Origin of the sequence: Runella sp. (assembly GCF_027484545.1) — a bacterium.
In the GTDB taxonomy this organism is placed as follows: Bacteria; Bacteroidota; Bacteroidia; order Cytophagales; family Spirosomataceae; genus Runella.
In genome coordinates this window covers 1-49,811 of record NZ_JAIXST010000020.1, presented here as the reverse complement: position 1 = coordinate 49,811, position 49,811 = coordinate 1, and the positions used below count along the sequence as shown (strand labels likewise).

The window sequence follows — 49,811 nt, the reverse complement described above, 5'->3', positions numbered from 1 at the left end:
CAACAGAGGTTTCTTTCTTGCGATGTAAAACAGGACTTTTTCCACAATCTTTACAAAGTATTCGCTGGTTACCATGACGAGTAAATCCGTTTTTGACGATTGAGTTGCTGCCACATTTGGAGCATTTTTCTAATTTTGTAACTGTGAGCATAAGTTTTTGATTTTTTTGTAGTTTGGTCATTACAAAATTACAAATTTTACTTATGCTTACTTTTCCTATCAACACCTTTCAAAAACTACCATTTCGATAAGTCTTTTGAAGTATTCCGTAAGGCTGATTTTAGTTATGGCATGGCTATGGTCAAGACCAATTTAGGGTATTTAAAAAGTTCTGACAATCAGTTAATCGAAGCTGAAAAATTGTACAGGGAAGGATTAATCCTCGCCGACAATACAGCCCTCAAAACGCGCCTGATGGATAATTTAGCCATGCTTTATTTCAAACAAAAAAAGTATAGGCAAGCTATTTCCTATTTACAACAAGCTATTCATACATACCTCCCGGCATTTGCCGAATACCCTAATATCAACAGCAACCCGTCTCCCAAAACGATAAAATATTGTGCCGAAAAAAACTACCTGCTTGATTTGATTGAAAATAAAGGAAAGGTCTGGTTGGCGCAATATAAACAGGCTAAAAATAAAACCTATTTAATCAATGCTGAAAAAACGTTTTTGGTGGCCGACCAAATGATTGATTTCATGCGATAGGAGCATAAAGGTACTCAATCAAAACTCTTTTGGCGGAACAAAACCCGCTCCATTTACGAGCAGGCCATCGAGATCTGCTACCTGCTCAACGATTACGACAGAGCTTTTTATTTCTTTGAAAAAAGCCGGGCCGTATTGCTCAACGACAAACTCAATGAACTGGGGGCAAAACAGGTCCTTTCAGAAGCCGACCGCGCCAAAGAAATTCAGCTGCAAAGTCGCATAGACGAACTCCGAAAAAAATCAGAAACCGATAAAACCAAAAGTGACCAAACCGAACGGGAATTGTTGATGGCGGAAAATGCCCAAAGTGATTTTATCAAAAACCTTGAAAAAACAAATCCCGCTTATTTTCGATTTAAATATGATACCACAACGATTAATTTAAAGCAAGTACAACAGTATTTGACGTCAAAAGCGAGTACACTGGTTGAGTATTTTGTAGGCGATAGCCTCACCTACGCGATGGTGGTTTCACCAACGGCGGTGAAGATTCAAACGCTTCGATTTGAGCCCAATGATCCGGACGCCTACCTTCGATTCTGCGCGAAAGACATTTCGACCAAGACCGAACTAAATGAGTTTTTGGTAGTGAGCCATAAACTGTACCAGAACCTGATTGCGCCCCTTAAGCTATCCAAAGGCCATTTGATTATTTCCCAAAACGGGGCTTTTTTGCCGTTTGAGGCGTTTAGCCTTTCAGCCTCGAATCCGAGCTATTTGCTCAATGAACATTCGGTTTCGTATACGTATTCAGCACAATTTTTGCTCAAAAATCAACCTTCTTCCGATTTTTGGCCGCAAAAATCATTTTTGGGGGTGGCTCCCGTTCAATTCTCTCAAAAACTCAATACCCTCACTGGTTCGGCTGAATCCATTGAGCGCATTGGCGGCTCGTATTTATGGAAAAGCGAGTTGGTTCATCAAAAAGCCACCAAAAATTCCTTCTTAAATCAGGCGTCCGGGCACCGCATTGTGCAGGTATATACCCATGCTTTTGCCGACAGCACCCAAACCGAGCCACACATTTACTTCGCGGACTCTACGCTTAAAGTTTCCGATTTAGGTAATGCTTCTTTTAAAATCAACCTTTTGGTATTATCTGCCTGCAAAACGGGTGTGGGCAAAGTAGCCAAGGGGGAGGGTGTATTGAGTTTAGCAAGAGGCTTTTCGATGGCGGGTATTCCTTCTACGATTACTAAGCTTTGGAGCGTGGAAGATCAAACGACTTATTCGCTTACGGAGTTGTTTTATACGTATTTGAATGAAGGATTATCCAAAGATGAAGCCTTGTAAAAGGCCAAACTTCACTATATCACCATCCATCCCAACGCCGCTCCGGCCGCTTGGGCAGGGTTGGTATTGATTGGCGATGCTTCTGCTTTACCTTCCAATGCCTCTTGGTGGTGGGGATTGGGAGGATTGGCAGCACTGTTTTTCCTTGGGGGCGTTCGGATGAGACGCAATTTTTCTGCAAAGCATTAATTAAGACTTTTGGGCAGCATTATCAGACCATTTTCTTTTTTTAAAACGTGTGAATGATGCAAGTCTTTGATAAAGTTGTGTAACAACAACTGTCTTTAAGGTACTCACCTTTGAGGAAAAATTAAAGCTTCAAAGGGTACATCATGAGTTACACACCGGAAGAACAACCTACAATAGAAGACACAGCCTATTTAATAGCTCCCCAATGGGCAAAGTTTCGTTTGGATATGCTTCGCTCTTTTCCCTCTCCTTACAAAAACGAAAGAGATTCTTTGGCTGACGGAATCGAAGATGCTATTCGGCAATTGGATCAACTTAAACCCGAAAAGAACGGCGGTCCTGCCTATTTAGGAACAAACCCGGCACTGACCATTGATTTTGAAGATATAAAAGACTCATATTTAAGCCCTAAGATGAATACTTCGACAGAGGTAATCAGGCAAGTAATCAAACTTTTTGAAGGCTTGCCCAATTGGGGTCATCCGCTTACGATGTGTAATGTAAACCCACAGGGAAATACGGCGGCAATTGTGGCAGCAGTCTTATCTGAAATATTTGCACCCAATATTCTGGAGGGCGAATATGCTTGGAATACCCATCAGGCAGAATTGGAGTCGGGGGGGATATTGGCAAACCTTGCAGGATGGGAACCCAAAAAATCAGGCTGCGTCTATACCTATGGTGGCTCAGGTTGTTGGACGTATCATTTAAAATATGCCCTTACCCGAGTTCTTCCCGATTCAAGAAAGAAAGGCATCAGAACTGAAGCAAAAGTAATCTGTTCGCAACAGGCACATTATACGATGCTCAACAGCACCGACTGGATGGGTTTAGGTATGGATAATATTATCCGAATAAAAACGGATGTTAATACCAATGCAATGGATACGCAGCATTTGGAAGAAGTGTTGAGAGATTGCCGGGATAAGGAAATTCCGGTTGCTTCCATCGTTTGTACCATGGCCACCACCGATGCCAATGCATTTGACCCCGTACAGGAAGTCCGCAGGCTACTGGACAACTATCCAAACCCGGAGGAATACGGCAAAGTATTGCTGTATTGTGATTCTGTCATTGGTTGGTCTTGGATAGCTTTTAAGAACTATGATTTCAAAGCCAATCCTCTTGGCTTTTCCGATGCCGTACTGCCTTATCTTGAAAAAAATTACAATGCCGTTAAAGGTATTTTTTATGCCGACGCTTTCGGCGTTGATTTTCATAAAACAGGATTTTCCCCCTATATCAGCAGTGTTTTTGTTTACAAAAATGCAGAAGAGTTTGAGTCACTTCTTTCAAGAGAAGTTCAAGCTTACTTACAGCCCCGTTCGCCCTATAATCCAATGAACTATACTTTAGAAGTTTCAAGAGCCGCAACGGGCTCAATGGTAGGATGGGCTACTCTCAAATTCTTTGGCCATGAAGGCTTCCAGTCAGTTTTGGGAGGCATACTTGAAAATAAAGTTTACCTGCAAAGTCAAATTGCCAAAAAGCTTGAAATGGTGTGTGTTAATTCTTCTGATTACGGATTGGTAACCCTTTTAAGAATATACCCGGCCGGAGTGGATGCTCCTTCTCAATTTGACCTTGAATTGACAAACCCGGATTTTCGAGAAGAGTTGATTAAACACAATAAACTGACGCATGCAATAGGGGACAAACTATTTGAATGGTTTCGTTCGGGTAAAAAAATAAACGGACAGCACACTCCTTATCTCAGCTTTAGTACGGGATTTCGTATGGCTGAATATAACAGGGACTTGAAAGATGCAAAAGCTGTAATCTATGCCATTAAAATGTTTCCGATGAATGTCTACATCACTCCTGAAGTGATGAGTCATGCTTTGAACTGTATCATTGCTGCTCGAGATGAAGTGGTTTTAAGTATAGATAAACAAAGTGTGTTAACTGTTTGAAAATTAACATATTAATCTGGTTGTTGAATAAGATTTAATCTCCCCGCTTTGGATTTCTATTTGATTCAGTTGGGAAAAGATTTAGTGGCTTTTCCTGAGCTACGGCTTGCAGAAGTACGGTAAAAATCAATCCCCATGTCCATGCTACAATCGTGGTTTTATTCATGGTTCCGAAAAAATGCAAAAGGGTTAGAGTTATGCTAACGCAAAATAGAATTTTTGGGTAACTTTATCGGAACATTTTCTTTTTCTTTTATGGAAAAGCTACTCAAAGAACTTCAACAGGCCGATTTGGAACGGCAAACGCGGCGTTATTTTCTACGAACACTCGGCACGGGGCTCGGAACGCTCGGTTTAGGGTCTATGCTTGGTAGTTGTGGGTATTTTGGTAAAGAAGAAACGTTAGCTTCTGCTCCCCTCCAATCTGCTGATCCTATGAGTGTGAGGATGCCGCAATTTGCGCCCAAAGCCAAACAAGTGATATACATCCACATGGCGGGTGCGCCTTCGCAATTGGAATTGTTTGACTATAAACCTGAACTCGAAAAATACCACGGCAAAGATTGTCCGGCAGAGTTTTTGGAAGGGAAAAAATTTGCCTTCATCAAAGGCGTCCCTAAAATGTTGGGACCCAAAGGGAAATTTGCCCAATACGGCCAATCGGGCGCGTGGCTTTCTGATTATTTGCCCTATTTACAGACCGTTGCCGACGAAGTGACTTTTGTGAAGGCAATGCACACCGATCAATTTAACCATGCTCCTGCGCAATTGCTGATGCACACGGGCAGTGCGCGTTTGGGACGGCCAAGTATGGGAGCGTGGACCGTGTATGGGTTGGGCTCAGAAAATAGAAACCTACCGGGTTTTATCGTTTTGGCTTCCGGAGGAAAACAGCCCGACGCCGGTAAATCGGTTTGGGGAAGTGGGTTTTTACCCAGTGTATATCAGGGAGTTCAGTGTCGTATGGGCGGCGACCCGGTTTTGTACGTGTCTGACCCGCAGGGAATGAACCGTGATATTCGGAAGCAGACCATAGAAGCCATCAACGAAATCAATAAGCAAGCCTATGAAGAAGTCAAAGACCCCGAAATCCTGACTCGGATCAGTCAATACGAAATGGCGTTTCGGATGCAGATGTCGGTGCCAGAAGTGATGGATGTGAGCAAAGAGCCGCAATACATTTTGGATATGTACGGCGTAAAACCCGGTGAAGGTTCGTTTGCGATGAATTGTCTGTTGGCCAGAAAATTGGTCGAAAACGGAGTTCGATTCGTTCAATTGTTTGATTGGGGTTGGGATACGCACGGCACAAGTGAAGATGGCTCGGTAGAAGTCGGTCTTCATAAAAAATGCAAAGCCTCAGATCAAAGCGTTACGGCGTTGTTGAAAGACCTTAAAATGAGGGGCTTATTGGATGAAACGCTGGTGGTGTGGGGTGGGGAATTTGGACGTACACCGATGCAGGAAAACCGCGATGGACAGGTTTTGCCTTACTCAGGTCGCGACCACCACTTAGATGCCTTTACCGTTTGGATGGCGGGTGGTGGCGTCAAAAAAGGGTTTTCTTTTGGCGAAACCGATCCCTTGGGCTATGCCGGGGTCAAAGACCGAACTCATGTTCACGATTTACAGGCGACGATTCTGCATTTAATGGGTTTCAATCACGAAAAATTTACTTATCCTTTCCAAGGTCGCAATTTCCGTTTGACCGATGTGGCAGGGAAAGTAATTCGGCCGATTTTGGCTTAAACCAAGGATACTTTCATTAAGTTTTGGGCAAAAGCATGAATGGCAGATTCTATTTTTTGAACCTGTTGGGCAGAAGGATGCTTAACGCCCGACACATATTGCCTCAGTAAGGCTTTGTTGATACCTGCCTTTTCTGCGATAGAATTGATCTTTAGAGGAGAAAATAAATCGAAGAACGCTGTTAAATCGTAGCGATAATCAAATTCTATACTTTCAAGGGTAACACCCTTCCAGTACTCGTCTTCTTTTCCTTCGTTTTCTAAAAAGTCTTCTATTAGTTCAAGCATATTTTGAGTAATTTCTGCTTCAGAATTACCCATTGTGACGTTGAGAAATCCGGGAGCTTCTACTCGTCCCCAGATTTCGCCGTCTCCTTTTTCTATAATTATCGTTAATCGCATTTTTATTTAATGCCTGCTTTTTTCAGTGTAGCTTTCAATGTGCTTATCGGAATATCTTTAGTTCCGTGATCTGCTACGGGAATATTGTCGGTAATCGTTGGATGTTTGAAAATTCGGTGACTGCCTTTTTGTCTTACTTCAATCCATCCGTTTTCTTCTAAAAGTCTGATGACTTGTTTGGCGTTCATAAAAAATGTTGGGGGGGGAAATGTTTGTTTCTTTCATAGATTTAATTGGTTTCATTTGGATTTGTTTATTAATACAAAAGTAGCAAAAAGGCTACCTGTTTGCAAATTTTAGGTAACTTTTTTGCTACTTATTCAAAACTTTCCAAGTCTGGCATATGCTAAATCCCGTACTTATCCAACAGATAAATCATAGCAGCCATAGAAGCAGCACCGAGGTCAAGCTCACGCTTGTTTACGTTCTCAAAATTATCATTGGAAGCGTGGTGAACATCAAAATACCGCTGAGAATCAGGTTTAAAACCAAAAAGGACAGTACCTGTTTGTGCCAGAGGGCCAATGTCAGCGCCACCACCGCCCGGGCCTATTTCTGCCAAGCCATAAGGTGCCAATAAATCTTTCCACAGCAATGCTTTGGCTCGTTGGGCCGGTTTACCCACAATGCCAAAACCGCGAGGTGTAAAACCGCCATTGTCGGATTCGACGGCAGCAATGTGATTTTCTTTATTTTGTTTGGCCAAATCAGCGTATTTCACTCCGCCGCGCAAGCCGTTTTCTTCGTTCATAAACATCACGGCCCGAATCGTCCGCTTGGGTTTGTAGCCCAAGGCCTTCAAAATGCGCAGTACCTCCATGGATTGTACACAACCCGCACCGTCGTCGTGGGCACCTTCGGCCAAATCCCAAGAATCCAAGTGACCCCCTACGACGATAATTTCGTCAGGATTTTCGCTGCCTTTCAATTCTCCCACTACATTATGCGAGTCGGCATCGGGCATAGTTTCGCAGTTTTGGCGGAAATAAAAAGTAAGGTTTGGGTTTGCTTTCAACTGCTGACTCAGCAAATTGGCACCGTTGGTACTGATACCTGCGGTAGGAATAAGTGGAACTCCCGTGCCATAACGCATACTGCCCGTGTGTGGAAAATCGTCTTGAGAAGTACTCATCGAACGAACAATTGCACCTACAGCTCCTAAATTAGCGGCTTCGGTGGCACCGTTGGCGCGTTGTTCTACTGCTCTGCCATACGCCTCAAACGTATTGAGTTTGGTAGGGTCCATGGGGCGATTGAAAAACACAATTTTGCCCTTTACTTTCTCTTTTCCCAAGTCACGCAGCTCTTGAAAACTCTTTACTTCAATCACTTCGGCTTCTACGCCTTTGGGTGCAGTGGCTACGGAACCTCCCAAAGCGGCTATTGGAACTTTGGTTTTTTGTTTACCGACTTTGATATACGCTTCTTCTTTGGCACCGCGTACCCAATACGGCACTTTTATATCCTGCAAAAATACGCGGTCAAACTGTTGTTGTTCCATGACCTGTTTGGTCCAGGTCACGGCTTTTTGTGCACCAGTTGAGCCGCTGAGACGCGGGCCGATTTGCTTGCACAAATACCGCAGCCATTCATATCCCTGACCGTTGCTCAGGGCTTCGTCATAAATCTTACCAATCATTACCGAGTCTTCGCGGGTTTGGGCAAAAGAGGCGGTTGTGATAAAGAGGAGGAGGAAAATTGATTTTTTCAAGGTTGTTGATGTTTGGGTGATTGGCGAATATAGAAATTACCAATGAAATTACTCCAAAACATCTCCTAAAGCAGTCAAAAAGATTCCGGTTGAAGTAGTATCTTGGTCTGCAAAACGATGATAATTGCCTTTGAACCATTGTTGTACAATTGGGCTGATTCGCAACAAACGATTGTTGGGCAGAGAGGCTCGTGTGGAAAGAAAATGAATTTTTTCAGCCACAATTTTTAGATTTTTATTGTCTTTGGGAATCACCCTTTGAAGGTGTTGGTAAAGCCTGTTCAGTTCCTGTTGCTGTTTTTGAAAGGGAGCTAATTTTTCCTCGTGAGGGCGACTCAATCGCTGACGTAAAGTCAAGGCTGTTAAATTCTTCGGACGAGTGCCTACCTGTTGCGATGAATGCTGCCTGTATTTGACAAGCGGTATCGAAATGAACTGGATTTGACCTAAAACCGATGCTACAAATGCAATCCAAGTATCGTGTAAAAACTCGGGGATGTCGGTAGGAAAAGGTAGAATTTTTTGTAAAAAAGACCTGCGGAGTGCCATGGTACAACCCGCTACCCGGTTGCCAACGAGCATAAGACCAATGCTTTCTCCTTTACTCCATTTCTCTAATTGAGGTGGGTGAAGCCTTACTAACTCCCAGAGTCGCTGCTGAAGAGAAACTGCCTTTTCGTTGACCAACAAAGCATCGGAAAAAACTACATTAACGGAAGGATTTTGCTCGAAAAAAGAAATCATTCCGTTAATTTTTTCAGCTTCCCAAATATCGTCCTGATCACATAAAAACAAAAAGTCTCCTTCGCATTGCGTCAATGCCTTCTCGAAGTTTTTGGTTACCCCCAAGGTAGTTTTATTGACCGAAATACGAACTTTGAAAGGAGCGGTTTGGGCGAATTTCTCTATTAATGCCAATGTCCCATCCGTGGAGCCATCGTCAACTATGATTAATTCATTAGGTAGCCTTGTCTGACCCGCTAAACTTTCTAACTGCTCCCACAAAAACCGCGTGCCATTGTAGGTACACAAGGCTATGGAAATCAGGGTTTTTTTTGACATTTATACTGAACTATTTTATACAGTTTTCTACGTTGAAATGGAGTGAAATTCTCTATTTAAAAACAAATCACGCATTTAATAATCGTAATAAACGATAACATCCTGCTACTAATATACGCCTTAAAGCGCGACTTTTTTGATAAAAATACTTTGGGCGATGGTAGGCATTTGGTAAGAGGCGAAAAGACGCATCACCGTTGGCTACCAAAGCCTGATGATACATTTCAAAAAGCGGTTTTACGTCTGACCTACTATCAAAATTATAACGATTTTGATGCACAGAAATATGATTGGGTTCGGATAACTGATAGCCGCTGAAATGAAAAAAGACCAGCGGATACGTCTGATTAACCCAAAATAAATTTTCTTTTTGGGTTACCCAACGCTCGTGCATATTCCAATACCCCATGTTATACCCAGGTTTTTTACTGATGAGCGCATTAGGATAAAACAAAGGAACGTAGTTTAGCCACAATTGGTCTACAAACATTCCCTGAGAGAAATTGAGATAGCCTTCGTGCCACACACGGTCTTGCCACCAAGCCAAGAAGTCGTACGTTTCTTTGCCGCGTTTGAGGGCAAAAAAACCTCCGTTATACAGTCCTGCATTCAAAAAATTGCGCAAACGAGGGCTTTTTTCATCCTTAATAGGCTGCGTCACGTGAGGAGTAAGTACAATGCTGTGATTGTCTAAGTCTGACTCAATAGAAGTAACCTGACCAAAAAACAGAATATCAGAATCGAAATAAAGCAGTTTTTCGACCTCAGGGTACTTTTTAAATAAATAGCTTGCCAAATAGGGTTTTGCCAGACAACTCAGCTCAAAAGGAGTATATCGGTCAAACAATCCCTCAAAATCAGGAATTTGTTCGCCGTTTATTTCAATCAAGGTATAGTTCTTTACTGAGGAAATATCCCGTTCATTTACTTTGTCAAATAAACCAATAACAATTTGGTAATCAGGGTTTTGCTTGATTAAACTGTCGGCCATGGTTTTGGCCTGTGCTAAATGACTGAGGGTACAAATGGTAAATGCAAGACGCATTAGGTAAATAGTAGATTTGCGACAAAAATAAATGCTTATTTCGAGTTTCAGACGTTCGGGAGAAATTTTTGATTATTCGGTACAACCCGATAAAAGTTTTGTACCTACATTACGGCTAAGAATTTTACTGAGATGACAAATACACATTTGCAGGATTTTGTTTCTAAACCTCTTTTCAAACCTTCGGTTATTTTATCTCATGACTCGCTATATCCTAAAATATCGGTAATTACTCCATCCTACAACCAAGAGGCATTTATTGAGCGCACTATTTTGAGTGTTCTTAATCAAAATTATCCCAATGTGGAGTACATTATCGTGGATGACCGTACACCCGATAACAGTAATGAAATTATCAGGAAGTACGGAGAATTTGTAAAATTGGCAGGGGACGGTACAAATCGCGGGCAAACAGCGGCGATTAATTTCGGTCTTCGACAAACGACGGGCGAAATTGTGACTTTTCAAAATGCCGATGATTTATATGCTCCCAATGCTTTTTATGAATTGGCGAAATCTTACGCTCAAAATCCAACTGCGTCCGTTTTTTTTGGAAACTTATACATCATTGACGAAAACGACCTTATTCAAAATGAGATGAGAATGACTCCTTTTTCGTTGGAAGAACATTTGGTATTGGGAATGCAGGCTCATAATCAAGCCTTGTTTTTTAAAAGAGAGTTGCTAAATACAGTAGGGTATTTAGATGAAAAATACAATTATTCGTTTGATTATGAACTAATTATGCGATTTGGGACTGCTCCGGGAGTTTTGCTGAAATACGTGGAAAACCTTTGGGGCGCTTTTCGTATTCATTCGCAGTCAAAGACCACTAATATTACGTCTTCCTACAAAAACGAGAGAACTGAAATTAGTCAGCAGTATCAAAAACAGTTGGGAACCAAACCAAATTATACGTGGGTACGGGCAAAATCATATCTCCGAAAACTTATTTACTGGTTTGGACAAGGCCAATGGAATTACTTAATTCGCAAATTAACCTCCAACTAAACCCCTTATGAGGATTCTTGCCATTCACAATATTTTATGGTCACATTACAAAGCACGAATATTCAAGGGCATACAGGAGATTGCAGATGCTGAACAATTTGATTTTTATGTCATACAATTGGCTTATACGGAACACAGCCGGGCAGCCTTAAGGACTGATTTAGGAACTCATCAATACAATTACAGGGTACTTTTTCCTGACGATGTGCTCGAAAATATAAAAACGTTGCCCAAGGCCCAAAAACTGTTGGCACAAGTCCAAGCTTACCGACCTACCCTTGTCTATCTCAATGGCTATTATGACCTGGCCTATTGGTTAGTGATGCTGTATTGCAGGTTGAAAAATATCAAAATAGTGCTTGATTTTGAGAGTACCGAGACCAGCCGTAAACGAGTTTGGTGGAAAGAAAACCTCAAAAAATATTTTTTGAATAACTGTGATGGTATTGTATGCTTGGGTACCAAGGCTGCCGAATACCTGAGAAGATTAAATATTCCGGAATATAAAATACTGAGTACCAAGAACGTGGGCATTGACAACGATGCGCTGTTTCAACTGCATCAGGCAGCTTTGGGAAATCGGGAAAGTAATAAGAAGAAATTTGGGCTGCCGCCCTACAATTTTATATACGCTGGGCGATTTGTGGGTCGAAAAAACTTGCTCTTATTGATGAAAATGTTTGATTCTGCTCAAAAAAAGAGCGCGAATAAGGATGAATGGGGACTGATTTTGAGTGGAAGCGGGGAGGACTATGGAGCAATGAAAGAGTTGCAAAAGCAACTTTCCAATGACTCGATCACTTTTTTTGAACCTTGTGAGTGGTATGAGGTACCGGGAAGGTACGCTTTGGCAGATGTGGCTGTTTTGCCGAGTACTTTTGAGCCGTTTGGATTTGTCACCAACGAGGCTTTGGTGTATGGGATGCCGGTCATTGTTTCGGAGCGGTGCGGCAGCGCGGCGGACTTGGTCGTAAATGGACAAAATGGATTTACGTTTGACCCGTTTAATGCCGCTGATTTGGAAGATAAGTTGATAGCAATCATGAAAATGCCCGAACGATTTAAAGAGTTTGGGGAAGTTGGTCAGAAAAAAATAGCCGAATGGCACCCCGATATTATTGTCAATGAATTGATGCAAGCCTTTAAAACGGTACAAAAACGGTAGTATTTATGCAAAAAGAAAAAGTATTGGTCACGGGAGGGGCTGGATATATTGGGTCGGTACTGACACGGATTTTATTGAATGAAGGTTTCAAAGTGAGGGTGATAGACAACCTTATGTTTGGGGGAGAAGCGCTCATTGATGTATGGACACACCCTGATTTTGAGTTTTTTAAGGGAGATTTACGCCACACACAAGACATCAAAGAAGCCTTGAAAGGTATTGACCACGTATGTCATTTGGCGGCTATTGTGGGTGAGCCACCCTGTAAAAAATATCCGCAGGAAACGCAGGAAATAAATTGGTTGGCGTCGGTCAAACTGTATGAACAATGCGAAGAGGCCCATATAAAACGGTTTGTGTTTGCTTCTACTTGTAGCAATTACGGCAAGATGCCCGACCCTGATTTGTACTTGGATGAGACTTCACCGCTTAATCCGATTTCATTGTATGCCGAAACCAAAGTCAATTTTGAAAGTTATTTATTAAGCCAACAAAATTCGTCGGTTTACAAAACCATTTTACGCTTTTCGACGGTTTACGGCATTTCCCCGAGGATGCGATTTGACCTGACCGTCAATGAGTTTACCCGGGATGCGACCTTAGGTAAGGAGTTGTTGATTTACGGAGAAAACTTCTGGCGACCTTACTGCCACGTCTATGATTTGGCCAATGCGATGAATTTAACGCTCAAAACGGACGCCAAATTGGTAGCTAATGAGTGTTTTAATGTAGGAAATACGGACCAGAACTACACCAAAAAAATGCTTATGGACGAAATACAGAAGTGGGTGCCTAACCTCCAAGTAACTTATAAATCCATGGGGGAAGACCCGCGTGATTACTGCGTCAATTCGGATAAAATTCGGGACAAAATAGGATTTACTATTACAAGAACCGTCCCTATGGGCGTGAAAGAGGTAAATTACCTTATTAAAAGCGGGATTTTGACGGATACCTACACCGCTCGTTATCGTAACATCTAAAAAATGCAACTGATGCTACCTATTCCTTTATGTGAACCTAATTTGTCGGGCAACGAGTGGCAGTATGTCAAAGAAAGTTTAGATTCTAACTGGCTTTCGGGAGGGAGTTTTTTGAAAAAATTTGAGGAAAGCGTAGTGGAATATACAGGGGCAACCTATGCCGTAGGTATAAGCAGCGGCACTACGGCGCTCCACATTGCGCTTTTGCTGGCAGGAGTTCAACGGGATGATTTGGTGATTACCACTAATCTGAGTTTTGTGGCTACGGCCAACGCCATCAAATATACCGGGGCTGACCCTATTTTTCTGGATATTGAGCCTGAAACATGGTTATTGGACATCAAACTGCTCGCAGAATTTCTGGAAAAACAATGTTATGTAGAAGGTCAAAGTTGTTTCCATAAAGCAACAAATCGACGAATAAGCGCAGTTGTTCCCGTTCATATTTTGGGTAATATGCCCGATATGACTGAGTTAGGCGCATTAGCTGATTTATATTATCTCGCCTTGGTAGAAGATGCTGCGGAGTCGTTGGGTTCTTTTTATAAAGGACAACATTCCGGCACATTTGGGGAAGCGGGAACTCTTAGTTTTAACAGCAATAAAATCATTACTACGGCAGGAGGAGGGATGCTGTTGGCCAACAATGAACAAGCGGCCAAACGCGCCAAACACCTCATTACGCAGGCCAAGAGCTCAACTTTAGAGTATTTACATGATGAAGTAGGGTATAATTATAGATTGGTTAATCCATTGGCAGCCATAGGTTTAGCTCAAATGGAGCAATTGCCGCGTTTTGTAGAAAAAAAGAAAGAGATAGCCGGACTGTACACGCAGCAATTGTCAATTTTACCTGAAATTAAATTTCAGAAAATCACGTCTGATGTCAATTCCAATTATTGGCATTTTGTCATTTTAGTAAAAAACAGTCGAGAACTTATTCAATTTTTAGCGACTCATTCAATTGAGACTCGCCCATTATGGATTCCGTTGAATGAGCTTCCGCCTTATCGGAATGATTTGTATATTAGCAATGAAAACCACACCCAACAAGTGGCGTATCAGGGCATAATGCTGCCTTGCTCTACTTCCATTACTCTTGAACAAATAGCTTTTGTAGGTGAAAAAATAATTGAATACTATCCCTAACCCTTTCTGATATGCTTCCTGTTTACGACAATAGGCTGCCATTGAACGTAGTCATTATGGCCGGAGGACAAGGAAAACGCCTGAGACCCTTGACCAACGATACCCCCAAAGCTTTATTGGAAGTAGGAAATAAGCCGATTGCCGAACGGCTTGTTGGACATCTGAATTCATTTGGATTGAAAAATCTCTGCTTTTCAGTAGGGCACCTGGGCGAAAAAATCAAAACGTATTTTGGAGATGGAACCGTGCTGGGAGTAAACATAAGGTATTTGAATGAATATCAACCTTTGGGAAGTATTGGCATTATAGGCCATCAAAGCGAATGGACGCACGAGCAATTTTTGGTTATCAACGGCGATTTATTAACCAATTTTGACGTAGAGCGATTTTACAATCAGTTCAAACAAAGCAATGCCGATTTGGCAGTTGCTACTTATAACTACAGCCTCGAAATACCTTGGGGGATTTTAGAAGTGAGTGAAACGGGCAATGTGAAAAGAATTAGAGAAAAGCCCACCATTTCACGACAGATAAATGCCGGTATTTATCTTTTCAAGCAGAAAATGCTCAATTTGTTTCCACCCAATGAGCCCTACGAAGGATGGCAAATGCTGAAAGATGCGATTGAGCAAAATTACCACGTGATAGCTTTGCCTATAGAAGGGTATTGGGTGGACATTGGTAATTTGAGTGATTTTGAGCGAGCCCAACAAATGATTTTTGGAAGTGTGAAGGCATAAAGCCTTTATTGCCTAATTTTGGGATTCCAAAATAAAAACCTAATGATGAAAAAAGGATGGGCAATCGGAATAGCAGTCGTGCTGTTTTTAAGTAATTGTCAGTCAAACTCTACACTTTTTGAACGTCTTGATGCTTCTAAAACAGGAATTTCCTTCGAAAATCGCCTTACTGAGACTGAATCGTCCAATATTTTAGCCTACGAATATTTCTACAACGGTGGCGGGGTGGCCGTGGGAGATTTTAACAATGATGGACTGCCTGATGTGTATTTTACGGGGAATCAAGTCCCTAATAAACTGTACATAAATACGACAAAATCATCGGAGGAAGGAGTAACTTTTGAAGATATTACCGATAATGCCGGCGTAGCAGGTCGAGCCAATGGCTGGAAAACGGGCGTGACCCTTGCTGATGTGAACGCCGATGGTTGGTTGGATATTTATGTTTGTTATTCTGGTAATCTCCCTGTCGAAAAACGTAAAAACCAATTGTTTATAAATCTTGGTGTATCAAATAAAGCACAAAAGGAAGTAAAATTTACCGAACAGGCGGAAGCCTACGGCATTGCCGATGCTGGTTATTCTACACAAGGCTTATTCTTCGATTATGATACCGACGGAGATTTAGATTTGTTTGTGCTGAATCACAATCTGCGCGGCTATCAACGCAAGGAAGCTGCCTACCTTAAAAAAGAATTTGACCTAAATGCAGGAGATAGGCTATACAGGAATGAAAGCCCGCGCGGCGGCGGTGCGCCACTGCGACCGTCCCTAACCCCCAATGGGGGAATAATGGTTCCCCCATTGGGGGTTAGGGGGCTGTTTACCGACGTCACTCGCGAAGCAGCTATTATCAGCAATGCACTTGGTTTCGGATTGGGCATCGCTACGGGTGACTTTAACGGGGATAATAAACCTGATTTGTACGTCTGCAACGATTATGTAGAAGAAGATTATGCGTATCTCAACAACGGCGACGGCACGTTTTCGGAACGGGGAAAAGAGATGATGGGGCATTTTTCATTTTCTACGATGGGCGTTGATATTGCCGATGTAAACAATGATGCTTTGCCCGATATTTTTACGACGGATATGTTGCCCGAAGACAATCGTCGTCAGAAATCACTTTCGTGGCCCGACAACTGGAATGTGCAGCAAGCCATGCTCGAAAATGGCTTTCACTGGCAAAATATGCGGAATATGCTGCAGTTGAACCAAGGAGTCAGGAGTCAGAAGCAGCCGCCGCTGCGGTCAGAAATCGGGAAGAATAAAGTAATGAGGTTTTCCGAAATCGGTCAATTGGCTGGTGTTCAGGCTACAGATTGGAGTTGGGCGGGCTTGTTAGCTGATTTTGATAATGATGGCCTGAAAGATTTGTTTGTTTCCAACGGTTTTGTACGTGATTATACCGATTTGGATTTTGTGAAATACTACGCCGATGAGCAGATGAACGGAGAAGGCCAAAAATCCACTAAATCATTGTTGGAACACCTCAAAAAAATGCCCGCCACGCCTACGCATCATTATATTTTTAAAAATGAAACTCTCCTCCCTCAGAGGGGAGGAGTTCAGTTTTCCAATAAAGTCAAAGAATGGGGTTTTGAGGAAAGTACGATTGCCTGCGGAGCCGCTTATGCCGACTTTGATAGAGACGGTGACCTTGACCTCATTACCTCCAATACCAACGAGCCGGCGAGTCTATACTTAAATCATCAACAGGAACGTAATCCGCAAAACTTTGTCAAAATCAAGTTGAAAGGGGAGGGAGGAAACCTGTTTGGCGTGGGTGCCAAAGTGTACGTGTATGCCAATGGTCAGGTGCAATACCAGGAATTTACCCCTACGCGCGGTTTTCAGGCTTGCATGTACGATGACCTTCATTTTGGGCTGGGCAAAACGACTGTGATAGATTCTGTTCGAGTGCTTTGGCCAAGTAATAAAAGTCAATTGTTGCCGAAAGTGACACTAAACAAAACACAGGTAGCCGAAGAAAAAAATGCCTTTCCTTTCAATCCTGCCTTGTTATTGCCCCAACCTAAACCCATTTTTGAAGAAACGGAGGCTATTGATTTTGTTCACCATGAGAATCCGTTGATTGACTTCAATACCCAAATTCTACTGCTCTATCTTTATTCCTACGGCGGGCCTCGCATGGCAAAAGGAGATGTGAACGGAGACGGATTGGAAGATATCTACATCGGTGGTGCAGCCAATCAAGCAGGACAATTGTTTTTGCAGACAAAAGACAAGCGTTTTGTAACCAATTCTCAACCTGCTTTTGAAGCGGATAAAGCTTTTGAAGACCGAGATGCCGTTTTGTTTGATGCGGATGGAGACAAAGATGTAGACTTATATGTAATAACGGGTGAATATAACACCGAGTTTGCGCTGCTGCAAGACCGCCTGTATCTTAACAATGGCAAAGGCCAATTTAGTCGATGTCCAATGGGACAGATTCCTGAAATCACGCTTAACAAAACGTGTGTAGAAGCTTTTGATGCCGATCAGGACGGGGACTTGGACTTGTTTTTGGGAGGTGGTGTTCAGTCGGGCAATTTTCCCTACGCCAGCGAAAGCTTTTTGTTGCGTAACGATGGAAAAGGACACTTTGAGATAGCCGAAAAATGGGAGTTGGGTTTAGTTACCGATGTTGTAACTACAGATTTAAACAATGATAAACACCCCGAAATAATTATTACCGCCGAATGGAAACCCATTCAGGTATTAGAAAGTAAAAACAAAGAATCAACTGTAAACTATCAACTGCAAACTGTAAACTCTTTTTCCGGCCTTTGGAACCGCATCGCTTCCGCCGACTTGGACAACGACGGCGACTTGGATTTTATAGTAGGAAACTTAGGATTAAATACCCCGCTAAAAGCAACCGCCGAGCAACCCATTACGCTTTATTACGACGATTTTGACCAAAATGGCCGTTTTGACCCGTTTATTTCTTATTACATTCAGGGGAAAGCCTTTCCTTTGGCGGGACGAGATGAGGCATTGGAGCAATTAGCGCCACTGCGCAAACTTTTCATTGATTATAAATCCTACGCCGCTGCTACTGCCGAAGAAGTGTTGGGAAAGGAGTGGGCAACGCGTTCCACCAAATTAACGGTTACTGAAACCCAATCGGGCATTTTGTGGAATGATAAAGGAAAATTGACGTTTAAACCGTTGCCTTTAGCTGCTCAAATTTCGCCCGTTTACGCTATTTCCACAGGCGATTTTGATGGAGATGGTAAAACGGATATTCTATTAGCAGGAAATCAATCCAAATTCCGCATCCGAATTGGTAAAACCGACGCCAATTATGGAATGATATTGAGAGGAAACGGAAAAGGCGATTTCGAGTATTTGCCTCAATATCAATCCGGTTTGCATCTGACAGGCGACATTCGTGATGTACAACAGGTAGGAAATCAGTTGATTTTTACTGCAAATGACGGGAAGGCACAATCGTATCAAATAAAGTCTCCTGACTTATTTTGAAATGTAAAACTAAGTTGCCATCCGAGTAGTTTAATTATTCCCCTTTTTGATTAATTCCTTTACAAACTCTAATTGTACATCCTTATGTTGGAGAAGGCTTTCAAGGGTAATAGGTACCGTGTAATCGGGTAGTGTACCGCGTCCTTTTTGTTTGGGCTGATGAACAGCATTTTGATAATAGACCAGCGGCGTTCCTACCTGAATTTTGGAATTCGGTAACTCTAAATGAATAAAACTGCTGCCATTCCCACCTTCATAAGCGCCGCCGGTTTCTTCGCCTACAAACGTACCTACTTTATTGCTGTGGGCTACCGCAGTAAATTCGGTAGTGGTAGAAAAGCTTCGACCATCTATCAAAATATACACCTTCCCTCTAAAACGATTAGGTTTAGGAGATTGCAGTTGTAAATCAGGGTTTTCGTTTTCTTTTAATGTAAAAGTCCCGTCTTTCTCGCTTTGGAGTTCCTTTTTGATATTTTTCAGATCATCAGATGATAGGTCTGAGTACTTGAAAAACTCAGAGCTATCGGTAATACTGTGCAGGCGTTGATAATATCGAACCGCACTATCGGATTTCATCAGGTAAGTAAAAAGCTCCACGCCTTGTGTATCCCAACCACCATAGTTGCTCCGAACATCAACGATAAGATAGTGCGTCTTTTTTTGCTGAATTTTCGCCATAGAAACATCCATAAATCGGCGAAATCGTTCGCGTGCTTCCTCTCCGGTTTTAGCTCCTTCACCCGAGAAACTGTCAAATCGAAGATAAGCAGTAGAAAGGTCTTTTATAAATGACAGTCGCCACGGTTTTTTGGGCCGTTTGGTATTGTACCATTTCAACATTTGTTTGTTAACCGGATTTTTAATGTAGGCTTTTTGATGGTTAACAAATGTTTGGGCAGGAGTTGTAAGGTGTACAGTATCTCCCTGTAAATCTCGAAAGGCAAGTTGAAAAGTATCAGGACGATCTATGCATGTATAATAAAACAAACCGAACAGCTGTCCCTGAAGCGCAACACTTTTGGAGCTTTCAATAAAGCCATCATCCCAATGATATCTATAGATATCTTTACGGATACTTTCCATACTTTTCCCATTGATACTTATCAGCTCAAAACCCGGTTGAATACGTTGGTCGTAAGTACCGTTAAATAAAACATAAGACCGATTTTGGATAGGAAAGAAAAAAAAAGGAAGAGTTTTCATGCGGTTGGAATAATAGCTCACCCAGTTTTTGAAGGGCAAGGAATGAGTATGAGCACATCGAATATCTGCAATAAACCCTTCGATGGTGCGATAAAAATCGTAAAAACCCATGTGCTGTTGGATCAACTGATAGATACTGTCCATTTTAGCCTGCATTTGCATTTTGGACGTATAGCGATAAAGGCCCGGGTGAGTTTCTTCCAACAATCTGCGTAAGTACTTAAAGTCTGTTTGCATCTCAGTAGGGGTGAGTACTTTAGTAAGGAGAGAATCGCCGGTTTGAGCAGAAGTCCTGAAAAAAATAAGCAATAATAAGAGGGGTAAATACTTTTTCATGGCGTTTTTTCAGGCAAAACACCGTAGAAAAGTCTATTCAATCTTCTCAAAACCGGTTTTGAGAAGTAATTTTTATAGAATTTAAAAAATCTTTGGGAGTAAGTTGAGTCTTGTTTTTGAAAACTCGCTGAAAAGTTGCCTGTGAATTAAAGCCCGATTCGAGAGCAATTCCTAACAGAGTAAGGCGTTGCCCGTTGGGTTCAAGCAATCGTTTTTTTACCTCCTCAACGCGGTATTCATTTACAAAATCATTGAAACTTTTGTGCAAACGTTGATTCAATACCGCTGAAATTAACTTAGGGGTAAAACCGATGTGTTTGGCTAAATCGCTCACAGAAAGGGTAGGGTTGAGGTAAAGTTGTTCCTTTTCCATAGCTTTAAGCAGCACTTCCAAACAAGTTGTTATTATTTCTTCCGAAAAGTCATTTAGGAAAGCTCCTGACTTGGAAGGCTCTACTGCGACAAATTTTAATCGGTGATAACTCCCAAAACCTATCCAATAAATCATGACAACTATCGCTACTTCAATGGGATAATAAACAGACGAGTCATAGGATTCGGAAAGGTGTTTTTGGCTTACCGTAACTACCCAAAATATCCAAAATAGGGTAAAAACGGCAATAAAACTTCGCAGCCATTTTTTTAACAAAAGCCATTCTTTAGTCGAAAGCGTCGTTGGAGGCTGACTGAACCATTGAAATTTCTGCCATGCTAACAGCGCATAAGTCCCCGTCAAACCTACGGCCAACCATTCTGAATAATCAAGAATTTGAAACCATAAATTATCGAATGAGTTTGTCCCGATTTTGGATAAAGCAGGATACATCAATGCCCATGCTACTACTGAAAAATTGAATAAAATCTTAATTAAAACGGGAGTATAGTGCCAAAGCTGTTTTCGAGAAATGGAAGCAGGGCTAAATGATCCGATATATAGATATAAACTTGGCCCCAGCCCCATGATCCAAGTATAGGTAAACAGATCAAAAATTTTGTAGTTAAAGTCGGCACTCCAATTAAGGGTTTCAAGGCCGTTATAGACCAATATCAACAGGAAGACAGCCAGAGAGTATCGTGTAGGTTTTGACGTATTTTTGGAAAAAAGCACAATTCCGGATAAAATGCTGCCTTGCAGCACTCCTAATAAAATCAGGATATTGGCGATGGTGGGGGGCAGCATATAAAGGCTCTTTATATCATTGCCAAATTACGCAAAAATTTAAAGCCCTTGAGAAAGTTGTTAAATTGACTGAGACTTTCCAAGTTTCAGGCTCAATCTATGATAATAAACTTGGAAAGTCTTAAGCTTTATCAAAACTACTTCACCTTTGCCCGTCGTTCACGCATTTCGCGCCAGGTAGTGAGAATAATACCTTCTTTTTCGATGAATTTCTTGAGTTCCGGGTCTTGCATCGCGTAGAGATCTCCATAACGAGTCGGCCATGAATCGGTAAGTTCCTTAAAATTATCGCTTGGAGCAGCGCAGTGCATAATGACCATCGTAATGCCCGGTTTGGCTTCTTTCAAAAGCTCCATATATTTCTGCGTTTTCATTTTACGCAGGTTTTCTTCGGTATTAGGCGTTTCGGCAGAAAGTTTCCAGCCGTATGTATCGGCAAACAAATCATCCAACACAGGCAAGCCCGCGTTCCACAGCAGTTGACCTATTTGTTGAAATTGCTTAATTTCCTGAGCGGGACTATTGCGTTCTTTGGCAATCAGCGTGGCATGTCCGCCGGGCAACATCACGGGAATTTTTTCCTGCATTCCCACTTTGATATAACGTTCGGTAAAAGCAGGTGACCCAAACAACGTGCCCATGTGAGAGTCAATGTGCGAAGGTTCCACACCAAACGAGCGGAAACGCGCAATTTGGGCGCGAATTTCAGTTTCCACTTCATCGGCAGTGGCGTGTTTGACTACATCAGGAACATTCGACCACATGGCCCCTTCTTTGTCCAGGAGCCCCGGTACTTTTTCCCGTCCCGAAAGCGGAAACCAACGGTAGCCTTTCCATTCAGACGTAAGAGTAAGATGAACGCCCGCGTCGGTGGTGGGATGTTGTTGAAGATACTTCATATAGGCTGGTACCCATCCGCAGGGCATCATCACGCTGGTAGAATTGGCAACGCCTTTGTCCATGGCCAGAATCGTTCCTTGGTTGGCCTCATAAGACATTCCCGCATCATCAATGTGCAGAATGATTACTTTTTTGCCCTTGGGGTAGCGCAGTTTTTCGGCGTACGTTTCCTGCGCCCTACATTTATTGGTAAACAGAATGGATAACGCAGCGAAGAAAAAATATTTCATAAACAACAGTGGTTATATATATTTGCCTTGATAAAGTCTTGCACTTTTAAACCTTACCCACTCAATCAGGGAATCGGCCCTTTTACTTACTCTTAGCCTGCATGAAAAGACTACTTCGTAATTCACTTTTTGGTTTTGTAGGAATCATTCTGTTAGGTACCGGCCTAACCTATACGCCGCCGTTTATCCACATTCGCAATTATGTACAGTGGGGAGAGGTGGATGTGTTAGATTATAAATTTCATCCTACGCGTCAGGTGTTGGCCTCTACACGTCCTGAGCCTTGGCCATTGGATTCTAATTTTAATAAAACTACGATTCCTCAGAATCTGATTGATACCATGGAAAAATACCATACAACGGCGTTTTTGGTATTTCAGGATGGAAAACTCAAGTACGAGCGTTATTGGGAAAATTACGATACCAAAACCCTTAGCCAATCCTTTTCAGCTTCCAAAAGCATCATTTCGATGTTAGTAGGAATCGCTCTTAATGAAAATAAAATCAAAGGATTGGACGAGCCGGTTGCACATTACATCGGTTCATTTTCAGAAGGCGGGAAAAATAAAATTACGGTTCGTAATTGCTTGACAATGAGTTCTGGCTTGAATTGGCACGAGAAAGACCGAGGGGTTTTCAGCAACAATGCCTATGGGTATTACGGGGAAAACATTGCAGACGTAATTGATGAACTCAAAATTGAAAAACCGGTAGGGAAAGAATTTGAATATCGGAGCGGTGATACGGAAGTGTTGGGATTGATTTTGGAAAAAGCCTACAACAAAAAAATTGCTGACTTGGCTTCCGAAAAAATCTTCCAACTCATTGGCAGCGAAACCGACGCGATTTGGATGCTGGACAAACCCAAAGGGCGTGAGAAAGCATTTTGCTGTTTTGCTCCCACTGCCCGCGATTATGCTCGATTTGGACATTTGATGCTTTGGAAAGGCAATTGGAAAGGACGTCAAATCATCCCTGAAAAATACATGACTCAGGCATTGAGTCCGGCTTCTTATCTCAAAGACCCCAAAACCGATAAAGCCCTTCAAGTGTATGGGTTTCAGTTTTGGGTGCAACCTTACAAAGAACTTCAGACCGTCAGTATGAGAGGACTGTTGGGGCAATTGATTTGGGCAATCCCTTCCAAAAATGCGGTTGTTGTACGATTAGGGCATAAAGAAGCACCGCAGAAAGTAGGTCCTTATTTCAAACAGGATTCGGAAATGTATTTAGAAGCGGCATTGAAGGTATTAAAGTAAATGTACTAAGATAACAAAAGCGGCTCTAAATCAGTATTTGGAGCCGCTTTAGCTAAAATTAAGCGCCAAATGCCCCTAAAAGTGCCGCTACAAACAATACACCAAGTATAAGTAAAAGCAATTCAATAAAACCAAGTATTAAGCCTCCAAGCGCCCAGCCTCGTCCCCCGAGTTCGCCATTGCTGTGTCTGATTCTGCTGAGACCGACGAAGCCTAAGACAATTGCCGCCACCATTCCTATCAGAAATAACCATCCTGTTGTGAATAGGCCGACAATTCCTAAAATGGCCGCTAAAAAGGAAGTTACTGCAATTCCGTCTGACCGTTTTGCTGTAGGATTACTATTTTGCTGAACGCTCATTTTACTTATTTTTCGTTCAACAAAACGTTTTATCATTCGCTGTTTCAGGGGCGTTTTTGTGCTGTGGCTTGTTACTTTTGAGGTCGAAGTCACCACATTTATCTTCGTTTCATTAGTAGAACCGGAAATACTTTCTGAAATTGAAAAAGCAAAAGCAGGAGTAGAGGGTGCTATGATTTCGGCAGATAAGGCAGTAGTTGCATTCGCTTCAAAGTTAGATTCTATGATTGGTTTCGAAACCGACCCCGAAGTGTAATGATTAAATGTAGGTGCAGGAATGGACGAGACATAATTTTGCTTTTGGCAAGCAGTGAACAAAAGTGCGATTACAGGTAAATAAGCGAGCTTTTTCATAGTTTTTCGTTTTAGAGTAGATATAAAGAATAATAACAAGTTTGGCAAATCTTATTTAAAATCAACTTAGTACCGATTTTCTACTTTGCATTAAACCAAGAACAGCACGTTAATTTTTTAAATCATAATTATGAAATCAAAATCTCAGTATTTCAACGAAGACCATGAATTGTTTCGGCAAAGTGTGCGGCAGTTTATGGAAAAGGAAATCGTGCCTCATACGGAAGAATGGGAAACTGGGCGCCGCATTCCGCTTTCAATCTTCAAACGTATGGGGGATTTGGGCTTTTTAGGGCTGCTTTATTCTGAAGAGTATGGGGGAGTAAATGCTGATTTTTGGTTTTCGGTCGTGTTTTTAGAAGAATTGGCGCGTTGCGGAATGGGTGGTTTTGCCACGGCGGTAAGTGTACATCAATTTATGGCCATCAATCATATTTCCAAAGCGGGCAGTGTCGAGCTCAAACACAACTACCTGATGCCAGCCATTTTGGGAGAAAAAGTAGCGGCTTTGGGTATTACTGAACCCAATACCGGTTCTGATGTATCGGCTATTCACACAACTGCCGTGCGGGAAGGCGATGAATTTATTGTTAACGGTTCCAAAACGTTCATCAGCAATGGTACCTACGGTGATTTTATCACATTAGCGGTAAAGACCAAACTGGATGCCGGTCAGGCTCAAAACGGAATTAGTTTACTGGTAGTAGATTTAGAAGCAGAAGGTGTCTCGCGGACCAAACTCAATAAAATGGGTTGGCACAGTTCGGATACTGCTGAAATAAACTTTGATGAGGTACGCGTACCCGTTGAAAACCTGATAGGTGTGGAAAATTTTGGATTCTATTACCTCATGGAAAGTCTTCAATTGGAACGTTTGGTAGCTTCCATAATGGCCGTTTCGGGCGCACAGTGGGCGCTCGATCAAACGTTACACTATCTGAATGAACGTGAAGCCTTTGGAAGAAAAATTGGTAAGTTTCAGGCCATCCGACACAAAATTGCTGATATTGCCACTGAAATTGAGGTGGCAAGGGAGTTTGTGTACAGCACCTGTTGGAAATTTACGCAGGGAGAAGTGGCCGTAAAAGAATGTTCAATGGCGAAGCTTTTTACAAGCGAGATACAGAAAAGGGTAGTGGATAGCTGTTCACAGTTTTTGGGTGGATATGGCTACATGGAAGATTACCCGAATCGCGATGTACGCGTCGGCACTATTGCCGGGGGAACGTCTGAAATTATGCGGGAAATCATCTCGAAAATTGTGGTTGATGCAGTGGGATATAAGTCGGTTTATTAAAAATAATGCAATGCAATTATTAAAAAATTGTTGTTTTTATCTCATTTGTAGCCTTAAAAGAGTTAGAAATAGTATTTTTTCAAGAAACAATTTTACTTTTAATGATTTTTTAATTTTTTTTTAAGAAAACCATTGCGAATATTAAAAAAGGCATTACCTTTGTAGAGGAAACCTTAAAAACATCACAAAAAATGAAAAAGACATTTGCATTCTTATTCGTTGCCGGTATGGTAACTTTGGCAGCTTGTGGCGGTAAAACTGAAGAAGCGGCTACTACTGATTCTACTGTTGTCGCTGTTGATACTACTGCTGCTGTTGACACAGCTGCTGTTGATACTACTGCTGCTGTTGATACTTCAGCTGCGAAATAATTCGCTTCTAAAAACGACAAAAGCCCTGCGAACCTTCGCAGGGCTTTTGTCGTTTTTAAGTCATTATGAAAACTATCGCCGAAAAAATACGCTTGTTGCGCACACAGCACGGTTTATCTCAAGAGAATATGGCCGACTCATTGGGCATATCCACTACCTCGTATGGGGATATTGAACGGGGAAAAACCGATCTAACCCTTTCAAGATTGCATCAAATAGCCGAAGTGTTTGAAATAAGTATCACCACTTTGTTGGGAGAAACCACATCTCTTCAGCAGGAATTGCAGCAGTTGGAATTGGAAAAATTGAGAATTGAAAATGATAAACTCCGCCTTGAAAATCAATACTTACGGGAAAAATTAGCGGGAAGAATGATTATTGATTTGGTTCGCGAAAAGGTAGATTTGCCTTCCGAACGGAAAAGAATCGGTTTTTAGATAAAGAAATTGTAAAAGCTATGCCCTGACGTTTGTTCACGTCGGGGTATTTTTTTAGGTTTAAGGCTCGAAACTAAACAACCTTATGATGAATCTTGCAAAAATACCGGGCAGAAACCGCGTAATCGTGGAAAGCGTAGTACCGGAATTAGAAGGTAGGCGCTTTTTTATCAAGGCTGTTCTACAGGAAGTTATTCAGGTAGAAGCGGATATTTTCTGTGACGGTCACGATAAAACGGCTGCTCGACTGCTTTACAAACATGAATTAGAAAAGAAATGGAGCGAAGTTCCGATGCGGTTTGTCGATAATGACCGTTGGGGGGGAGAGTTTGCGGCAGACAAAGAAGGGTTTTACAGCTATACCATCGAAGCATGGGTTGATCATTTGGCTTCTTGGGAACACGAAATAAAACTTAAAATCCGCGATGCCCAGCACGTAAACAGTGAACTTTTGGTAGGAGCAACTTTGCTGGAAAAAATAGTAAACCATACTTCAAAAGAAGACAAAGAAGCAGTTCAGGAGGCTATCAAAACGTTCCGTGACGAAAGCAGGTACGAAGAAGCAGTGCTTCTATCTATCAGTGAGCAGTTTGTGAGTTGGATTGATAAGTATCCTCACCGTGAAAACGTAACCCGATACCACGAGTTGCAACTTTGGGTGGATCGCCCCAAAGCAGGGTTTTCCAGTTGGTATTCAATGTTTCCGCGTTCGGCAGCCAAAGAACACGGAGTGCACGGGACGTTTAATGATGTAGTTGATTTGCTCCCCCGGATTCAGCGTATGGGTTTTGATGTCTTGTATCTGCCGCCGATACATCCCATTGGAATGCAGTTCCGAAAAGGCAAAAACAACAACGTACTTTGCATGCCCGGCGAGCCTGGCGTACCGTACGGAATAGGTTCTGAATTGGGCGGTCATGATGCCATTCATCCGGATTTGGGCACCTTAGACGAATTTAAAGCCCTTGTGGCTGCCTGCAAGGCACATAACATGGAAATTGCCATGGATTTAGCCATTCAATGTTCGCCTGACCACCCTTGGGCAAAAAACCATCCTGAATGGTTTAAAATTCGCCCGGATGGCACCATTCAATACGCCGAAAACCCTCCTAAAAAATACCAGGATATTTACCCTATTAATTTTGAGACGGAAGCATGGCAGAGCCTTTGGGAAGAATTGCGTCGCGTCATTTTTGTATGGGCAGAATGGGGTGTTCGCATCATTCGGGTGGATAATCCGCACACTAAATCGTTTTCGTTTTGGGAATGGGTCATTGCCGAAACCAAGAAAAAGTACCCTGATATGCTTTTTCTGGCGGAGGCGTTCACGCGCCCGAAAGTAATGCAGCAATTGGCAAAAGGAGGGTATACTCAATCTTACACCTACTACACGTGGCGTAATACGAAGTATGAACTCATGGAGTACATGACAGAGTTGACGCAGACTGAAATGAAGTACTATTTCCGTCCGAATTTTTGGCCTAATACTCACGATATAAATCCGCCGTTGCTCCAAAGTGGGCATGAGCCTAACTTCCTGATTCGCTATTTTCTGGCCGCTACTTTATCTTCCAATTACGGAATCTTCGGACCTACGTATGAGTACATGGTGAACGAAGCTTTTCCGGGGAAAGAAGAATATTGGAATTCGGAAAAATACGAAATCAAGTACTGGGATTGGGAACATACCAATAAGCTTACTTACGTAATTACGCTGGTAAACCGCGCCCGCAGAGAAAATGCGGCTTTACAACAAACCAATAACATTACTTTTTGCGATATCAACGACGATCAGCTATTAGCCTATCTTAAGACTCATCCTGACGGGAATCGAATCCTGTGTGTTGTCAATTTAGATGGATACAATCGTCGAGGCAATATGGTAAAAATACCTCTCCAAAAAATTAAGAAAGCAGGATGGGAGGAATATGTTGTACATGACTTGATCACGGGCTCAAAATACGTTTGGAAAGGGGAGTACAACTACATAGAGCTTGACCCTTATTTGTTGCCGTTCCATTTGTTTTTGATTGAGGATTTGTAGTTTTTTACTATATAAGGCATATAAGTTCATATAAGGTTGCCGTACAACTTCTTGTATTTTCTTATGTGCCTTGTATGGTTCATCAAATTACTTCCAAAATTCTTCTCCTATCAAACGCTTCAATTCCAATCGGTTCATAAACAATTGGAATTGATAATTGAGTTGGGACAAAAGAGCTTCTTCGATTCCTGTTTGAGCGCCTTCCAATTCTACGTTGGTGATGGTTCCGTTAGCCAAGCGGTTTTTGGCAATCGTCAGTGCTCGTTCAGCTTGGGTTACTTGGAGACCCACATTTTCCAGGCGTTGTTGATTGCTTTTGATATCAATCTTCACACTTTCAATGTCTTTTTGTAAATTCTCATTAACGGCAGTGAGATTGTATTTGGTGGCTTCCAAATTTACCTGAGCAGCCCTGCGCTGTATGTCATAACGCTTGCCGGCATACAAGGGAATATTTACACTGAGTCCGGCAGCAACGTTGAAACGCAATTGGTTAACATTGGGCATATAACCATTTTTTTCACCGACACTTCCGTTGAGCATGATCGTGGGCAGGTGTGCTTTTTGAGCGATTTCAATCTCCGTTTCAGCGCTGCGAATTCGGTCTTTAGCGAGTAAGATTTCCTTACTGTTGCCATCCGCCAGTGTTAACAAAGATTCAGTCGAGACAGCAGGTGACGAACCTTCAATTGCCAGTTCGGGTACAGTAATATTTGCGGCCGGGGTGCCGGTCAAATAACTCAACATGACTTTTTGTTTTTCAATTTGGTTCTCAAAATCAATTTTACGGTTTTGAGTCATTTTGAGTTTTACCTGTTGAGATACTACATCAAATTCCAAGGCGTCACCGTTTTTGAACCGTTGTTCCACTTGTTTGAGTACCTCTTCACTGCCTTGAATGACTTCCTGTTGTACTTTCAGGCTTTTTTGTAAAAAGGCAATAGTATAGTACAACTGCGCAATCTGATACGCCAGATTATGGCGATTCAATTCTAAATTATGGCGAGACGTCAATACATTTTTCCGCGCCTGACGAATGGTTAAATCCGTTTTGCCAAAATCATACAATCCATAACTTCCGTTGACTCCTAAATTGATATTATGATTGGGAATAAACTGAATTTCGCGGGCTCCTTCGGGAAGCGGTAACGTGGCTTTAGCCGTGGGTGTAATGTAATTGTACGAGCCGGCTGCGCTTACGTAAGGTAATAAAGCGGTTTTTGCTACATCTACGCGTAATTCACCTACTCTTATCAGCTGCTCGGCTTCTTTGAGTTTGGTGAAATTTTGGAAAGATTGCTGCACTAAATTTTGGAGTGGGGCAGGAATTTGAGCCATGGTTGCATGGGTAATGCCTGCCAATAAAGAGCCGAGTATGAGTATTTTGAGTGAAGTTTTCATCGTAATGTATGAGGATGACTGTAATGTGAAAAGAGTTCAAAGTCATGAATTAATGCGCTGAATCGGATGCCGCTTTGACGACAGTTAAATCTGTTTTTTTGCGCTCTAAGAGAAACAGCAACGGGAACGTGAAGATGAAAAACCAAGTGGCCATTTGGAAAACGTCCAGATAAGAAAGCATCAGGGCCTGTTTTTGAATAATTATGTTCATGTTTCCGTAAGCTAATTGCAGGGCGTCGAGTGGATTAATGCCGCGACTTATCAGACTCTGAGACATCGTTGTGATGCGTTCTTGGGTAAGCATATCACCTGGCTGCAAGTGAGAGGACAGATTCACGGCGTTGAATGGAAGGCGCTGAGCGATATAAGTGTTGACTAAGGCTACACCCACGGCACCCCCAATTTGTCGAATCATGTTTGTGATGGCAATTCCCATCGGCATTTCCTTGGGAGTCAACGTAGAAATGGATTGGTTGATAAGCGGCACATTGGACATTGCCAATCCCACCCCACGAATGATCAAAGCAACCAAGAAAATCCCCGTCGAAGTGTTTAAATCAAACGTGGACATCATATAACAAAAGGTCGCAAAGGCGATATAACCCGCTGTGGCAATGTACCTTGGTGGTACCCCCTTTGAAATAAGACGTCCTACAATAGGAAAAACCAATAGAGTAACGGCTCCTCCGGGAATGAGTAAAAGCCCCGTTTGGGAAGCGGTGAAGCCAAGAATTCGCTGGACAAACAGCGGATACATGAACACGGAGGTAAACAACCCAATTCCAATGACGAAAATTAAGATAGACCCAATTGCCAGATTGCGGTTTTTGAGTACCCTTAAATTAACTACAGGATTATCTATTTTAAGCTCCCACCAGATAAAAGTGGTAAGAGAGATAAAAAGCAAAATTGTACAAATTAGAATGCTTTGATCTTCAAACCAATCGTTGGCTTCGCCGCGTTCAAGTACAAATTGCAAACAGCCAACGCCAACGGCCAATAAGACAATTCCCAAGTAATCGATTCTTATTTTGCTGCGGTCAATTTTGTACTCTTCCGGCTTCTTATCGATGTATAAATAACTCAATATGAGCGCCACAATCCCAACCGGAATGTTGATGTAAAACATCCAACTCCAGTGATAATTGTCAATAATCATTCCTCCAAGCGTTGGCCCGAAAGTTGGCCCCATCACAATCCCCATCCCAAAAACTGCCGAAGCAATGGGGCGTTGATTCACGGGGAATGAATCAAAAAGCAGACCTTGAGAAACAGACAGCAGAGCTCCTCCGCCAATTCCTTGGAGAAAACGTGCAATGACCAGCAACGGCAAGGTATCGGCTACTCCGCAGAGGTAAGACGCAAACGTAAACAGGGCAATGGAAGCAATAAAGTAATTTTTTCGTCCAAAGTAGCTTTGCAAAAATCCCGTCATGGGAATAACAATCACATTGGCAATGGCGTAGGCGGTAATGACCCACGAAATATCTTCGATGGTTACGCCCAGATTCCCCGCCATTTGATACAGCCCGACGTTAACAATGGAGGTGTCTATCAGCTCCATCACCGCCGCCGTAATCACTGTAATGACCACAATCCATCTTTTCATAACACAGGCTTTTTTAGTACAACTATTTCACTTTTACGGCTACTTCGGTACTGAGTCCAGCGCGCAGGAGGTCTTTGTATTGTTGTGGATTGTCAATCTCAATTTTAACGGGAATGCGTTGCACCAATTTAACGAAGTTGCCCGAAGCATTATCGGCGGGTAGCAGCGAGAACTTAGCACCCGTCGCGTCTGAAATCGTAGTGATTTTTCCCGTGATTTTTAAGTTTGGAAACGCATCAATTTTGATTTCAACGGGTTGTCCAACGCGCATTTTTTCCAATTGTGTTTCTTTAAAATTGGCCGTTATCCAAAAATTAGAATCGTTGATAATCGTGAAAAGATTCTGACCGGGCTGCACATATTGTCCTTTGGCTACGTTGATTTTACCCGTTTTACCCGATACCGGAGCGTCAATATGGGTGTATGACAAACGTAATTTGGCTTGGTCCAATACCGTTTGTTTTACTTTCAGAATAGCTTCCATTTTTTTGATGTTAGCCAAAGCCGACCCTTCCGATACTTTTGCCTGATTGACTTGCGCCAAAGTGGCATCGTATTGACGATCCTGAATTTCTACGTTCGATTGACTTTCTTCAAATACCTTTTTAGTAGCCGAGCCTCCCTCGTAAAGATTTTTGTCACGTTGCAGGTCGGTGGCAGCTTTGGTCTTGCGGCTTAGCTGTACGTTGGCGTTGGCTTGGGCAACTTTGTAATTTTCCTGAATGTTGCGGAGCGATGCTTTCGCCGTTTCTAAGTCGGCCAAAGATTGCTGATAATCAGCTTCGGCTTGGCTAACGGCAATCGCATATTCCTGCGGGTCAATTTCAATCAGTCGTTCGTTGGCATTGACCGATTTATAATCTTCTACGTTTGACACTTGAATATAGCCGGCTACCCGAGCCAATACGGGAGCACTTTTAGATTCAATTTGAGCGTTATCGGTGGTTTCGTAGGTTTGGTTATGACGATACGATTGAAACCCATAAAATCCCGCACTGCCCAGCACAATAAGGCCGATGACAGGAGGAAGTAACTTTCTAATGATGCTTTTTTGCTCAGTTGCCATGGTTGTTTTGCGTCTGAATGGTGAAAAACAAATTTTTAATTGAAATTTATTAATAAGTAAACTTAGTTGACTACTTTTGTGTCCGTAAAGGTAAACTAAGTTGACTATTAAAGTCAAATAAGTTGACTATTATTTAGATTAAAATTTAATTGAATTTTTTTAATAAGCTGTCTTTCAGTAGATTTGTAATATGGAAACGGTAGAAAACAAAATGGGTAATTTTGATTTTGAAAAATTTCACGCCATTCGAAGTCGCTCGTTGGGGAGATTAATTTGGCGCTTAAAACGTCATATACATCAACACGTAGAGCCGATATTGCTGGCTAAAGGTCATGTTGACTTTAAATTGAGCTCATTGGCTTTTATCGCCAATATTGATGAAAATGGGACAACAAACAATGAGTTGGCCAAAAAGGCGTGTGTGACCAAACAGGCGATGAGTAAGGTGGTAAAAGAATTGGAAGAGCACAAATATGTCTATATACGGCCTAATGAAGCGGACGCTCGTTCGAGTGTGATTTTTTTGGATGAGCGTGGAAAACAATTGTTTGTAGACCTCAATGAAGCGATGATGGAGGTCCGAACTCGTTTTGATAAAGCTATCGGTGCAAAAAAATGCCAGCAAATGATGGATACAATGTATGATTTGCTGGCAGTTTTGGATGAAGAGGAAGAGCGCCAAAAATAGTTACATCAGTCGGCGGATGATGAGGCTTTTGACCAATTCGTAAAAAGGTTGCGGTTGCATTGTCCGCCAATTATCCAAGTGCAGTGTTCCGCCAAAATTGAGGTAATAATCCAGTCGGTAGCGTTTCCATTCCTGCTCAGTATGTTCGCGGGAGCCAATCACTGCAATCCACCCGTCTTCAACTTCGTCAAACCATTCGGCGTAATATTCATCATCAGAGCCGTGAAAATTCAGAATATTTTCGGCAATTAAGATGAATTGGTTGATACCTTCTGCCAACAAATGATCAATCACATTTCGTTTGAAATACATGATGTCGTTGTGAAGGGTATCGTTCCATTCACCAAACAGCTCAATGATTGCAAATTTCTTTTTGTAATCGGCAAAAAGGATTTTTACGTATAAAGTTTCGGAATCAATTTCGTCCCACAGAGGATGAATATAATAACCGTAAATATCGTGTTCGTACTGATTCATGTTGTAGTCGCGACCGTAAAAAGGGGATTTTCGGTCTTCAGCAGCTACATAATGCTTTTCCCAGTTATAAAAAGGCTCAATCTCGTGCATAGCTCACCACAGTCAAAGTCTCACGTTGGTATTCGACAAATATATAGACAAAGATAACAACTGATAAGGAAAAGTGGATGTTACAGAAAATTGTAAAAAACTGTACCCTAAAAATACAGGCTTCCAATGGGTATTTTTTTTCTCACTATGAAGGCCGGAAAGACAATAATGGGGTACATTCTCTGGTAAAATCTATTACTCCTTTTGCTTTATGCTCTTGAAAACCGTCTATTTTATGATTAACTTGTTTTATCTTTGAACAATCATAATAGCAGTCAGATGAAACTAAAAGTAGTAATTCACAAAGCGGAAGGAGGTGGCTTTTGGGCTGAGGTTCCCGCAATTGCAGGGTGTATGACACAAGGAGACAGCTTTGAAGAGCTCCTTTCAAATATTTATGAAGCTGTAGAAGGATGTTTATCAGTTAAAGAAGAATTGTAGATCTATTAGAATGTCCTCTAAAACAATTCAGTACGATTATAAACCCGAACACCTCAACATTTCAGAACCCAGTAAATACACTGCGGAGAATCTGAAATCGGAAGAAATGGTGATTAATCTGGGGCCGCAACATCCTTCTACGCATGGGGTGCTGCGACTTGAAGTAGTGTCTGACGGAGAAATTATTGTGGATGTAGTTCCGCACATTGGTTATTTACACCGGTGTTTTGAGAAACATGCCGAATCATTGCCCTTCAATCAAATCATACCCTACGTAGACAGGATGGATTACGTAGCGGCGATGAATTCCGAGCACGCCTACGTGATGGGCGTAGAACGAATGCTGGGCATTGACAAAGACCTTCCCAAGCGCGTCGAATACATTCGGGTATTGGTAGCAGAGTTGAATAGATTAGCGTCTCATTTTGTGGCAATTGGTACTTACGCCATGGATATTGGCGCTTATACGCCTTTCCTGTGGATGATGCGCGACCGTGAACATATTTTGCGGATGCTCGAATGGCTGTCGGGCGCCCGTATGCTTTACAATTATATTTGGGTAGGAGGGCTGTTTTATGATTTGCCCGTCGGTTTTGAAGAGCGTTGTCAGGAATTGGTTACGTATTTAAAACCAAAATTGCAGGAACTCCAGCAATTGGTTATTGAGAATAAGATTTTTATACAACGTACTGCTAATGTGGGAGTTTTACCTTTACCAGTGGCGATAAACTATGGCTGTTCAGGGCCGGTATTGCGTGGTTCAGGCCTGCGTTGGGATTTACGAAAAGTAGATGGATATTCAGTTTATCCCGAATTGGATTTTGATATACCCATGGGGGAAGGCATTGTAGGGACAGTAGGTGATTGTTGGGACAGGAATTATGTGCGGGTGCAGGAATGCTGGGAATCAGTTAAAATCATTGAGCAATGCGTTGAAAAGCTATTGGGAGAACATCGTCGCACGCCTGATTTTGACCCCCAAGCTTTGGTGCCTAAGAAAATTCGTCCGCAGGCAATGGATTATTACGTGCGGGCCGAAAATCCAAAAGGCGAATTGGGTTTCTACTTCCGAACTGATGGTAAGTCAGATATTCCCGTTCGGTGCAAAGCCCGTGCCTGTTCGTTCAACAACCTTTCAGTCATTGCCGAAATTTCACGCGGTGCGATGCTCGCCGATTTAGTGGCGATTATCGGTTCGATTGATGTAGTGATGGGAGAAGTAGACAGGTAGAGACGCAAAATATTGCGTCTCCTTAATGCATAACGTAATGTTTGAAAATGAAACGCAAAATATTGCGTTCCTACAAATTATTCATCCGTAAACATATACCCAACCCCTTTCAGGGTCTTGATGTAGGTTTCCCCGATTTTTTCGCGAACTTTACGAATGTGTACATCTACTGTACGTTCCAAGACATAAATGTTGGCTCCCCAAATTTTCTGCAAAAGTTCATCGCGATTGAAAACCTTGTTGGGGTGTTGTGCCAAAAAGAAAAGCAATTCGAACTCTTTTTTAGGTAACACTACCGACTTATCTTCTTTCGTAACCGTATAATTTTTACGATTAATGGATAAACCCGCAATTTCAACTTGCTCTCCGGGATCCACTTTTTGGGCTTCACGGCGAAAAAGCGCGTTGATGCGACTCATCAGCGCGCGGGGTTTGATAGGTTTGGTGAGGTAATCGTCCGCTCCGATTTCAAAAGCTGCTACTTCTGAATATTCTTCCGAGCGCGCCGTCAGGAACAGGATGTAGGTATTTTTAAAATCGGGAATGTCGCGCAGGAGGCGAGCTGTTTCGATGCCGTCCATTTGAGGCATCATAATGTCTAAAACAACAAGTTCGGGAATGAACGTACGTGCCGTTTCGATGGCATTTTTTCCATTGGAAGCAGTAGCTACGTCGTAGCCCTCTTTTTCCAGGTTATAAGCAAGAAGCTCTACAATATCCGGGTCGTCGTCAACGACTAAAACTTTGTGTGCAATTTGAGCCGATTTGGCAGCGCTCATAGCATAGGTGTTGGTTTCGGTGACGAAGTTACGAGACGTGTCAGGAATTTTAACACGACTTCCTCATTGTTAACACAAATTTAACAGCTGTTGTGTATAAATGGTCAATCTCAAAGGAGTTATAAAAGGTGATTATGACTCCTCTGGAGTGTTCTGTGCAGTTTTTGTTGCTTCTTTTTCCTGATTGACTTCTTTGCTCAATCGTACGATTAATTTTTTCATTGAGCGTTCAATGACTTCATACGCTACTTTTTCTTTGGCAATAAGTACAAAGGCAATGGAAGCAGGAGAATGACCTCCGGGGGATTCAAAGAATAAATGTTTGTTTTTACGATAGGCTTCCCGGCAGCGGCGGCGAAGAAGATTACGGTCAACGGCTCTCTTGAAATTTCGTTTAGAAATGGTGAACAGGACTTGGGGGAGTTGTTCGGGAGCTTGTGTGGAATCGAAAAGGTAAAATACCTTAAATGGAAAAAGGTAGGACGTTTCTGTTTCCGTGCTACCTTTTTCAAACAAACGCTCGATAGTTTTTTTACTACAAAGGCGTTCTGTTTTTTTGAATGTCTGATTAATCATTGTATCGAGTATCAGTCTAAAGTTTTGGAGAATAAACTCTAAACCCTAAACTTCAAACCCTAAACTAATGAATTATTGCTTATGACGCTTTTCGTCAGAAACAGTAAGTTTCCAACGGCCTTTTTTGCGACGAGCTGCCAATACCTTGCGGCCATTAGCCGATTCCATACGCTCACGGAATCCGTGCTTGTTGCGTCTTTTGCGGTTTGAAGGTTGATATGTACGTTTCATTTCTTATTACTTTTATACCTGTAAAATCCTTGGATTCAAAACGAGTCCGCAAAGGTACGGAAATATCTAAAAGTTTACAAACTATATTTGGAGGAAAAAACAGAATTTAAAGTCATAAACTTTTAATTGTCAGTTGTTATTGATTTATTGAGTAAAAATTTAATAGGCTGAAAACTTCTAAAATCAGTTTAAATCAAATGACTCTCTTTCAGGTTGACAAAGCAAAATGGATTCAGTGTGTTTTATTTTGTTTGTTGAGTGTATTGGCATATTGGCTGATTGGTTACCGATTTATCCGTACCCAATCGGGTGAATTGATCCTGAGTTTTGGAGTCTTGTTTTTAATATATGGGTTGATTATTAGCCAAAAATGGGATAAGTTGTGGGTCAGAAGATGGTTGTGGATAGCTTTAGGTTTTCGGTTGTTATTCTTGCTTGCCGTTCCTGTGTTGTCGGATGATTACTTCCGTTTCATTTGGGATGGGCGATTGTTGGCTGCCGGTTATAATCCGTACTTGTATTTGCCCTCTGCACTGATTGGTTCCTCCATAGCGGTTGATGCTCAGTTGGATACAGTGCTTTTTGAGGGAATGAATTCACCTCATTATTTTACTGTATATCCGCCGTTGAATCAAATGATGTTTGGAGTGGCCGCTTGGATCGCAGGAGGGAATACTTTAATAACAGTTATTTTGCTGCGCAGTTTTATAGTTTTGGCAGAAGCAGGTATTTTTTGGATGATGATGCATCCTGCCAAATCAGTAAATTCTGTCATTAATAAAAAAAAAGGAAGCCAATTTGCCTTGATTTATGCCCTCAATCCATTAATTATTGTGGAATTAACGGGGAATCTGCACTTTGAAGCGGTTACTTTATTCTTTGTTTTGTTGGCCGTGAGGTGGTTGAATACACCCTTTCAGGGTGATAAATACTACATTGCGTCGGCAGTGGCATTGGGGTTGGGAGTAGTGGTTAAGTTGTTGCCTTTGCTTTTTTTGCCGCTATTTATCAAACGTCTTGGAATCAAAAAGGGGCTGATTTACAGTGCAATAACCGGAAGTGTTTTGTTGGTTTTATTTCTTCCGTTTCTCAGCTTGGAGCTATTGCTCAACTTCGGTAAAAGCCTTGATTTGTACTTTCAGAAATTTGAGTTTAATGCAAGTTTCTACTACTTGTTAAGAGAGTTAGGGTATTGGGTGACAGGCTATAACCTTATTCAGGTGCTTGGGCCGTTGTTGTCACTGATTACATTTACTTTCTTGATTTGGATTGCATTTCAACGGCGTTCTTTTTTGGAGAAAATGCTGTTTTCATTGACAGTTTATTTTCTGCTGGCTACCACGATTCACCCTTGGTACATTACAACCTTGGTTGCCTTTGGGGCATGGACGGGGCGGTGGTATCCGGTAGTGTGGTCGGCGCTTTTGCCTTTTACGTACGTGGCGTATTCGTCCATCCCTTATCACGAAAACCTCCGTGTGGTAGGATTGGAGTACATTTTAGTACTGGGCTGTCTGTGCTACGAAGTATTTTTAAAAGGACTGGATTGGGAAGCTTCTTAAGGTTATTTTGCTTTGATTTTTTCCTGTAAAAACTTGAGTTTCATTGTTGTAGAATCGGCGGGAGATTCATAATTCAACAACAGATAAGAAGCTCTGGTGTCTTTGGGCAAAAACAAAAGCCCGCGTACCGATTCGCCCGCAGGCAAAGTAGTTTTGCGAAGAGCCAATTCCTGCCAATTGGCGCGTTCGTTCTCCAATCGATTTGTACGCACTTTTTGAAGATTAACGTCAGCTATTTGCTTCTGAATGATGAAGTTATAGGCTTGAGCGTGTGCATATTGACGGTTGGCACGTTGCTGCCACGAACGGTCATTTTTACTTGAATGAATATCGCTGGCAACGGTTGCTACTAAAAGTATACCATTAAAGATGGAAGAAGCTATTAAACGCTGCTTTTCACGTTTCACATCTAAAATGGCCTGTTGAATTTTTTCTTCGGGGTCAGCTGCTCGATAAAAAGAACCATAGACTGGATTTTGCTCGTTGCGAAGCGTATCGCTTTGATTATTGAAAGGAAGGAAGAAAAAGTCGTTGGGATCAACGAGCAGTGGGGTAGAAGTCCGATTTTTTATTTCTACATCCAATACCATGTGATGGGGGTCTTCAAACTCGTAAGAAGCCACCAATACCACGCCGTTTTGTTCCGTGCGGGTTACTTCGCGACCTTCCAGCCAAGCTACATCGCCTGATACGGGCCGTAATTGATAAAAATTAGTAGAGCAACTGGTTAGAAACCCAACGCAGGCAAGAAGAAGAAAATAAAATTTGTTTTTCATGGCAAAAGCGGCTTTTAGAATGCTGTCTAACAAAAATAGATAGTGGCAAATCGCTTTCCAACTAATTTTTGACGAACGGTTAAACATGTATATACGGCAATAGTAATTGATACACTTGGTGCAACGGCAATCCCATAATTGTGTAAAAAGACCCTTCAATGCGCTGAATACCAACCATGCCAATCCATTCCTGGATGCCGTAAGCGCCCGCTTTGTCGAAAGGGCGATAATGATGAATATAATAATTGACTTCGGTGTTGGTCAGTGCTTTAAATTCTACTTTAGCAATATCGCTGAGGGTATGAAAACCTTCGGAACTTAAGAGACAAATCCCAGTAATGACTTCGTGGGTTCGACCCGAAAGTTTTTGGAGCATTACCTGCGCTTCGGCTTCGTTGGCGGGTTTATTCAGAATTTCGTTTTCAACGACCACAATCGTATCGGCACACAAAACGAGTTGATTCTCCAAATCTGACTGAAATTGTTCGGCCTTGTGTTGTGCCAAAAAGCCCGCAACTTCCGCAGGAGGCATGTTGGCTGGAAAAATCTCGTCAGTCGGTCGTACCTGCACTGTAAAATCAAACCCCAATTCTCGCAATAGCTGCTGACGACGAGGAGAATTGGAAGCGAGAATGAGGGGGCGTGAGAGGGAAATCATATCTTTTCTTTGTGCATCAGCGTTGCCACCCCTTTAGTGGTGATTTTTCCCGTAGTTACGTCAAAGACTTCGCCTAAAATTTCTCCTGTATGTTTTTCAGAGTTTAGGCTGATGACGGTGAATTTCACTTTGTAATCGGTGTCCACAAACATGGGTCGTAAAAATTGAAAAGTTTGTCCGACGTAAATGGAACCATAACCCGGAAACTTCGTACCAATGACTTTGGTAAACACACTTGCTCCCAACATTCCATGAATAATAGGACGCTTGAAAGGAGTCGTAGCCGCGTATTCGGGGTCTAAATGCAAAGGATTATCATCGCCAGTAAGTTGTGCAAAGGCAATGACGTCATTTTGAGAAAAACTGAATTCGTATTCGTAGGTGTCACCGATAGAGAGTTGCATATTTTAATGAGTGATTTAGTGAATGAGCGATTTAGTGAATGTCAAGTCATTGTTGGTTTGCGTCTGCGACGCGAATCACTGTTCTGTGCGTTTGAAACGCATTTGTAAAACTTTGCAAGAGACAAAAATAGACTCCTTCGGAATGACAAAATGGTCTATAAGGAACCTGTTTTTCCGCCATCAACGGGCAAGTTGATGCCGTTGATAACGGCTGCCGCTGGACTGCATAAAAAAGCTACTGCGGCGGCTACTTCTTCAGGTTCTGCAAAACGTCCGATGGGAATTTCGGATTCTAATAGAGTTGCCACTTCGTCAACGGTTTTTCCCGTTGCTTCGGCTCGCGATTTATTGACAGTATCTAAACGCCCCGTTTTGGTGTAGCCCGGCAAAACATTATTGACTGTGATACCAAACTTGCCAATTTCGAGCGAAAGGGTTTTGGCCCAACTTGCCACCGCCCAACGGATGGTATTGGAAACCCCTAAACCTACAATCGGCTGTTTGACCGAAGTCGAAATGATGTTGACAATGCGCCCGAATCCTGCTTTTTTCATAGCAGGAACAATCGCCTGCACCAAAATTTGATTATTGATAAGGTGCATTTCAAACGTTGTCAAAAATTGTTCGGGTTTGGCGTCAATGATGGGGCCTCCCGCCGGTCCGCCGGTATTATTGACCAAAATATGAACCTCGGGAAATTTGGCTAAATAACCCTCAATTGCATTTTTTACGTTTTCTGTACTTGAAAAATCGGCAACAATGTAGCGGTGGATTTGCCCTCTGCTGACGTCCAACGCACTGACGGTTTGTTGAAGAGATTCTTCATTGCGTGCCATGAGCGTCACATTGGCACCCAATAGGGCCAATTCAACGGCAGAAGCACGGCCTATTCCCTGGGTGCTGCCGCAAACAATGGCAGTTTTTTGTGTTAAATCAAGATTCATGCGATTGGCACAATTATTTATTGCTAAATAGCAGGTTGAAAATCTCTTTTAGTCAGAATTAACGTTTGTATTGTAAAAACAACTTAAAATTATGCGCAGTTTCGCTTTCATTGTGTTATTTGTTGCGGCACTTTTTGGTAGCTGTACAGCCACTCCCACTTCCGATGCCGCACCCGTCGACCACTCTGCTTGGGACAAACTTCTGAAAAAACACGTAAACGACAAAGGTTTTGTGAATTACACTGCCTTTAAAAAAGATTACGACGAGCTGAAAAAGTACCTGGACATGCTCAGTACCAGTGCTCCCAATGAAAAAACGTGGAGTAAAGAAGAGCAGTTGACGTATTGGATCAACGCTTACAATGCATTTACCATTCAATTGATTTTGGATAATTATCCGGGCATCAGCAGCATTAAAGACATTGGGTCGAAGATTAAAATTCCCTTTGTCAACACGCCTTGGGATGTGAAGTTTATTAAGATTGGTAACACGAAAATGGATTTGAATAATATCGAACACGGTATCATTCGTAAAAAATTTGACGAGCCCCGTATTCACTTTGCCTTGGTTTGTGCCGCAAAATCGTGTCCTCCGCTTCGCAATGAGGCGTTTGTGGCAGAGCGTTTAGATAAGCAATTGGACAATCAGGCCCGTGATTTTATCAATGACAAATCCAAAAACAACGTGACCAAAGACAAGGCAGAGGTGTCGAAGATTTTATCTTGGTACGGGGGAGATTTTACCAAAAAAATGCCGATGGTGGATTGGCTCAATAAATATTCTGCGACGAAAATAGACAAGAATACGCCCATTTCATACAACGACTACAATTGGGAGTTGAACGGGAAATAGTTGGCAGTAAGTAGTTTACAGTTTACAATTTAGGGTTTACAGTTTTTAAGTTTCAACATTCTAACCTAAAAACTGTAAACCCCAAACTTATAAACTAAACCTTTACAGCTATCGGCTTCAAATCGGTGAGGTCGGCGATTTTTACGGGTAGGCCCGTTTGGATGCTCTTGCGAGCACCTATGCCTACCAAAATAGCCATAGCTCCGTCGCGGCTGCCGGCCAATTGACGGAATGTATCTGCCGAATTTGGATTACGGAAAATCTTGTCCCGTAAGCGAGCGTCACCGCCGCCGTGTCCTTCGGCTTGTTGCACTTTAATGTATTCCACTTCACCAAAGTTTTTGGAAAGCATCAATTCATCATACGGTTCAATCGTCATTTTTCCGGCTTCTTTTATCCACGCTTCCAAACGGCCTTTCGTACCGTTGAAGGCAATTCGGTACCCCTCGTAGGGTGAATACGTAGTAAGCGAATAACTCACATTGACACCGTTGGCGTAATGAATCGTAGCCGCCATTTTATCGTAAATGTTAATATCTTCTTTAAACACGCAACCGTCGCGCAGGTAGCCGTCGTGTTTTTCATTGTCAACGTAGAGCGCCGTCAGGCGCTTGTCTTTGTTAATATCCCAATAAAATTTACAATCAGTTTTGTGGTCGCAGGTACGGCAATTGTTCCCTCTTACCGCGCCGTTTTTACCATAATGTTCCAGTGAACCTTGAGCAAATACGCTTTCGGGTTCCGACTCCAACCACCAATTCAACAGATCAAAATGGTGACTGGCTTTGTGCACCCAAAGCGACCCGCTGTTTTCTTTGAGGCGATGCCAACGACGAAAATAATCAGCGCCGTGACGAGTGTCAAGGTACCAGTGAAAATCAACCGAAGTTATTTTACCAATGGCCCCTTCGCGCAAAAGTTCATATAATTTCTGGCGGTGAGGCGAATAGCGATAGTTGAACGTAACCGTTACTTTTTTGCCCGTACGTTTTTCAGCATCCAAAATCGCCTGACATTTAGCTTCATCCGTCGTCATGGGCTTTTCGGTAATGATGTCAGCGCCCATTTCCATGCCTTTGATGATGAATTGGTCGTGGGTAGCGTCTACCGTAGTCACAATAAGTAAATCGGGTTTGGCTTCGCGCATCATTTTCTCAAAGTCAGTGTATAGCGGGCAATTGACGTTGAGCATTTTGCGGGCCGTTTCAGCGCGTCCGGGGTTGATGTCGCAAAGACCTACAAACTCAATAATATCACCGAATTCTTTGACAACGGGTACGCCCCACATGCTTGTGCCACGGTGGCCTGTACCCACCATGGCTACTTTGCGTTTGGCGGTAGCAGTTGCATTGGCAAACAAAGGTGCTGATGCCAGTACCCCCGCCGTAGCCAACGAAGATTTCTGTAAAAACTCGCGACGGTTAAAGGTTTCCTGAGGGTTGTTCATAGTAGGAAGGAGTTGTGGTAAAAACCTCACAGGTTTGCATACTATTGTACCGTAAAACCTGTGAGGTTTGATTTTATTAATCCATGTGAAAAACGCATTCTAACGACGTACTTACGGGCGAATTGTCGGGGTTGGTATCCATAATATCGGCCATGTAAGCCCACCATTTTTTTACAATCGGCAGTTGAGGTAATGCGTCAGCGGTATGATTTTTGGTACGTTTTTGGACAGCAAATAAGACTCCCGTGGCGCGTTCAAGGTAAATGGAATAGTCGCTTACTCCCGCAGCGGTCAATGCTTCGGAAAGCTCGGGCCAAATTTCGTCGTGGCGTTTTTTGTATTCTTCCTCAAAACCGGGTTTGAGTTTCATCAAAAAGGCGATTTCGTGCATGGTGATTTAGGAATTGGTCTAACAAATCAAAAAGAATCTAAAGGCGCAACCCTCCTGTACTTTTATGGAATTGTATTTTTTTGTTCTTTACAGTTTTACACAGAACTGATAATGGAACACAGATTGTACGGATAAAACCGCAGCAGCGGACCGCGGTTTAGAACGGATTTAATCCGTGAGAATCTGTCCAATCTCTTTCATCCGTGGGCTATTTTTGACCAATTGCTTGTAAAAGATTATAAACGGGCCAAAGCATGTGTCAAATCTTCAATCAGATAATCGGCTTCTTCCAACCCGATGTAGAGTCGTATGAGGCGATGTTCTTGGTTAGAAGCATCAAATTCTTCGGGACAGAGCCCGGCGCATTTGGGCATAATGAGTGATTCGTGTCCTCCCCAACTCACGGCCAATAAGAAGTGTTTTAAGGATTTGGCAAAGGCTTCGATTTGCTCATAGCTTTCGGCTTTGAGGGCAATAGTAAGCAAACCGCAGGCACCCGTCATCTGTTTTTGAGCCAATTTGTATTGCGAAAAATCAGGGTCAAAAGGGAAATAGACCTTTTCGATGTTGGGATGAGATTTCAGAAAAGCAAGGACTTTTTGAGTGCTTTCCGAAATGTGTTTTAGGCGAATGGGCAGCGTACGCAATCCCCGCAGCAACAACCAACCGTTGAAAGGCGATATAAAAGCACCGGTATTCAAGGCTTCGCGGTCAAAAATCTGCTTTATCATGGCTTTGCTACCCGTCAATACACCACCGACCGTGTCCGAATGACCGCCAATGTATTTAGTGGCTGATTGCAAACACAAATCAATACCCAAACGATGAGGCTTTTGGAACAGTGGCGTGCAATAACTGTTGTCAATAATGGTAATAATGCCTTTCGATTTAGCCAATTGGGCCACGGCTTCTAAATCCTGTAACTCAAACGTCAGCGTATTGGGAGATTCCAGATAAATTACTTTGGTATTGGGCTGAATAGCGGCTTCAAAGTTTTCAATACAAGTACCATCTACGTAAGTGGTAGTGACGGCATAACGCGGCAAAATGTTGTCAAAAAGCTTCCAAGCCCACGTATAAGGTTTATGAACGCTGATGATGTGGTCGCCTGCCTGAACATTGGACATGACTGCGCAAAAAATAGCGGAGGCACCGCTATTGAGCACCAAACAATCTTCGGCTTCGTCCAAAGCCGCCAGTTTTTGTCGTAAAATATCTACTGTTGGGTTAATGCCCCGGGAATACAAATAGGTGGACATTTCGTCGTCAAACGCTCCCCGCAATGAGGCAAAATCTTTGAAAGCGAAATTACTGGTTTGGACAATGGGCGGGCTTACGGCGTTAAAATACAGTTCGCGGTCTTCGGCGAGTTCGTTGATAATTTGGGAAGGGTGCATTAAGAAAGTGATTATATTTTTTGTCGTTTGGAATGCTAAAATAGAACACTGATTTTTAAGATTGTTATGATTGGGAATGAATTATTAGGAGAAAATAAAATCAAAAATAGGTTTCTACTAACTTGCCGAACTGAATCCCTCATTTCGGCTTATGAAATCACATACTTCACTCCACGAATTAATCCAATCTTTCCAGCTCAATCAAAGTAGAGTAGGGGTTTTGTGCAATCAAACCGCCTTTGTGTTTGAACAACGGCAGTACCTGATTGAGGTATTGGCCGAAAAAAAAGTACTGAAAACGGTCTTTGTTCCGAAACATGGCCTTTTCTCAGAATTGCAGGACCAGGAGCCCCTCGAAACTACCCAAGCCTATTCATTTTGGGAGGATGTCTCTTTTGTGTCGTTGTACGGTCATGACGAGCAAAGCCTCAAAGCGGCTCCTGCTTTATTGGAAGAATTGGAAGATATTATTATTGATATTCAGGATGTTGGGTGTCGGTATTTTACGTATTTGACGACCATTGCCTATTTGTTTGAAACCCTCTCTCGCTGTGCTCATCCGCCGCGAATTTGGCTCATTGACCATCACAATCCTGCCGATCGACAAGTGGAAGGCACGCCGATTAGCCGTAAATATGCTTCGTTTATTGGTCACGAAGGACTGCCGCACCGTCATGGTTTGACATTGGGAGAATTGGCGGTTTGGCTAAAAGACGTTTACGGCGGTAATTTCGAACTGAACAATATTTCCCCTCACTACAACGACTTCTATTTTCAGATTTTTCCTTCCCCCAATTTTCCTTCATTGCAAACCGCCCATTTGTACAGCGGACAATGCTTGTTTGAAGCTACTGTTTTAAGTGAAGGACGCGGTACCACGCGCCCGTTTGAGATAGTGGGGGCTCCTTTTTTAGCATGGAATACGTTACAGAACATCAAACGGGATTTTGAAAACTGGACTGATGATTTGCCGTGGGTGAACTACGTGTTGCGGCCATTGCAATTCATTCCGACTTTTCATAAATATGCCAACGAGCTTTGCGGTGGTTTTCAAGTACATCTGTCTCATAGGAAGGCGAATCACTCCCTGTTGAGCTCTTTGGTTTTACTCCGAATTTTTAATGAATATGTGCCTAACCTTTGGCGGGAAGGTGCTTATGAAAAAGGTAATCCGCGTACAGCATTGGAGATTTTGGTGGGTGATGAAATTTTGATTGATTTTGTACAGGGTAAAGGTGAACTCAAAACCACGATGGACTATTTGAAAAATGCTGAAAATGAATGGATTCAGTCCGTGCAGGGGATTGCGAATGAAGCGCTTTTTCGATGTGGCTAAGTTGCTGATTTCATACGGCTTAAAAATAGAATTGTATTTTTCTAAAGTTATCCTCTTACCTTTGCAGTCAATTCTGGCGCGCGGAATTTTTACATAATGGGGTGCCCTAACATGACGGGCTGAGATTATACCCTTAACACCTGAACCGGGTAATGCCGGCGGAGGGAATTAGAAATGCAAAAGATTACATCTTGGTTTTTGGCCGTGGCAACGGGAGTGTTGCTGTACGTGCCTGCACTTGCCCAACTATCTGTGTCGGGTAAGATCATTGACGCCGAAGACGGTACACCGTTGCCCGGTGCTACTATTCGAGCGGGGAGTTTTCGGGGAACGGTGACAAACGCAAAAGGGGAATTCTCTCTCTCAAATCTTCCCGATAATACCAATATCGTAGAAATTTCGTACGTGGGGTATGAAAGCAAAAGCGTCACTATTTCAGATTTACAAGCGGACACTAATCCCATTCAACTCAAACGCAGTTCTTTCAACGCCGACGAAGTGGTCATCAATGCCACGCGGGCCAATCAAAATTCGGGTGTGGCCTTTACGAACGTTGGTAAACTCGAATTGAGCAAACAAAATCTGGGACAGGACTTGCCCGTATTGCTCAACTTTACGCCGTCACTCGTTACGACATCGGATGCAGGAGCGGGCGTAGGATACACGGGCTTACGCATTCGTGGAACGGATGCTACCCGTATCAACGTGACAATCAACGGGATTCCTTACAACGATGCTGAAAGTCAGGGAACCTTTTGGGTAAATATGCCCGATTTTGGTTCTTCAGTCAGCAGTGTGCAGATTCAGCGAGGAGTGGGGACTTCTACCAACGGTGCCGCTGCTTTTGGCGCCACTGTCAACATCAATACCAATGAGTTTAGAAAAGAGGCGTATGCCGAAATCAACAATTCGTTTGGGTCTTTCAATACAAAAAAACACACGATTTTGGCTGGAACGGGTTTGTTGAATAACAAATTTACGTTGGATGCCCGTTTGTCAAAAATCACTTCCGACGGTTTTATTGACCGTTCCAAGTCGGATTTAGGTTCTTTTTACGTGTCTGGGGCTTATTTCGGCAAGAAAAGCTCGGTACGGATGAATGTGTTTTCGGGTAAAGAAGTCACGTATCAGGCATGGGAAGGAATTCCCGAAGCCCGTCTCAAAGGCGACCGCGAAGGCATATCGGCTTACATTGACCGTAATGGACTGAATGAACGCGACGCCCAAAATCTGTTGAATTCCAACAGCCGCACCTACAATCTGTATTTGTACGACAACCAAACGGACAATTATCAGCAGGACCATTACCAATTGATTTCATCGCACAATCTTTCTAAAAATTGGACTTTCAACCTAAACGGGTTTTTGGTAAAAGGACGAGGTTACTATGAGCAATACCGCGACAATGATAAATTGAAAAACTATAAACTGCCCGATGTAGTTGTCGGAAATCAGACCATTACGCGCAGCGATTTGATTCGCCGCCGTTGGCTGGATAACGCTTTTTATGGCTCAACGTTTTCCTTAGATTACAACAGTTTCAAAAAACTGACGGCGAACATTGGGGGAGGATGGAATCAATACGATGGAGACCACTTTGGGGAAGTGATTTGGTCACGTTTTGCGAGCAGCAGCAGTATCCGTCAGCGGTATTATCAAAGCGTAGGTTTGAAAACAGATTTCAATTTGTACGGTAAGGTATACTATCAACTTTCGGAAAAGCTCAATGTTTTTGCCGATGTCCAACTTCGTAAGGTTGGTTACTTTATCAAAGGCGATGACAATCAGCAACGGCAGCAATTACACGATGTCAATTATTCGTTTTTCAACCCCAAAGCAGGCATAACGTACCAAGTTTCGGCAAGCAGTACGGCTTTTGCTTCGTTTAGTTTAGCCCATCGGGAGCCCAACCGGGATGATTTTACGGAATCGACTCGACAAATTCAGCCCAATCCGGAAACCTTGCGTGACTTAGAAGTGGGCTATCGTTTCCAAAAAGGGCGCGTAGCAGCTTCCGTTGGCGGTTATTACATGGATTACAAAAATCAATTGGTAGTATCCGGACAGTTGAACGACGTAGGCAACCCCATCAAAATCAACGTGCCGGAAAGCTACCGGGCGGGGATTGAATTGGAGTTTGGAGCGCAGTTGAGCAAACAATGGAAATGGAATGCCAACGCGACGTTGAGCCAAAATAAAATCAAGAATTTTACGGAGTATGTTGTCAATTACGATGACGAAAACGGCGGTTACAAAACCACCAACCACGGCAATTCAGACATTGCTCTGTCGCCCAATGTGATTGTCGGAAGCCAACTCCTGTATACACCCGCGAAGAATCTGGAATTGGCGTTGTTGACCAAATACGTTGGGAAACAATATTTGGATAATACCTCTAATGAAGGCCGTAAATTGGATGCGTATTTCACCAACGACCTTCGTTTGATTTACCGAATTAAGCCCAAATGGATGAATGAAATTACGGTGAGCGCGCTGGCCAACAACGTTTTCAATGAATTGTATGAATCCAACGGCTATACGTACAGCTACATTTACGGCGGACAAACCACTACCGAAAACTTCTACTATCCGCAGGCAGGACGAAACTTTCTGGTGAGTGTAGGTTTGAAGTTTTAATTTTTGGAACTCCTAAGCTTGTTTTAGGAGTTCCAAAACTTGATTGATAACATTTGATAACGACGCAAAAGGAAAAAAATGACTTGCTTGAAGAATTGGAATTCTGAGAGGCTGTTTTAAAATAGGGTAAAGACAAAAGACACCCGAAAAGAGTTAGTTAGGAATCTCACTTACTAATTTAACTCCAATCAGATGTCATTCAAAATTAGCAACAAAAAGAAATAT

The 49,811-nt window shown here is 42.4% G+C and carries 47 protein-coding genes and 1 riboswitch; of the genes, 22 read left to right on the top strand and 25 right to left on the bottom strand.

Annotated features, from left to right (window positions below):
• The first annotated feature begins 297 nt into the window (after positions 1-297).
• Entirely contained in the window at positions 298-711 is a 414-nt protein-coding gene (locus Q0081_RS01630; RefSeq protein WP_298348526.1) for a tetratricopeptide repeat protein, read from the top strand.
• 135 nt (positions 712-846) lie between these two features.
• Positions 847-2,007 carry a CHAT domain-containing protein gene (locus Q0081_RS01625; protein ID WP_298348524.1) on the top strand — a complete coding sequence of 387 codons (1,161 nt, stop codon included), beginning with the start codon at positions 847-849 and terminating at the stop codon, positions 2,005-2,007.
• Between the two features lie 14 nt (positions 2,008-2,021).
• Here the strand turns inward: Q0081_RS01625 and Q0081_RS01620 are convergent, their stop codons facing one another.
• The gene (locus Q0081_RS01620) at positions 2,022-2,177 is read right to left on the bottom strand and encodes a hypothetical protein (RefSeq protein WP_298348522.1); all 156 of its coding nucleotides are present in this window, start codon (positions 2,175-2,177) and stop codon (positions 2,022-2,024) included.
• Positions 2,178-2,339: 162 nt separating this feature from the next.
• Here Q0081_RS01620 and Q0081_RS01615 point away from each other — a divergent pair, with 162 nt between their 5' ends.
• Positions 2,340-4,109 carry a pyridoxal-dependent decarboxylase gene (locus Q0081_RS01615; RefSeq protein ID WP_298348519.1) on the top strand — a complete coding sequence of 590 codons (1,770 nt, stop codon included), beginning with the start codon at positions 2,340-2,342 and terminating at the stop codon, positions 4,107-4,109.
• A 34-nt stretch (positions 4,110-4,143) separates the two neighbouring features.
• Here Q0081_RS01615 and Q0081_RS01610 read toward each other — a convergent pair whose 3' ends face one another.
• A complete protein-coding gene (locus Q0081_RS01610) occupies positions 4,144-4,275 on the bottom strand; it encodes a hypothetical protein (protein ID WP_298348517.1) in 132 nt (43 codons plus the stop codon).
• An 89-nt stretch (positions 4,276-4,364) separates the two neighbouring features.
• Between Q0081_RS01610 and Q0081_RS01605 the strand changes: the two genes are divergently transcribed.
• On the top strand, positions 4,365-5,858 hold the full coding sequence (locus tag Q0081_RS01605) for a DUF1501 domain-containing protein (RefSeq protein ID WP_298348515.1): 1,494 nt from the start codon (positions 4,365-4,367) through the stop codon (positions 5,856-5,858).
• Here the strand turns inward: Q0081_RS01605 and Q0081_RS01600 are convergent.
• The 5 genes from Q0081_RS01600 to Q0081_RS01580 form a co-directional block, all read right to left on the bottom strand.
• Positions 5,855-6,259, bottom strand: a complete 405-nt coding sequence (locus Q0081_RS01600) for a hypothetical protein (protein WP_298348514.1) — start codon at positions 6,257-6,259, stop codon at positions 5,855-5,857. The genes Q0081_RS01605 and Q0081_RS01600 overlap by 4 nt on opposite strands.
• 2 nt (positions 6,260-6,261) lie before the next feature.
• The gene (locus Q0081_RS01595) at positions 6,262-6,447 is read right to left on the bottom strand and encodes a type II toxin-antitoxin system HicA family toxin (RefSeq protein ID WP_298348512.1); all 186 of its coding nucleotides are present in this window, start codon (positions 6,445-6,447) and stop codon (positions 6,262-6,264) included.
• 158 nt (positions 6,448-6,605) lie between these two features.
• Positions 6,606-7,970, bottom strand: coding sequence for a M20/M25/M40 family metallo-hydrolase (locus Q0081_RS01590; protein ID WP_298348510.1), 1,365 nt, complete (start codon positions 7,968-7,970; stop codon positions 6,606-6,608).
• A 48-nt stretch (positions 7,971-8,018) separates the two neighbouring features.
• The gene (locus Q0081_RS01585) at positions 8,019-9,032 is read right to left on the bottom strand and encodes a glycosyltransferase family 2 protein (RefSeq protein WP_298348508.1); all 1,014 of its coding nucleotides are present in this window, start codon (positions 9,030-9,032) and stop codon (positions 8,019-8,021) included.
• 67 nt (positions 9,033-9,099) lie between these two features.
• The gene (locus Q0081_RS01580; RefSeq protein WP_298348506.1) at positions 9,100-10,077 is read right to left on the bottom strand and encodes a glycosyltransferase; all 978 of its coding nucleotides are present in this window, start codon (positions 10,075-10,077) and stop codon (positions 9,100-9,102) included.
• Between the two features lie 132 nt (positions 10,078-10,209).
• Here Q0081_RS01580 and Q0081_RS01575 point away from each other — a divergent pair, with 132 nt between their 5' ends.
• From Q0081_RS01575 to Q0081_RS01550, 6 genes are read left to right on the top strand one after another with little or no spacing between them, the layout of a single operon-like run.
• Positions 10,210-11,088: a glycosyltransferase family 2 protein gene (locus tag Q0081_RS01575; RefSeq protein ID WP_298348504.1), complete on the top strand. Its 879-nt coding sequence runs from the start codon at positions 10,210-10,212 to the stop codon at positions 11,086-11,088.
• A gap of 7 nt (positions 11,089-11,095) precedes the next feature.
• Positions 11,096-12,253, top strand: coding sequence for a glycosyltransferase family 4 protein (locus Q0081_RS01570; RefSeq protein ID WP_298348503.1), 1,158 nt, complete (start codon positions 11,096-11,098; stop codon positions 12,251-12,253).
• A 5-nt stretch (positions 12,254-12,258) separates the two neighbouring features.
• On the top strand, positions 12,259-13,236 hold the full coding sequence (locus Q0081_RS01565) for an NAD(P)-dependent oxidoreductase (RefSeq protein WP_298348502.1): 978 nt from the start codon (positions 12,259-12,261) through the stop codon (positions 13,234-13,236).
• A gap of 12 nt (positions 13,237-13,248) precedes the next feature.
• On the top strand, positions 13,249-14,385 hold the full coding sequence (locus tag Q0081_RS01560) for a LegC family aminotransferase (RefSeq protein ID WP_298348500.1): 1,137 nt from the start codon (positions 13,249-13,251) through the stop codon (positions 14,383-14,385).
• Positions 14,386-14,396: 11 nt separating this feature from the next.
• Complete coding sequence (locus Q0081_RS01555) at positions 14,397-15,125, top strand: sugar phosphate nucleotidyltransferase (protein ID WP_298348497.1); 729 nt, start codon at positions 14,397-14,399, stop codon at positions 15,123-15,125.
• A gap of 42 nt (positions 15,126-15,167) precedes the next feature.
• Entirely contained in the window at positions 15,168-18,617 is a 3,450-nt protein-coding gene (locus Q0081_RS01550; protein ID WP_298348495.1) for a VCBS repeat-containing protein, read from the top strand.
• A 30-nt stretch (positions 18,618-18,647) separates the two neighbouring features.
• On the opposite strand, the gene Q0081_RS01545 is transcribed toward Q0081_RS01550, so the two are convergent.
• The 3 genes from Q0081_RS01545 to Q0081_RS01535 form a co-directional block, all read right to left on the bottom strand.
• On the bottom strand, positions 18,648-20,159 hold the full coding sequence (locus Q0081_RS01545; RefSeq protein ID WP_298348494.1) for a S41 family peptidase: 1,512 nt from the start codon (positions 20,157-20,159) through the stop codon (positions 18,648-18,650).
• A 46-nt stretch (positions 20,160-20,205) separates the two neighbouring features.
• Positions 20,206-21,339 carry an AraC family transcriptional regulator gene (locus tag Q0081_RS01540; RefSeq protein WP_298348492.1) on the bottom strand — a complete coding sequence of 378 codons (1,134 nt, stop codon included), beginning with the start codon at positions 21,337-21,339 and terminating at the stop codon, positions 20,206-20,208.
• A 137-nt stretch (positions 21,340-21,476) separates the two neighbouring features.
• The gene (locus Q0081_RS01535; RefSeq protein WP_298348490.1) at positions 21,477-22,469 is read right to left on the bottom strand and encodes a polysaccharide deacetylase family protein; all 993 of its coding nucleotides are present in this window, start codon (positions 22,467-22,469) and stop codon (positions 21,477-21,479) included.
• Positions 22,470-22,570: 101 nt separating this feature from the next.
• Between Q0081_RS01535 and Q0081_RS01530 the strand changes: the two genes are divergently transcribed.
• On the top strand, positions 22,571-23,728 hold the full coding sequence (locus tag Q0081_RS01530; protein WP_298348489.1) for a serine hydrolase: 1,158 nt from the start codon (positions 22,571-22,573) through the stop codon (positions 23,726-23,728).
• A gap of 58 nt (positions 23,729-23,786) precedes the next feature.
• Here the strand turns inward: Q0081_RS01530 and Q0081_RS01525 are convergent, their stop codons facing one another.
• Positions 23,787-24,443 carry a DUF4190 domain-containing protein gene (locus Q0081_RS01525; protein WP_298348487.1) on the bottom strand — a complete coding sequence of 219 codons (657 nt, stop codon included), beginning with the start codon at positions 24,441-24,443 and terminating at the stop codon, positions 23,787-23,789.
• Between the two features lie 130 nt (positions 24,444-24,573).
• Between Q0081_RS01525 and Q0081_RS01520 the strand changes: the two genes are divergently transcribed.
• The 4 genes from Q0081_RS01520 (at position 24,574) to Q0081_RS01505 (ending at position 28,592) form a co-directional block, all read left to right on the top strand.
• Positions 24,574-25,740: an acyl-CoA dehydrogenase family protein gene (locus tag Q0081_RS01520; protein ID WP_298348486.1), complete on the top strand. Its 1,167-nt coding sequence runs from the start codon at positions 24,574-24,576 to the stop codon at positions 25,738-25,740.
• A gap of 191 nt (positions 25,741-25,931) precedes the next feature.
• A complete protein-coding gene (locus tag Q0081_RS01515; RefSeq protein ID WP_298348484.1) occupies positions 25,932-26,111 on the top strand; it encodes a hypothetical protein in 180 nt (59 codons plus the stop codon).
• A gap of 65 nt (positions 26,112-26,176) precedes the next feature.
• A complete protein-coding gene (locus Q0081_RS01510; RefSeq protein ID WP_298348482.1) occupies positions 26,177-26,548 on the top strand; it encodes a helix-turn-helix domain-containing protein in 372 nt (123 codons plus the stop codon).
• Positions 26,549-26,633: 85 nt separating this feature from the next.
• Entirely contained in the window at positions 26,634-28,592 is a 1,959-nt protein-coding gene (locus Q0081_RS01505; protein WP_298348480.1) for an alpha-1,4-glucan--maltose-1-phosphate maltosyltransferase, read from the top strand.
• An 87-nt stretch (positions 28,593-28,679) separates the two neighbouring features.
• On the opposite strand, the gene Q0081_RS01500 is transcribed toward Q0081_RS01505, so the two are convergent.
• Genes Q0081_RS01500 through Q0081_RS01490 form a run of 3 tightly spaced genes read right to left on the bottom strand, consistent with a single transcriptional unit; the run spans position 28,680 to position 32,668 of the window.
• A complete protein-coding gene (locus Q0081_RS01500; RefSeq protein ID WP_298348478.1) occupies positions 28,680-29,993 on the bottom strand; it encodes a TolC family protein in 1,314 nt (437 codons plus the stop codon).
• A gap of 49 nt (positions 29,994-30,042) precedes the next feature.
• Positions 30,043-31,602 carry a DHA2 family efflux MFS transporter permease subunit gene (locus Q0081_RS01495; RefSeq protein ID WP_298348476.1) on the bottom strand — a complete coding sequence of 520 codons (1,560 nt, stop codon included), beginning with the start codon at positions 31,600-31,602 and terminating at the stop codon, positions 30,043-30,045.
• Between the two features lie 22 nt (positions 31,603-31,624).
• Positions 31,625-32,668 carry an HlyD family secretion protein gene (locus Q0081_RS01490; protein ID WP_298348474.1) on the bottom strand — a complete coding sequence of 348 codons (1,044 nt, stop codon included), beginning with the start codon at positions 32,666-32,668 and terminating at the stop codon, positions 31,625-31,627.
• A gap of 190 nt (positions 32,669-32,858) precedes the next feature.
• On the opposite strand from Q0081_RS01490, the gene Q0081_RS01485 reads away from it, so the two are divergent.
• Complete coding sequence (locus tag Q0081_RS01485) at positions 32,859-33,356, top strand: MarR family winged helix-turn-helix transcriptional regulator (RefSeq protein WP_298348473.1); 498 nt, start codon at positions 32,859-32,861, stop codon at positions 33,354-33,356.
• Here the strand turns inward: Q0081_RS01485 and Q0081_RS01480 are convergent, their stop codons facing one another.
• Positions 33,357-33,923 carry a hypothetical protein gene (locus tag Q0081_RS01480; RefSeq protein ID WP_298348471.1) on the bottom strand — a complete coding sequence of 189 codons (567 nt, stop codon included), beginning with the start codon at positions 33,921-33,923 and terminating at the stop codon, positions 33,357-33,359.
• A 279-nt stretch (positions 33,924-34,202) separates the two neighbouring features.
• Between Q0081_RS01480 and Q0081_RS01475 the strand changes: the two genes are divergently transcribed.
• Together Q0081_RS01475 and Q0081_RS01470 are read left to right on the top strand one after the other, a co-directional pair.
• Positions 34,203-34,364: a type II toxin-antitoxin system HicB family antitoxin gene (locus Q0081_RS01475; protein WP_298348469.1), complete on the top strand. Its 162-nt coding sequence runs from the start codon at positions 34,203-34,205 to the stop codon at positions 34,362-34,364.
• A gap of 10 nt (positions 34,365-34,374) precedes the next feature.
• Entirely contained in the window at positions 34,375-35,595 is a 1,221-nt protein-coding gene (locus Q0081_RS01470) for an NADH-quinone oxidoreductase subunit D (protein WP_298348467.1), read from the top strand.
• A 77-nt stretch (positions 35,596-35,672) separates the two neighbouring features.
• Here Q0081_RS01470 and Q0081_RS01465 read toward each other — a convergent pair whose 3' ends face one another.
• The 3 genes from Q0081_RS01465 to rpmH form a co-directional block, all read right to left on the bottom strand.
• Positions 35,673-36,374 carry a response regulator transcription factor gene (locus tag Q0081_RS01465; protein ID WP_298348466.1) on the bottom strand — a complete coding sequence of 234 codons (702 nt, stop codon included), beginning with the start codon at positions 36,372-36,374 and terminating at the stop codon, positions 35,673-35,675.
• A 132-nt stretch (positions 36,375-36,506) separates the two neighbouring features.
• Positions 36,507-36,950, bottom strand: a complete 444-nt coding sequence (gene rnpA, locus Q0081_RS01460) for a ribonuclease P protein component (protein WP_310586469.1) — start codon at positions 36,948-36,950, stop codon at positions 36,507-36,509.
• Positions 36,951-37,022: 72 nt separating this feature from the next.
• The gene (rpmH, locus tag Q0081_RS01455) at positions 37,023-37,181 is read right to left on the bottom strand and encodes a 50S ribosomal protein L34 (protein WP_013927159.1); all 159 of its coding nucleotides are present in this window, start codon (positions 37,179-37,181) and stop codon (positions 37,023-37,025) included.
• A gap of 197 nt (positions 37,182-37,378) precedes the next feature.
• On the opposite strand from rpmH, the gene Q0081_RS01450 reads away from it, so the two are divergent.
• Entirely contained in the window at positions 37,379-38,743 is a 1,365-nt protein-coding gene (locus tag Q0081_RS01450; protein WP_298348457.1) for a hypothetical protein, read from the top strand.
• Positions 38,744-38,745: 2 nt separating this feature from the next.
• Here the strand turns inward: Q0081_RS01450 and Q0081_RS01445 are convergent, their stop codons facing one another.
• The 4 genes from Q0081_RS01445 to Q0081_RS01430 form a co-directional block, all read right to left on the bottom strand.
• Positions 38,746-39,519 (bottom strand): hypothetical protein, encoded by a 774-nt coding sequence (locus Q0081_RS01445; RefSeq protein ID WP_298348455.1) that lies wholly within the window; start codon positions 39,517-39,519, stop codon positions 38,746-38,748.
• Between the two features lie 79 nt (positions 39,520-39,598).
• The gene (locus Q0081_RS01440; RefSeq protein WP_298348453.1) at positions 39,599-40,177 is read right to left on the bottom strand and encodes a Maf family nucleotide pyrophosphatase; all 579 of its coding nucleotides are present in this window, start codon (positions 40,175-40,177) and stop codon (positions 39,599-39,601) included.
• Complete coding sequence (locus Q0081_RS01435) at positions 40,174-40,581, bottom strand: MaoC family dehydratase (RefSeq protein ID WP_298348451.1); 408 nt, start codon at positions 40,579-40,581, stop codon at positions 40,174-40,176. Before Q0081_RS01435 ends, Q0081_RS01440 begins: the two co-directional genes overlap by 4 nt.
• A 155-nt stretch (positions 40,582-40,736) precedes the next feature.
• Positions 40,737-41,525: an SDR family oxidoreductase gene (locus tag Q0081_RS01430; RefSeq protein ID WP_298348449.1), complete on the bottom strand. Its 789-nt coding sequence runs from the start codon at positions 41,523-41,525 to the stop codon at positions 40,737-40,739.
• Between the two features lie 91 nt (positions 41,526-41,616).
• On the opposite strand from Q0081_RS01430, the gene Q0081_RS01425 reads away from it, so the two are divergent.
• Positions 41,617-42,378, top strand: coding sequence for a DUF547 domain-containing protein (locus Q0081_RS01425; RefSeq protein ID WP_298348446.1), 762 nt, complete (start codon positions 41,617-41,619; stop codon positions 42,376-42,378).
• Positions 42,379-42,472: 94 nt separating this feature from the next.
• Here Q0081_RS01425 and Q0081_RS01420 read toward each other — a convergent pair whose 3' ends face one another.
• The 3 genes from Q0081_RS01420 to Q0081_RS01410 all read right to left on the bottom strand — a co-directional run bounded on the left by Q0081_RS01420 (position 42,473) and on the right by Q0081_RS01410 (position 45,613).
• On the bottom strand, positions 42,473-43,825 hold the full coding sequence (locus Q0081_RS01420; protein ID WP_298348444.1) for a Gfo/Idh/MocA family protein: 1,353 nt from the start codon (positions 43,823-43,825) through the stop codon (positions 42,473-42,475).
• Between the two features lie 76 nt (positions 43,826-43,901).
• The gene (rhaM, locus tag Q0081_RS01415) at positions 43,902-44,216 is read right to left on the bottom strand and encodes an L-rhamnose mutarotase (protein ID WP_298348443.1); all 315 of its coding nucleotides are present in this window, start codon (positions 44,214-44,216) and stop codon (positions 43,902-43,904) included.
• A 236-nt stretch (positions 44,217-44,452) separates the two neighbouring features.
• A complete protein-coding gene (locus Q0081_RS01410; protein ID WP_298348441.1) occupies positions 44,453-45,613 on the bottom strand; it encodes a PLP-dependent aspartate aminotransferase family protein in 1,161 nt (386 codons plus the stop codon).
• Positions 45,614-45,764: 151 nt separating this feature from the next.
• On the opposite strand from Q0081_RS01410, the gene Q0081_RS01405 reads away from it, so the two are divergent.
• Both Q0081_RS01405 and Q0081_RS01400 read left to right on the top strand, forming a co-directional pair.
• A complete protein-coding gene (locus Q0081_RS01405) occupies positions 45,765-46,949 on the top strand; it encodes a DUF1343 domain-containing protein (protein ID WP_298348439.1) in 1,185 nt (394 codons plus the stop codon).
• Positions 46,950-47,036: 87 nt separating this feature from the next.
• Positions 47,037-47,133: riboswitch (TPP riboswitch) on the top strand.
• The gene (locus tag Q0081_RS01400) at positions 47,124-49,586 is read left to right on the top strand and encodes a TonB-dependent receptor (protein WP_298348438.1); all 2,463 of its coding nucleotides are present in this window, start codon (positions 47,124-47,126) and stop codon (positions 49,584-49,586) included. (Overlaps the previous riboswitch by 10 nt.)
• Positions 49,587-49,811: the final 225 nt, after the last annotated feature.

Excerpts from the sequence above, each read along its gene's own strand:
- Q0081_RS01630 (WP_298348526.1), top strand. The coding sequence starts at position 298 with ATGGTCAAGACCAATTTAGGGTATTTAAAAAGTTCTGACAATCAGTTA.
- Q0081_RS01615 (WP_298348519.1), top strand. The coding sequence starts at position 2,340 with ATGAGTTACACACCGGAAGAACAACCTACAATAGAAGACACAGCCTAT.
- Q0081_RS01610 (WP_298348517.1), bottom strand. The coding sequence starts at position 4,275 with ATGAATAAAACCACGATTGTAGCATGGACATGGGGATTGATTTTTACC.
- Q0081_RS01605 (WP_298348515.1), top strand. The coding sequence starts at position 4,365 with ATGGAAAAGCTACTCAAAGAACTTCAACAGGCCGATTTGGAACGGCAA.
- Q0081_RS01600 (WP_298348514.1), bottom strand. The coding sequence starts at position 6,259 with ATGCGATTAACGATAATTATAGAAAAAGGAGACGGCGAAATCTGGGGA.
- Q0081_RS01595 (WP_298348512.1), bottom strand. The coding sequence starts at position 6,447 with ATGAACGCCAAACAAGTCATCAGACTTTTAGAAGAAAACGGATGGATT.
- Q0081_RS01585 (WP_298348508.1), bottom strand. The coding sequence starts at position 9,032 with ATGTCAAAAAAAACCCTGATTTCCATAGCCTTGTGTACCTACAATGGC.
- Q0081_RS01580 (WP_298348506.1), bottom strand. The coding sequence starts at position 10,077 with ATGCGTCTTGCATTTACCATTTGTACCCTCAGTCATTTAGCACAGGCC.
- Q0081_RS01575 (WP_298348504.1), top strand. The coding sequence starts at position 10,210 with ATGACAAATACACATTTGCAGGATTTTGTTTCTAAACCTCTTTTCAAA.
- Q0081_RS01570 (WP_298348503.1), top strand. The coding sequence starts at position 11,096 with ATGAGGATTCTTGCCATTCACAATATTTTATGGTCACATTACAAAGCA.
- Q0081_RS01565 (WP_298348502.1), top strand. The coding sequence starts at position 12,259 with ATGCAAAAAGAAAAAGTATTGGTCACGGGAGGGGCTGGATATATTGGG.
- Q0081_RS01560 (WP_298348500.1), top strand. The coding sequence starts at position 13,249 with ATGCTACCTATTCCTTTATGTGAACCTAATTTGTCGGGCAACGAGTGG.
- Q0081_RS01555 (WP_298348497.1), top strand. The coding sequence starts at position 14,397 with ATGCTTCCTGTTTACGACAATAGGCTGCCATTGAACGTAGTCATTATG.
- Q0081_RS01550 (WP_298348495.1), top strand. The coding sequence starts at position 15,168 with ATGATGAAAAAAGGATGGGCAATCGGAATAGCAGTCGTGCTGTTTTTA.
- Q0081_RS01545 (WP_298348494.1), bottom strand. The coding sequence starts at position 20,159 with ATGAAAAAGTATTTACCCCTCTTATTATTGCTTATTTTTTTCAGGACT.
- Q0081_RS01540 (WP_298348492.1), bottom strand. The coding sequence starts at position 21,339 with ATGCTGCCCCCCACCATCGCCAATATCCTGATTTTATTAGGAGTGCTG.
- Q0081_RS01535 (WP_298348490.1), bottom strand. The coding sequence starts at position 22,469 with ATGAAATATTTTTTCTTCGCTGCGTTATCCATTCTGTTTACCAATAAA.
- Q0081_RS01530 (WP_298348489.1), top strand. The coding sequence starts at position 22,571 with ATGAAAAGACTACTTCGTAATTCACTTTTTGGTTTTGTAGGAATCATT.
- Q0081_RS01525 (WP_298348487.1), bottom strand. The coding sequence starts at position 24,443 with ATGAAAAAGCTCGCTTATTTACCTGTAATCGCACTTTTGTTCACTGCT.
- Q0081_RS01520 (WP_298348486.1), top strand. The coding sequence starts at position 24,574 with ATGAAATCAAAATCTCAGTATTTCAACGAAGACCATGAATTGTTTCGG.
- Q0081_RS01515 (WP_298348484.1), top strand. The coding sequence starts at position 25,932 with ATGAAAAAGACATTTGCATTCTTATTCGTTGCCGGTATGGTAACTTTG.
- Q0081_RS01510 (WP_298348482.1), top strand. The coding sequence starts at position 26,177 with ATGAAAACTATCGCCGAAAAAATACGCTTGTTGCGCACACAGCACGGT.
- Q0081_RS01505 (WP_298348480.1), top strand. The coding sequence starts at position 26,634 with ATGATGAATCTTGCAAAAATACCGGGCAGAAACCGCGTAATCGTGGAA.
- Q0081_RS01500 (WP_298348478.1), bottom strand. The coding sequence starts at position 29,993 with ATGAAAACTTCACTCAAAATACTCATACTCGGCTCTTTATTGGCAGGC.
- Q0081_RS01495 (WP_298348476.1), bottom strand. The coding sequence starts at position 31,602 with ATGAAAAGATGGATTGTGGTCATTACAGTGATTACGGCGGCGGTGATG.
- Q0081_RS01490 (WP_298348474.1), bottom strand. The coding sequence starts at position 32,668 with ATGGCAACTGAGCAAAAAAGCATCATTAGAAAGTTACTTCCTCCTGTC.
- Q0081_RS01485 (WP_298348473.1), top strand. The coding sequence starts at position 32,859 with ATGGAAACGGTAGAAAACAAAATGGGTAATTTTGATTTTGAAAAATTT.
- Q0081_RS01480 (WP_298348471.1), bottom strand. The coding sequence starts at position 33,923 with ATGCACGAGATTGAGCCTTTTTATAACTGGGAAAAGCATTATGTAGCT.
- Q0081_RS01475 (WP_298348469.1), top strand. The coding sequence starts at position 34,203 with ATGAAACTAAAAGTAGTAATTCACAAAGCGGAAGGAGGTGGCTTTTGG.
- Q0081_RS01470 (WP_298348467.1), top strand. The coding sequence starts at position 34,375 with ATGTCCTCTAAAACAATTCAGTACGATTATAAACCCGAACACCTCAAC.
- Q0081_RS01465 (WP_298348466.1), bottom strand. The coding sequence starts at position 36,374 with ATGAGCGCTGCCAAATCGGCTCAAATTGCACACAAAGTTTTAGTCGTT.
- rnpA (WP_310586469.1), bottom strand. The coding sequence starts at position 36,950 with ATGATTAATCAGACATTCAAAAAAACAGAACGCCTTTGTAGTAAAAAA.
- rpmH (WP_013927159.1), bottom strand. The coding sequence starts at position 37,181 with ATGAAACGTACATATCAACCTTCAAACCGCAAAAGACGCAACAAGCAC.
- Q0081_RS01450 (WP_298348457.1), top strand. The coding sequence starts at position 37,379 with ATGACTCTCTTTCAGGTTGACAAAGCAAAATGGATTCAGTGTGTTTTA.
- Q0081_RS01445 (WP_298348455.1), bottom strand. The coding sequence starts at position 39,519 with ATGAAAAACAAATTTTATTTTCTTCTTCTTGCCTGCGTTGGGTTTCTA.
- Q0081_RS01440 (WP_298348453.1), bottom strand. The coding sequence starts at position 40,177 with ATGATTTCCCTCTCACGCCCCCTCATTCTCGCTTCCAATTCTCCTCGT.
- Q0081_RS01435 (WP_298348451.1), bottom strand. The coding sequence starts at position 40,581 with ATGCAACTCTCTATCGGTGACACCTACGAATACGAATTCAGTTTTTCT.
- Q0081_RS01430 (WP_298348449.1), bottom strand. The coding sequence starts at position 41,525 with ATGAATCTTGATTTAACACAAAAAACTGCCATTGTTTGCGGCAGCACC.
- Q0081_RS01425 (WP_298348446.1), top strand. The coding sequence starts at position 41,617 with ATGCGCAGTTTCGCTTTCATTGTGTTATTTGTTGCGGCACTTTTTGGT.
- Q0081_RS01420 (WP_298348444.1), bottom strand. The coding sequence starts at position 43,825 with ATGAACAACCCTCAGGAAACCTTTAACCGTCGCGAGTTTTTACAGAAA.
- rhaM (WP_298348443.1), bottom strand. The coding sequence starts at position 44,216 with ATGCACGAAATCGCCTTTTTGATGAAACTCAAACCCGGTTTTGAGGAA.
- Q0081_RS01410 (WP_298348441.1), bottom strand. The coding sequence starts at position 45,613 with ATGCACCCTTCCCAAATTATCAACGAACTCGCCGAAGACCGCGAACTG.
- Q0081_RS01405 (WP_298348439.1), top strand. The coding sequence starts at position 45,765 with ATGAAATCACATACTTCACTCCACGAATTAATCCAATCTTTCCAGCTC.
- Q0081_RS01400 (WP_298348438.1), top strand. The coding sequence starts at position 47,124 with ATGCAAAAGATTACATCTTGGTTTTTGGCCGTGGCAACGGGAGTGTTG.